The 56,160-nt window shown below is 57.7% G+C and carries 56 protein-coding genes (2 of these 56 running past the window's edge); 15 read left to right on the top strand and 41 right to left on the bottom strand.

Going from position 1 to position 56,160, the window contains the following annotated elements; all coding sequences use genetic code 11:
* On the top strand, positions 1 to 229 hold the 3' portion of the coding sequence (gene rpsT, locus WH50_RS16765) for a 30S ribosomal protein S20 (protein ID WP_104151802.1). It extends 44 nt beyond the left edge of the window; 229 of the gene's 273 nt are visible here — the last part of the coding sequence; the start codon falls outside the window, past its left edge; it ends in the stop codon at positions 227 to 229.
* A 156-nt stretch (positions 230 to 385) separates the two neighbouring features.
* Here the strand turns inward: rpsT and proB are convergent, their stop codons facing one another.
* From proB to rplU, 4 genes are all read right to left on the bottom strand, one after another.
* On the bottom strand, positions 386 to 1,510 hold the full coding sequence (gene proB, locus WH50_RS16770; protein ID WP_104151803.1) for a glutamate 5-kinase: 1,125 nt from the start codon (positions 1,508 to 1,510) through the stop codon (positions 386 to 388).
* 9 nt (positions 1,511 to 1,519) lie between these two features.
* Positions 1,520 to 2,713 carry an Obg family GTPase CgtA gene (gene cgtA / locus WH50_RS16775; protein ID WP_110188344.1) on the bottom strand — a complete coding sequence of 398 codons (1,194 nt, stop codon included), beginning with the start codon at positions 2,711 to 2,713 and terminating at the stop codon, positions 1,520 to 1,522.
* Between the two features lie 165 nt (positions 2,714 to 2,878).
* Positions 2,879 to 3,136, bottom strand: coding sequence for a 50S ribosomal protein L27 (rpmA, locus tag WH50_RS16780; protein ID WP_104151805.1), 258 nt, complete (start codon positions 3,134 to 3,136; stop codon positions 2,879 to 2,881).
* Between the two features lie 31 nt (positions 3,137 to 3,167).
* Positions 3,168 to 3,479 carry a 50S ribosomal protein L21 gene (rplU, locus tag WH50_RS16785; RefSeq protein WP_104151806.1) on the bottom strand — a complete coding sequence of 104 codons (312 nt, stop codon included), beginning with the start codon at positions 3,477 to 3,479 and terminating at the stop codon, positions 3,168 to 3,170.
* A gap of 238 nt (positions 3,480 to 3,717) precedes the next feature.
* Here rplU and ispB point away from each other — a divergent pair, with 238 nt between their 5' ends.
* The 3 genes from ispB (at position 3,718) to fabB (ending at position 6,602) form a co-directional block, all read left to right on the top strand.
* Positions 3,718 to 4,686 carry an octaprenyl diphosphate synthase gene (gene ispB / locus WH50_RS16790; protein WP_110188346.1) on the top strand — a complete coding sequence of 323 codons (969 nt, stop codon included), beginning with the start codon at positions 3,718 to 3,720 and terminating at the stop codon, positions 4,684 to 4,686.
* 129 nt (positions 4,687 to 4,815) lie between these two features.
* Positions 4,816 to 5,331, top strand: a complete 516-nt coding sequence (fabA, locus tag WH50_RS16795) for a 3-hydroxyacyl-[acyl-carrier-protein] dehydratase FabA (protein ID WP_104151808.1) — start codon at positions 4,816 to 4,818, stop codon at positions 5,329 to 5,331.
* Positions 5,332 to 5,387: 56 nt separating this feature from the next.
* The gene (gene fabB / locus WH50_RS16800; protein WP_110188348.1) at positions 5,388 to 6,602 is read left to right on the top strand and encodes a beta-ketoacyl-ACP synthase I; all 1,215 of its coding nucleotides are present in this window, start codon (positions 5,388 to 5,390) and stop codon (positions 6,600 to 6,602) included.
* Positions 6,603 to 6,689: 87 nt separating this feature from the next.
* On the opposite strand, the gene WH50_RS16805 is transcribed toward fabB, so the two are convergent.
* The 3 genes from WH50_RS16805 to WH50_RS16815 form a co-directional block, all read right to left on the bottom strand.
* A complete protein-coding gene (locus WH50_RS16805) occupies positions 6,690 to 7,616 on the bottom strand; it encodes a YHYH protein (RefSeq protein WP_207780355.1) in 927 nt (308 codons plus the stop codon).
* Between the two features lie 215 nt (positions 7,617 to 7,831).
* On the bottom strand, positions 7,832 to 8,569 hold the full coding sequence (locus WH50_RS16810) for a lysophospholipid acyltransferase family protein (protein ID WP_110188350.1): 738 nt from the start codon (positions 8,567 to 8,569) through the stop codon (positions 7,832 to 7,834).
* A 14-nt stretch (positions 8,570 to 8,583) separates the two neighbouring features.
* On the bottom strand, positions 8,584 to 9,720 hold the full coding sequence (locus tag WH50_RS16815) for a 1-acyl-sn-glycerol-3-phosphate acyltransferase (protein ID WP_110188352.1): 1,137 nt from the start codon (positions 9,718 to 9,720) through the stop codon (positions 8,584 to 8,586).
* Positions 9,721 to 9,947: 227 nt separating this feature from the next.
* On the opposite strand from WH50_RS16815, the gene WH50_RS16820 reads away from it, so the two are divergent.
* On the top strand, positions 9,948 to 10,331 hold the full coding sequence (locus WH50_RS16820; protein ID WP_110188354.1) for a SirB2 family protein: 384 nt from the start codon (positions 9,948 to 9,950) through the stop codon (positions 10,329 to 10,331).
* A gap of 142 nt (positions 10,332 to 10,473) precedes the next feature.
* Here WH50_RS16820 and WH50_RS16825 read toward each other — a convergent pair whose 3' ends face one another.
* From WH50_RS16825 to WH50_RS16840, 4 genes are all read right to left on the bottom strand, one after another.
* A complete protein-coding gene (locus WH50_RS16825) occupies positions 10,474 to 11,358 on the bottom strand; it encodes an SDR family oxidoreductase (protein ID WP_110188356.1) in 885 nt (294 codons plus the stop codon).
* 71 nt (positions 11,359 to 11,429) lie between these two features.
* Positions 11,430 to 12,053, bottom strand: a complete 624-nt coding sequence (locus WH50_RS16830; RefSeq protein WP_104151815.1) for a helix-turn-helix domain-containing protein — start codon at positions 12,051 to 12,053, stop codon at positions 11,430 to 11,432.
* 127 nt (positions 12,054 to 12,180) lie between these two features.
* Entirely contained in the window at positions 12,181 to 13,746 is a 1,566-nt protein-coding gene (locus tag WH50_RS16835) for a methyl-accepting chemotaxis protein (RefSeq protein ID WP_110188358.1), read from the bottom strand.
* 199 nt (positions 13,747 to 13,945) lie between these two features.
* Positions 13,946 to 15,532 (bottom strand): peptide chain release factor 3, encoded by a 1,587-nt coding sequence (locus tag WH50_RS16840; protein WP_110188360.1) that lies wholly within the window; start codon positions 15,530 to 15,532, stop codon positions 13,946 to 13,948.
* A gap of 210 nt (positions 15,533 to 15,742) precedes the next feature.
* On the opposite strand from WH50_RS16840, the gene WH50_RS16845 reads away from it, so the two are divergent.
* Entirely contained in the window at positions 15,743 to 17,041 is a 1,299-nt protein-coding gene (locus tag WH50_RS16845; protein WP_207780356.1) for a methyl-accepting chemotaxis protein, read from the top strand.
* A 78-nt stretch (positions 17,042 to 17,119) separates the two neighbouring features.
* Here the strand turns inward: WH50_RS16845 and guaD are convergent, their stop codons facing one another.
* On the bottom strand, positions 17,120 to 18,430 hold the full coding sequence (gene guaD / locus WH50_RS16850; RefSeq protein ID WP_110188364.1) for a guanine deaminase: 1,311 nt from the start codon (positions 18,428 to 18,430) through the stop codon (positions 17,120 to 17,122).
* 338 nt (positions 18,431 to 18,768) lie between these two features.
* On the opposite strand from guaD, the gene WH50_RS16855 reads away from it, so the two are divergent.
* Positions 18,769 to 19,746: a CHAD domain-containing protein gene (locus WH50_RS16855; RefSeq protein ID WP_110188366.1), complete on the top strand. Its 978-nt coding sequence runs from the start codon at positions 18,769 to 18,771 to the stop codon at positions 19,744 to 19,746.
* Here the strand turns inward: WH50_RS16855 and WH50_RS16860 are convergent.
* The gene (locus tag WH50_RS16860; protein ID WP_207780357.1) at positions 19,743 to 20,927 is read right to left on the bottom strand and encodes an N-acetylmuramoyl-L-alanine amidase; all 1,185 of its coding nucleotides are present in this window, start codon (positions 20,925 to 20,927) and stop codon (positions 19,743 to 19,745) included. The two genes, WH50_RS16855 and WH50_RS16860, sit on opposite strands and share 4 nt — an antisense overlap.
* 266 nt (positions 20,928 to 21,193) lie before the next feature.
* On the opposite strand from WH50_RS16860, the gene WH50_RS16865 reads away from it, so the two are divergent.
* Both WH50_RS16865 and WH50_RS16870 read left to right on the top strand, forming a co-directional pair.
* Positions 21,194 to 22,474, top strand: a complete 1,281-nt coding sequence (locus WH50_RS16865; RefSeq protein ID WP_133251353.1) for an ATP-binding protein — start codon at positions 21,194 to 21,196, stop codon at positions 22,472 to 22,474.
* Complete coding sequence (locus tag WH50_RS16870; protein WP_110188370.1) at positions 22,471 to 22,998, top strand: response regulator transcription factor; 528 nt, start codon at positions 22,471 to 22,473, stop codon at positions 22,996 to 22,998. Before WH50_RS16865 ends, WH50_RS16870 begins: the two co-directional genes overlap by 4 nt.
* 52 nt (positions 22,999 to 23,050) lie before the next feature.
* On the opposite strand, the gene WH50_RS16875 is transcribed toward WH50_RS16870, so the two are convergent.
* From WH50_RS16875 to WH50_RS16895, 5 genes are all read right to left on the bottom strand, one after another.
* The gene (locus WH50_RS16875) at positions 23,051 to 23,395 is read right to left on the bottom strand and encodes a DMT family transporter (RefSeq protein WP_104151824.1); all 345 of its coding nucleotides are present in this window, start codon (positions 23,393 to 23,395) and stop codon (positions 23,051 to 23,053) included.
* A 118-nt stretch (positions 23,396 to 23,513) separates the two neighbouring features.
* Complete coding sequence (locus WH50_RS16880) at positions 23,514 to 24,644, bottom strand: aminomethyl transferase family protein (RefSeq protein ID WP_110188372.1); 1,131 nt, start codon at positions 24,642 to 24,644, stop codon at positions 23,514 to 23,516.
* A 77-nt stretch (positions 24,645 to 24,721) separates the two neighbouring features.
* On the bottom strand, positions 24,722 to 25,810 hold the full coding sequence (locus tag WH50_RS16885) for a heme-dependent oxidative N-demethylase family protein (protein WP_243410146.1): 1,089 nt from the start codon (positions 25,808 to 25,810) through the stop codon (positions 24,722 to 24,724).
* Between the two features lie 55 nt (positions 25,811 to 25,865).
* Positions 25,866 to 26,807: a PDR/VanB family oxidoreductase gene (locus WH50_RS16890; RefSeq protein WP_110188374.1), complete on the bottom strand. Its 942-nt coding sequence runs from the start codon at positions 26,805 to 26,807 to the stop codon at positions 25,866 to 25,868.
* Positions 26,804 to 27,358 carry a dimethylamine monooxygenase subunit DmmA family protein gene (locus WH50_RS16895; protein WP_110188377.1) on the bottom strand — a complete coding sequence of 185 codons (555 nt, stop codon included), beginning with the start codon at positions 27,356 to 27,358 and terminating at the stop codon, positions 26,804 to 26,806. The genes WH50_RS16890 and WH50_RS16895 overlap by 4 nt, the downstream gene beginning before the upstream one ends.
* Before the next feature lie 436 nt (positions 27,359 to 27,794).
* Here WH50_RS16895 and WH50_RS16900 point away from each other — a divergent pair, with 436 nt between their 5' ends.
* From WH50_RS16900 to WH50_RS16910, 4 genes are all read left to right on the top strand, one after another.
* Positions 27,795 to 28,250 (top strand): pyridoxamine 5'-phosphate oxidase family protein, encoded by a 456-nt coding sequence (locus WH50_RS16900; RefSeq protein WP_110188379.1) that lies wholly within the window; start codon positions 27,795 to 27,797, stop codon positions 28,248 to 28,250.
* Positions 28,251 to 28,273: 23 nt separating this feature from the next.
* On the top strand, positions 28,274 to 28,897 hold the full coding sequence (locus WH50_RS16905) for a LysE family translocator (RefSeq protein WP_110188381.1): 624 nt from the start codon (positions 28,274 to 28,276) through the stop codon (positions 28,895 to 28,897).
* 183 nt (positions 28,898 to 29,080) lie between these two features.
* Complete coding sequence (locus WH50_RS26125) at positions 29,081 to 29,491, top strand: hypothetical protein (RefSeq protein WP_133251354.1); 411 nt, start codon at positions 29,081 to 29,083, stop codon at positions 29,489 to 29,491.
* Position 29,492: 1 nt separating this feature from the next.
* On the top strand, positions 29,493 to 29,915 hold the full coding sequence (locus WH50_RS16910) for a hypothetical protein (RefSeq protein WP_133251355.1): 423 nt from the start codon (positions 29,493 to 29,495) through the stop codon (positions 29,913 to 29,915).
* Positions 29,916 to 30,299: 384 nt separating this feature from the next.
* Here the strand turns inward: WH50_RS16910 and WH50_RS16915 are convergent, their stop codons facing one another.
* From WH50_RS16915 to glnT, 4 genes are all read right to left on the bottom strand, one after another.
* A complete protein-coding gene (locus tag WH50_RS16915) occupies positions 30,300 to 31,622 on the bottom strand; it encodes an FMN-binding glutamate synthase family protein (protein WP_104151832.1) in 1,323 nt (440 codons plus the stop codon).
* Positions 31,623 to 31,638: 16 nt separating this feature from the next.
* Complete coding sequence (locus WH50_RS16920; protein ID WP_110188384.1) at positions 31,639 to 32,322, bottom strand: GltB/FmdC/FwdC-like GXGXG domain-containing protein; 684 nt, start codon at positions 32,320 to 32,322, stop codon at positions 31,639 to 31,641.
* Between the two features lie 12 nt (positions 32,323 to 32,334).
* Positions 32,335 to 33,240 carry a class II glutamine amidotransferase gene (locus WH50_RS16925; RefSeq protein ID WP_104151834.1) on the bottom strand — a complete coding sequence of 302 codons (906 nt, stop codon included), beginning with the start codon at positions 33,238 to 33,240 and terminating at the stop codon, positions 32,335 to 32,337.
* A gap of 98 nt (positions 33,241 to 33,338) precedes the next feature.
* Entirely contained in the window at positions 33,339 to 34,673 is a 1,335-nt protein-coding gene (gene glnT, locus WH50_RS16930; protein WP_110188386.1) for a type III glutamate--ammonia ligase, read from the bottom strand.
* A 303-nt stretch (positions 34,674 to 34,976) separates the two neighbouring features.
* Between glnT and WH50_RS16935 the strand changes: the two genes are divergently transcribed.
* Complete coding sequence (locus WH50_RS16935) at positions 34,977 to 35,576, top strand: helix-turn-helix domain-containing protein (protein WP_110188388.1); 600 nt, start codon at positions 34,977 to 34,979, stop codon at positions 35,574 to 35,576.
* Positions 35,577 to 35,716: 140 nt separating this feature from the next.
* Here WH50_RS16935 and catA read toward each other — a convergent pair whose 3' ends face one another.
* The 3 genes from catA to WH50_RS16950 all read right to left on the bottom strand — a co-directional run bounded on the left by catA (position 35,717) and on the right by WH50_RS16950 (position 38,231).
* Positions 35,717 to 36,649, bottom strand: coding sequence for a catechol 1,2-dioxygenase (gene catA / locus WH50_RS16940; RefSeq protein WP_110188390.1), 933 nt, complete (start codon positions 36,647 to 36,649; stop codon positions 35,717 to 35,719).
* 94 nt (positions 36,650 to 36,743) lie between these two features.
* The gene (gene catC / locus WH50_RS16945; protein WP_104151838.1) at positions 36,744 to 37,034 is read right to left on the bottom strand and encodes a muconolactone Delta-isomerase; all 291 of its coding nucleotides are present in this window, start codon (positions 37,032 to 37,034) and stop codon (positions 36,744 to 36,746) included.
* Positions 37,035 to 37,103: 69 nt separating this feature from the next.
* Positions 37,104 to 38,231, bottom strand: a complete 1,128-nt coding sequence (locus tag WH50_RS16950; RefSeq protein ID WP_110188392.1) for a muconate cycloisomerase family protein — start codon at positions 38,229 to 38,231, stop codon at positions 37,104 to 37,106.
* Positions 38,232 to 38,332: 101 nt separating this feature from the next.
* On the opposite strand from WH50_RS16950, the gene WH50_RS16955 reads away from it, so the two are divergent.
* A complete protein-coding gene (locus WH50_RS16955; RefSeq protein WP_110188394.1) occupies positions 38,333 to 39,223 on the top strand; it encodes a LysR family transcriptional regulator in 891 nt (296 codons plus the stop codon).
* Positions 39,224 to 39,249: 26 nt separating this feature from the next.
* On the opposite strand, the gene dsbG is transcribed toward WH50_RS16955, so the two are convergent.
* The 16 genes from dsbG to WH50_RS17040 all read right to left on the bottom strand — a co-directional run.
* Positions 39,250 to 40,035 (bottom strand): thiol:disulfide interchange protein DsbG, encoded by a 786-nt coding sequence (gene dsbG, locus WH50_RS16960; RefSeq protein ID WP_207780358.1) that lies wholly within the window; start codon positions 40,033 to 40,035, stop codon positions 39,250 to 39,252.
* 145 nt (positions 40,036 to 40,180) lie between these two features.
* Complete coding sequence (gene arsJ / locus WH50_RS16965; protein ID WP_110188396.1) at positions 40,181 to 41,419, bottom strand: organoarsenical effux MFS transporter ArsJ; 1,239 nt, start codon at positions 41,417 to 41,419, stop codon at positions 40,181 to 40,183.
* A gap of 1 nt (position 41,420) precedes the next feature.
* Complete coding sequence (locus tag WH50_RS16970; protein WP_243410148.1) at positions 41,421 to 42,446, bottom strand: ArsJ-associated glyceraldehyde-3-phosphate dehydrogenase; 1,026 nt, start codon at positions 42,444 to 42,446, stop codon at positions 41,421 to 41,423.
* Positions 42,447 to 42,504: 58 nt separating this feature from the next.
* A complete protein-coding gene (locus tag WH50_RS16975; RefSeq protein ID WP_104151843.1) occupies positions 42,505 to 42,852 on the bottom strand; it encodes a metalloregulator ArsR/SmtB family transcription factor in 348 nt (115 codons plus the stop codon).
* 701 nt (positions 42,853 to 43,553) lie between these two features.
* Positions 43,554 to 45,083 carry an EAL domain-containing protein gene (locus WH50_RS16985; protein ID WP_110188402.1) on the bottom strand — a complete coding sequence of 510 codons (1,530 nt, stop codon included), beginning with the start codon at positions 45,081 to 45,083 and terminating at the stop codon, positions 43,554 to 43,556.
* A gap of 262 nt (positions 45,084 to 45,345) precedes the next feature.
* Positions 45,346 to 45,582, bottom strand: a complete 237-nt coding sequence (locus WH50_RS16990; RefSeq protein ID WP_110188403.1) for a hypothetical protein — start codon at positions 45,580 to 45,582, stop codon at positions 45,346 to 45,348.
* A gap of 214 nt (positions 45,583 to 45,796) precedes the next feature.
* Complete coding sequence (locus tag WH50_RS16995; RefSeq protein WP_110188405.1) at positions 45,797 to 47,233, bottom strand: catalase; 1,437 nt, start codon at positions 47,231 to 47,233, stop codon at positions 45,797 to 45,799.
* A gap of 111 nt (positions 47,234 to 47,344) precedes the next feature.
* Positions 47,345 to 47,965, bottom strand: coding sequence for an isochorismate family cysteine hydrolase YcaC (gene ycaC, locus WH50_RS17000; protein WP_110188407.1), 621 nt, complete (start codon positions 47,963 to 47,965; stop codon positions 47,345 to 47,347).
* A 95-nt stretch (positions 47,966 to 48,060) separates the two neighbouring features.
* Positions 48,061 to 49,668, bottom strand: a complete 1,608-nt coding sequence (locus tag WH50_RS17005; protein WP_110188409.1) for an MFS transporter — start codon at positions 49,666 to 49,668, stop codon at positions 48,061 to 48,063.
* 2 nt (positions 49,669 to 49,670) lie between these two features.
* Positions 49,671 to 50,993 (bottom strand): OprD family porin, encoded by a 1,323-nt coding sequence (locus WH50_RS17010; RefSeq protein WP_110188411.1) that lies wholly within the window; start codon positions 50,991 to 50,993, stop codon positions 49,671 to 49,673.
* Positions 50,994 to 51,069: 76 nt separating this feature from the next.
* The gene (locus WH50_RS17015) at positions 51,070 to 52,908 is read right to left on the bottom strand and encodes an amidohydrolase (protein ID WP_110188413.1); all 1,839 of its coding nucleotides are present in this window, start codon (positions 52,906 to 52,908) and stop codon (positions 51,070 to 51,072) included.
* 77 nt (positions 52,909 to 52,985) lie between these two features.
* On the bottom strand, positions 52,986 to 53,537 hold the full coding sequence (locus WH50_RS17020) for a putative antibiotic biosynthesis monooxygenase (RefSeq protein ID WP_207780359.1): 552 nt from the start codon (positions 53,535 to 53,537) through the stop codon (positions 52,986 to 52,988).
* Positions 53,538 to 53,559: 22 nt separating this feature from the next.
* A complete protein-coding gene (locus WH50_RS17025) occupies positions 53,560 to 53,973 on the bottom strand; it encodes a DoxX family protein (protein ID WP_110188415.1) in 414 nt (137 codons plus the stop codon).
* A 73-nt stretch (positions 53,974 to 54,046) separates the two neighbouring features.
* Entirely contained in the window at positions 54,047 to 54,700 is a 654-nt protein-coding gene (locus WH50_RS17030; RefSeq protein WP_110188417.1) for a hydrolase, read from the bottom strand.
* A gap of 129 nt (positions 54,701 to 54,829) precedes the next feature.
* Positions 54,830 to 55,654: an alpha/beta fold hydrolase gene (locus tag WH50_RS17035; RefSeq protein WP_110188418.1), complete on the bottom strand. Its 825-nt coding sequence runs from the start codon at positions 55,652 to 55,654 to the stop codon at positions 54,830 to 54,832.
* A 46-nt stretch (positions 55,655 to 55,700) separates the two neighbouring features.
* Positions 55,701 to 56,160, bottom strand: the 3' portion of a protein-coding gene (locus tag WH50_RS17040; protein WP_110188419.1) for an alpha/beta hydrolase. It continues 572 nt past the right edge of the window; 460 of the gene's 1,032 nt are visible here — the last part of the coding sequence; the start codon falls outside the window, past its right edge — the gene reads right to left on this strand; the stop codon is at positions 55,701 to 55,703.

The following is a 56,160-nucleotide window of genomic DNA, read 5'->3' on the forward strand; positions in this document are numbered from 1 at the left end:
GAAGCATCGCCAGCAGAATGCTAGCATGCGCTCCATGGTACGCACCTATCTGAAGAAAGTAGTCAACGCTGTTGAGGCGGGTAACGCAGAAGCAGCCAAAGCTGCCTACGAGGTTGCTGTACCCGTTCTGGATCGCGCTGCTGACAAAGGCCTGTTCCACAAGAACAAAGCTGCACGTCATAAGAGCCGTCTGAATGCTGCTATCAAGAATCTGGCTACTGCTGCCTAAGACTTGATCGTACATCAAGATCTCACAATGAAACCGGCCATGTGCCGGTTTTGTTGTTTTAACCCCAGACAAAACCCCACCAGACCCCAGATATAAAAAATGGTGACAGCTCACGCCACCACCATTCTTTTACAACATTCCAAGCGATACCAGCACTCAACTCAGAACCAGGTTATCCCTGTGCACCAATTCCGGCTCAGCGCTGTAACCCAGCACCTCAGCAATCTCTCGTGAGGAATGACCGAGAATCAACCGCGCCTCTTCAGCAGAATAACCCACCAGACCGCGTGCAATCACCTCACCCGCCGCATCAACACACAGCACCATTTCACCACGAGAAAACTCACCTTCCACCGCAGTAACACCGACAGGCAGCAAGCTCACACCCGACTCGCGCACCGCTCTCACCGCACCAGCATCCAGAATCAGCTTTCCTTTAGCTTTCAGATGACCAGCCAGCCATTGCTTACGCGCCGCCTGAGGTGATTGTTCAGATGTCAGCATGGTGCCCAGCACTTCACCCTGATGCAAGCGACGCAACACATCCGGCTCACGCCCACTGACTATAATGGTCGCCGCCCCAGAGCGCGCAGCAACCTTCGCCGCCCTGACCTTGGTCAGCATTCCACCCCGCCCCAGCAACCCGGCACCACCACCGGCCATCACCTCAAGAGAGGCATCACCCGCACTCGCTTCAGACACAAACTCAGCATCAACATGCTTACGCGGATCTTTGGTAAATAAACCCTGCTGATCCGTCAGAATCACCAACACGTCAGCCACTATCAGATTTGCAACCAGTGCCCCGAGTGTATCGTTGTCACCAAAACAGATTTCACTGGTAACCACGGTATCGTTCTCATTGATGACCGGCACCACTCCCCACTCAACCAGACCACGCAGGGTACTGCGTGCATTCAGATAGCGGGTGCGATTGGAAAGGTCATCGTGCGTCAGCAACACCTGCGCTGTGTGCAGCCCGTGGCGCGAAAAGCTGGACTCCCAGACCTGCACCAATCCCATCTGCCCTACGGCAGCGGTAGCCTGCAGCTGGAAAAGCTCGCGCGGTCGCTCCTTCAAACCCAGCCGGGACATACCTGCCGCCACCGCCCCCGAAGAGACCAGCACCAGCTCCACCCCTTCTTTGTGCAACGCTGCCAACTGATCAACCCAGCCAGCTATCGCCGCCTCGTCGAGACCGCGACCATCATTGGTCAACAAAGAACTGCCGATTTTGACCACCCAGCGCTTTGACTGAGCCAGCTTACCGCGCTTATTCACGCTTACTCCTTAACGCACGTATTCCACTTCGATGTCGTAATCATCATCGTCGAAGTCATCATCGTCGAAGTCACTATCGCCAGCCTCTTTGTGAGCACGGCGCAATGCCTCAATACGCTGACGCGCCTCACGCTCAACCTGCAGACGCTCCTGCTCTCTGGCTGCTACCAGTTCAGGATTCTGCTCCTCAGCCTCGGCCTGCTCTTCGATCCACTCCATGATGGCATGACACAACGCCTGCGTACCGTCAGCGTTGATCGCAGAAATCCGGAATACCGGCCCCTGCCAGTCAAGCGCATCAATGACCGCCTGGCAGCGCTCGTCACGCTCATCATCCGGCACCATATCCAGCTTATTCAGCACCAGCCAGCGCTCACGCCCAACCAGAGTCTGACTGAATTTACCCAGCTCACTGACAATGACTTCCGCAGCTTCTGGTGGCGTTAATTCATCCCAGGGCGCCATATCAACGATATGCAGCAACAAACGGGTACGCGCCAGGTGCTTGAGGAAGCGAATCCCCAATCCAGCCCCCTCAGCAGCCCCCTCAATCAATCCTGGTATGTCAGCCACCACAAAACTGCGATGCTGCTGCACACGCACCACACCTAGATTAGGCACCAGCGTGGTGAACGGATAATCCGCCACTTTAGGCTTAGCAGAAGAGATAGAGCGAATAAAAGTTGACTTGCCAGCATTAGGCAAACCTAACAAGCCGACATCAGCCAGCACTTTCAACTCCAGACGCAGGTTACGACTCTCTCCCGGCGTACCCTTGGTTGTCTGTCGAGGCGCCTGATTCACACTGGACTTGAAACGAGCATTACCCAAACCACGGAAACCGCCCTGCACCACCTTTATCCGCTGACCACCCACAGTCAGATCGCCGAGCACTTCCTCGGTATCTTCATCGATGATGGAAGTGCCAACGGGCACCTTGATGATCAGATCCTCGCCAGCCTTACCGGTACAATCCTTACCCTGCCCTGGCTGACCGCTTTCAGCGCGATACTGACGCACAAAGCGAAAATCAACCAGCGTGTTCAGGTTCTCATCAGCTTCCATCCAGACCGAACCACCATGACCGCCATCACCACCGTCAGGTCCGCCTTTTTCAATAAACTTCTCACGACGAAAACTCATACATCCGTTTCCGCCCTTACCAGCCTCAACAACAATGCTGGCCTCATCAACAAACTTCATAACTTACCTCTGTGCACTTCCGCCCCTGCCGCCCCGACGACACACCACGCCAACAGACAGAGTACAAATGCTTCACTAACCAATTAATTTCGCGTCGGAACAGGGTACAGAAACAAAAAAAGCCCCACCATAGGCAGAGCTTTTTCCGTCCGCTGAGCGGAGCTATCAAGCAGCTACGATAGAAACGTATTTACGCTTCTTCGGGCCCTTGACTTCAAACTTGACCACGCCGTCTGCCTTGGCAAACAGAGTGAAGTCTTTACCCAGACCAACATTAGTACCTGGATAGAACTGGGTACCACGCTGACGAACAATGATGTTACCAGCGTCTACCACCTGACCACCGAAACGCTTAACGCCAAGGCGTTTACTTTCGGAATCGCGACCGTTGCGAGAACTACCCGCGGCCTTCTTGTGAGCCATTTAACTTTCCTCCGTTATTCAACAAGCGCCATTAGGCATTGATGCCAGTGATTTTCACTTCAGTGAACCACTGACGATGACCAATGCGCTTCATGTGATGCTTACGGCGGCGGAACTTGATGGTAGTCACTTTCTCGCCACGACCGTGAGATACCACTTCAGCACTCACTTTCGCACCGTCAACTACAGGGGCGCCGATTTTAACGTCTTCGCCATTTGCAACCAGCAGCACCTTGTCGAACTCGACTGCTGCGCCAACATCGGCGGTCAGCTTTTCGAGCTTCAGGGTTTCACCGGCTTTAACCCGGTACTGTTTGCCGCCGCTTACGATAACTGCGTACATTGTCTTCTCCATGGTTTACCTACCCGGCTACTAAGGGAAACCTACTTCTAATGGAAGCACCATATAATAGGGAGCGATTTCGGGCAGGTTTAGGGTGCGAAAGTGTACGCAAAATCACCAGCCCACGCAAGCCGTAAATAGGCAAACCAGAAGTGGCGCAAACCTCGCAACCACCGTGCTTGACAGGGTACCCCCCCCTTCCTAGCATGGGTGCAGTTTTTCAGCTTCGAATACTCTCATGCAGCCACAGCAACTACACTCCGTCGTCGCCGACGAATTTGCCGCCGTCAACCAGTGCATTCTCCAGCATCTGCATTCAGAGGTAGCGCTGGTCGAGACCATTGGTCACTACATCATTAATAGTGGCGGCAAGCGCGTTCGCCCGCTGCTGACACTACTCACAGCCATGGCTTGCGAGTATCAGGGGAAAGATCACATCCCTCTGGCCGCCATTATCGAATTTATTCATACAGCCACGCTCTTACATGACGATGTGGTGGACACCTCCGATATGCGTCGCGGTCGCCCGACAGCTAACGCAGAATGGGGCAACGCCCCCAGTGTTCTGGTGGGGGACTTCCTCTACTCACGCTCGTTCCAGATGCTGGTAGCCATCGGCAATATGGACATCATGAAAACCATCTCCCACGCCACCAATGTTATTGCCGAAGGCGAGGTGTTGCAGCTGCTCAACTGCAACAATCCAGACACAACCGAAGCCGATTACATGCGTGTGATCCATGGCAAGACAGCCATGCTGTTTGAGGCCAGTGCGCTTGCAGCCGCCCAGTTAAGCGGCGCCTCTGCCAGCGCCTGCGATGCTCTGCAGCGCTACGGACGCCATCTGGGGGCTGCCTTCCAGCTGATGGACGACATTCTTGATTACACAGGCAATGCCGAAGAGATGGGCAAGAACGTCGGTGATGACCTGGCTGAAGGCAAGCCTACCCTGCCATTGATCTACGCCATGCGCACTCTGGCCGAAGATGAGGCGCAGCTTATTCGTAACGCTATTGAGCACGGTGGCCTTGAGCAGCTGGATCGCATTACTGCCTGTGTACGCGACTGTGGCGCTCTGGACTACACCGTGCGCAAGGCCGAAGAAGAGCGTGACCTTGCTCTGGAGTGTCTGGCTTTTCTGCCTGAGTCTACCTATAAGGCCGCAATGATCAATCTTGCCCACGCCGCTGTGCGGCGCAGCAAATAAGCATCCATTCACATTGCCTCTGCCATCACTAGCCGAGGATGTATATAATGGCGGTTTATTTGTCAGCCGATAGAAAAATATCACTGTTGCCGCTGACAAAGTTAAATAAGGAATGGAAAGTAAATATCGATGACCAGACCCTCCTCTTTTACCCGTGAAGAGCTACTTCAGTGTGGCCATGGTGAGATGTTCGGCCCAGGCAACGCTCAGCTGCCAATCGGTAACATGCTGATGCTGGACCGAGTCACTCATATCTCCGAAGTCGGTGGTGATTTCGGCAAAGGGGAAATCGTCGCAGAGCTGGACATCAACCCTGACCTTTGGTTCTTTGGCTGCCACTTCCCTGGCGATCCTGTGATGCCCGGCTGCCTGGGTCTCGACGCCATGTGGCAGATCGTTGGCTTCTTCCTTGCGTGGAAAGGCAACCCTGGTCGCGGCCGCGCTTTGGGTGCTGGCGAAGTACGCTTTTTTGGCCAGGTACTGCCAACTGCCAAAACCGTCAGCTATCGACTTAACCTGAAGCGTGTTATCGAGCGCAAACTGGTCATGGGTATTGCCGATGGCCATATGTATGTAGACGGACGCGAGATTTACAGTGCGAAGGATCTGCGTGTAGGTCTGTTTACCACTACCGACCAATTCTGATCCTGCCCTGGCACGTTCGAGTGCTGGGTCAAGTTACTTGACATGAGGGCGCTTTAATGCGACGCGTTGTTGTTACCGGAATGGGTATCGTGTCCTGCCTGGGCAACGATAAGGCTACTGTACTGGACTCTCTGCAGCAGGGCCGTTCCGGCATTTCCTTTCAACCTGAATATGCAGAAATGGGCTTTCGTAGCCATATTGCCGGCCGTCCGGACGTCAATCTGGATGAAGCCATTGACCGTAAACTGCGTCGCTTCATGGGTGACGCAGCAGGCTTTGCCTATCTGTCGATGGCACAGGCTATTGAAGATGCTGGCCTCAGCCCAGAAATGGTTTCCAGTGAACGGACCGGTCTGATTGCAGGCTCCGGTGGTGCCTCATCCGCCAATATCATCGAGTCTGGCGACTTGGCGCGCGAAAAAGGCGTGCGCAAAGTTGGCCCCTATCGTGTTACCCGCACCATGGGCAGCACTGTATCGGCATGTTTGGCGACCCCCTTCAAAATCAAGGGTGTGAACTACTCCATCACCTCAGCCTGTGCCACCAGCGCACACTGTATCGGCAATGGTATGGAGCTGATCCAACTGGGTAAGCAAGACATCGTGTTTGCGGGTGGCGGTGAAGAACTGCACTGGGCGCAAACGGTGCTGTTCGATGCAATGGGCGCCTTGTCTACCAAATACAACGAAACCCCAGAAAAAGCCTCCCGCGCGTACGATGTTGACCGTGACGGTTTCATCATTGCTGGCGGTGGAGGCATGCTGGTTCTTGAAGAACTGGAACACGCCAAAGCGCGCGGCGCCAAAATCTACGCTGAACTGGTAGGTTATGGCGCAACCTCTGATGGCTACGATATGGTTGCACCGTCTGGCGAAGGTGCCAAACGCTGCATGCATCAGGCGATGACAGGCCTGGATATACCTATCGACTATATCAATGCCCACGGCACCAGCACCCCAGTGGGTGATGTCGCCGAAATGAAGGCAGTGATGGCAGTCTTTGGCGACAACATGCCTCCTGTTACATCCACCAAGTCTCTGTCTGGCCATTCGCTAGGCGCAGCTGGCGTACAGGAAGCTATCTACAGCCTGTTAATGATGGAAAACAACTTTATTGCTGGCTCTGCCAACATCGACAACCTTGACCCTGCTCTGGCCGGTGCCAACATTCCTGTCTCCAACAGAGAGCAGGTGTTGAACTGCATCATGTCCAACAGCTTCGGCTTTGGTGGCACTAATGCTACGCTGATTTTCAGACGCTACCAGGGCTAACCCTGCACGCACTCCGACGCTCAGCAAACAACAACCCCGCAGATGCGGGGTTGTTGTTTTTCATAGCCACCAAAAACAGCCCATCCCTTACCATTGACGCCGCAGATGCCCCTGACCCGGCGGTGGTGGTAGCTGACGTGGAAAAGGTGGATGCTGCATGCGCAGGTGAGTCAGCGTCAATGGTGTACCGCGGAAACACCCCAGAGTATAGGGATATTCTTCCGTCATGACGTAGTGATACATAGTGACTTCCTGACCATTCCAGCGAACCTTACTTGTCCGCCCGTGACAGGCATCAAGATCCGCATTGGTCAGCTGCCGCCCTTGCTCATCCCACATACTGTAGATACCAAATCCGTCCAGCGCATAACCCAGTAACTGGGCAGGCTGCTGGCTGCCCGACAGGCAGTCACTCGGTCCATGGTAGTGATACGCTCCCTGTTCCTGCGGATGCCCCTGGCAACTGTCCTGCACCTCATGCGCTACCGCATCACGCCCAAGATCATCCAGGGCATTAAAGATCGCCACCCCATTGAGCGCGATACCAATCGGCCCCATCGGCAGGCAGGAAGCCTGAGCTGCCAGTATTGGCTGCCAGGGAAGGTCATACGTCACAGTCTGAGCGCGGATACGGTTTGGGTTGCGGTCATAACGAAAGGCAGGATCACTCTGTGCTATGGGAAACTGCCCCGTCGGCGCATTAACAGGCAGGCCATTGCCTTCGACATGACGCTGCTGCACCACACCAGCGATAACTTCGCTGATATTGATGTAAGCTTCATGCCAGTAGCGCCGCCCCTGCACCATCGGTTTCTGTATTGGATCCCAGTGATCGCCGACAATCCAGGGTGTTGGCCCCATGGCACCGCGCCCACGATGCTCCGACTGACAGGCCATCACATAGCCAGCCTGTGGTATTTGGCTGACCTTGCCATCCCCCAAGGGTAAGGTATGCGCCAGCGCAGTAGCAGCGGACCAGAAACACGCCCATCCCCACAACCAACGACACATCATGCATCCCTCCTCACTGGCCATGCGGTAACAACATGGCCGACTACCTCATGTTGTTACACCTTAGCCAGCAGCAAGCGTAAATGCCAAGCCGAATCACCACCACCATGCTCTTGCAAGAGTGCAGCTGATGACAGAGGAGAAGGACAAGTAGCGAGGTGGCAAGGAGAAAAGAGCGGGAAGGGGATTCCCTTCCCGGCCCGGAATGCGTTATCTCATCATCCCGGTAGATGCTGAGGCATAGCCTTCAGCTGAGCCTGCATCCAGTCGACAGCCTGAGAATGCACCTCATCGGTGGTTTTACCAACCGTATCGATAGGAGCTCCCAGCACGATCTGAATCGTGCCCGGAAACTTGATAAAGCGTTTGTTAGGCCAGCAGGTACCCGCATTATGAACTAACGGCAGCAACGGCACCCCTGAAGAGCACGCCAGTACCGTTCCGCTTTTCGAATAGGTACCTTCTACACCGGGATCAAGCCGAGTCCCCTGCGGGAAGATCAACAACCCCTCACCGGCTCCCAGCCGCTCTTTACCCTGCTTGAGAATCTGCTTCAGAGCATTGGCCTTCTGTGACCGATCAATAGCGATGGGGCGCAACAGCCGCAGAGCCCAGCCAAAGAATGGCACGGACAGCAGCTCTTTTTTCAGCACGGTCACCAGAGCACGTGGCAAAGTTTGTAAGTAGAACGTTTCCCACTGGCTCTGGTGATTACTGATGAGCACAAAGGCACCATCTCTGGGCAAATGCTCCATTCCGGTCACCTGATAACGTACACCACAAGAGATGCGCAGCCACCACAGGAAGAAACGGTTAAATAACACCACCAGAGGGTGACGCAGCCGATAGGGCACCCAGACAAAAAACACAACACAGATCAGTGAGTAGCTGATTACCGTGGGGAAATATCCCAGGTAAAAAATGCAGGTACGCAATCCAGCGATCAAGGCTGCCATACAACCGGTCTCCCTTACTGTTGTTCCAGCGCCAGCTTACGCCGCACCGGAGCGGCATACATTTCCAGAAAGAATGCCCGCTGCCCTTCCGACAATCCCTCCAGACGCTCATCAAAGGTCGTCTGCTGCTCTGCTGAAGCTGCTTGTTGAGTACTGACACCCAGACGTTTGGCTGCAGTCAGGTTGGAGCCGTGCATGAAGTAATTATCCAGAATCTGACGATCAATCAGTTCTGCCAATTCTTCCGGTGAGGCCGGCGGCTCAACAATTTCATCACCGAAGGCCACATGCACCTGACCTTTGAAGCCGACGATACCGCGAACAATGCTCTGGATATCCTCAAACTGAGACTTCTCATAACCTCCCTGCTCGGCCAGGGCGTAGAGTTCACGCGCCATGGACTGATCACAGGGATTGTACTCATAGGAGATACTGACAGGCACAATATGCAGACGCTGCATGGCCTCAGCAAAACTCAGACCTTCCTTCTTACGGAACATGTAGAACATCTTAATGATGGCCGGATCCGTCAGATCCTTGCCGTCTTTTGCCCGTCCTTCCCGCTGTGCAATCCAGATGGAGTGGCCATCGGCAATGGAGCTGTCGATGTAAGTAGACAGCTGCAAGTAGGTTGCCATCATCTCCCGCACGCCTTTGGCTGAACGCTTGACGATAAAACTCTTGTTCAGCCGCATCAGATCACTGACATACGGTTTACGCAGCAGGTTATCACCAATAGCGATGCGTACCGTATCGTGCTGGTTGTGCCACAGAGCATAGTTGACGAAGGCCGGGTCCATGGCGATATCGCGATGGTTGGAGATAAACAGATAAGCCTTGCCGGGCTGCAGCTTATCAATCCCGGTGACCGTCAGGCCGGTAGTGCTTTTATGGATCATCCGATCCATATAAAAGGAGACGATGCGCTGAAAATCGCGAATATTGCCAATCTTGCTCGCTTGCCGACGCAGAGCAAAGGCCACCGCCGGATTAAGCAACCAGCCGAGATAATTACGCAGTTTGGGATACTTGAAGCGTACTATGGCATCAATAAACTCTTGATCAGCCAGAATCCGGGCGATGACCTCCTTGACCTCGCCATCCTCGTAGGGACGGATATCCTGAAAGGCTTCACTCAGGGATGATGTCATCTTGCTCCTCTTTACCTACTAAACTGAAGACCGATATGGTTGTTGTCGTAACGGCCCTTGAATAAGGTGGGGCATTTTAAAGCAAAGCCGACCATATAACAGCACCGTCATATCGGCATCCAGCAATTTTCGCTATTATCGCCACAATCTTGGCGCCATAACCTGATATTGTGGCGTACTGTAATCATCATGAACTTCTCTCACATCAGGCAACTCAAGGAACCTGCATGTATATCGCCTTCAAACACAGCCATATGCTGTTCGCTTTTCTCAGCATCTTTCTTTTTACCCTGCGCGGAATGTGGATGCTGCGTCGCTCGCCGATGCTGGAAAAGAAGTGGGTCAGGATTCTGCCACACATTATTGACACCCTGTTGCTGGTCACCGCTATCGGCCTAGTTGTGCAACTGGGTATCTATCCCTTCCAGAGTGGCGCCGGTTGGCTAACTGCCAAGCTGCTGGGACTGATTGCTTACATCGTCCTGGGTACCGTCGCCCTTAAGCGTGGAAAAACCTATGCCAGCAGGGTGATAGCCCTTTTCGCCTGCTGGCTGATACTGGCTTACATCGTCTCCGTTGCACTGAGCAAGTCGCCGCTGCCATGGAGCTGAGCTGACAGACGCTACGACGAAGCAGCTGCTCACCTCCAGGGGCGGGTACACTGGACGAAGAAATGAAAAAGCCGCACTGTTGCGGCATTTTCATTTTCGATCCGGTATTGCTGCCACAAAGCGTGACAGCGGCTTAGCCTATCTAAATCATCGGGTCACACATTTCCGTCAGCATCGCCTGCAGATACTGGCGCCATGGACGCTGACCGATACCAAAGACATAGCGAATCTTGCGGCAATCCAGTCGCGTCTGATTGGGGCGCGCAGGGAGCACATCTGCCTGCTCGGCATTGAGGCTTTCCAGCTCATCACAAGCAATAGCAATAAACTGTCTGGCCTGAGCCAGAATGGCTTCGTAGAAGCCATAGCGGCTCGTGTATTCGGCGCTGCCGTAGTGATAGGTGCCCCACTCCGTCACACCGCACTCCAGCTGCTGCAGAATAGCCCCCACGACACGGGCCAGATCAGCGGCTGCCGTCGGCTGACCGATGTGATCAATCAGCGCCGGTAAACTCTTATGGGTACGGGCATCACGCAGCACCTGAGCAACTTCCCCTGCGTCAGTGGCACTGAACAACCAGTGACTGCGCAAAATGATGTGGCGCATACAATGGCGTCGGACACCTTCCTCACCCAGCCACTTGGTCTCCCCCAGCATGCCGACCGGACGAATCGGGTCATCTTCTTTGTAGGGCACTTTCAGCAGACCATCGAACACCAGTGCGCAGGACAGATGCAGCAGGCCGATACCCATATGCTCCGCCTCTCTTGCCAGTATCACCGGACCTTCCTGATTGACCTGCCGACACCGCTCTGGCTGTCTTTCGGCCAGATAGATATCGTTCATGCCCGCGGCATTGACGATAAAATCAGGGCGTGATTTCTGCAGGTAAGAAGCAACAGCATCCGGATTGGCAATGTCCAGCATGGCATGAGAGGCAGCATCAACCTTGAATCCCAGCTGATGTAATTGCAGAACGATAGCGCTGCCTGCCTGACCATGGGCACCTGTTACCAGAACCTTCACTTTCTCTCCTTACCTTGAGTGACAACGCCAGGCCGTACACAACCGATGAATACAACGTAATTTCGTCGGGCTCAGGAAGAACACACCGACAGGATGACCGCATCATCCTTGCTAACCGATACCACCGCATGGCCCATGCTGCTGTCAAAGTACAGGCTATCGCCTGTTTCCAGCTGAAGGGGCTCATAGAACTCGGTATAGAGCATCACCTGCCCGTCCAGCACCAGCAGGAACTCCTCACCGTCATGACGCACCCACTCACTGAAATCATCGAAACTGCGTGCATGCACTATGGTCTTGAAGGGAATCATGCGCTTGTTGGCAAAGTCCGTGCAAAGCAGCTCATGTTCGTAAGTAGGTGTGGGATGGGGGCGCCCCTCTCCCAGGCGGGTCAGATCACGCCTGCCCAGCGGCTTTTCCTTGCGCTTGGGCGTTGAGAACAGCTGAGGCAGATCGATACCCAAACCATGAGATAGTTTCTGTACTGCAGTAAAGGTCGGGGAAATCTGTTCGTTCTCAATCTTGGACAGGGTAGAACGCGCCAAGCCGGTACGCTGGCTGACATCCTCCAGCGTCCAGTTATTACTCAAGCGGATCTCCTTGAGCCGTTGCCCCAAACGCAGTGGTTCGACAAATGGCTTACGACCCGACGCAATACGTAACGCCGGATCCTGTTTCGCCGTGGTATCTGACATTGCTTTACCCTAACCCTGATCCGCGTTGGATCATAACATGAAAAAGCGCTGTGAAAAGGCAGCATAATCAGTCATATACCGCCTATCTCAGCGCTCTCAAGGCATCTCAGGATGGGACTGCCAGACTTTACCCCATACGCTCCGCCAGTGAGCCCTGCTCCTTGGCCTGAGCCGCTACACGCTCGACCGAGGCAACGGTTTCGGCTATCTCACTGGTCATACTATCCGCTGTCACTGATATTTCCGTGACATTGCCGTTGATCGTTTCAGCCACACTGCTCTGTTGCTCTGCGGCAGTGGCGATCTGCTCCGTGCGTTGATGGATGTCGCTCATGCCATGACTGATATCAATCAGCACGTCACCGGCATGACGCACCTGCGCCACACTGGCCTCAGTGCCAGCCCTGCTGGCATTGATGGACTCCACAGCCTGCTCGGACTCCTGCTGCAGCTTGCTGATGATTTCCTGAATCTGTTCTGTCGCTTCCTGAGTACGTGTTGCCAGACTGCGCACCTCATCTGCCACCACAGCAAATCCACGACCCTGTTCACCGGCACGTGCCGCTTCAATGGCGGCATTGAGCGCCAGCAGGTTGGTCTGATCAGCGATGCTATGAATCGCAGCAACAAAACTGCCAATCTCGTTGGACTGCGTTGCCAGCCTGGCCACGACCTCGGAGGTGTGCTGGACATTGTGATTGAGCTGCTCGATGGTGGCGATGGTGCGCTCCAGCACCTGACGGCTTTCCCCCGCCTGCTGATCAATATGTACTGTCACCTCAGCAGAATCACGGGCATGCCGAGCCACTTCGCCGATGGACGCAGCCATCTCGTTCATGGCTGCGGCCAGCTGATCAGCCTGCGACTGCTGCTTGCGTATCCCTGCCTGCACCTGACTGACCCGCTGCTGGGAATGCGTCGCTTCACGGGCCACATGGCGGGAACTACTGGACAGGCGATGTACCACCGTACGTGCCCGACTCCTCAGGGCATACATCGAGGTCGCTATATCAGTAAACGGATTGACCTTGCCCTGATACATATAGCTGGCCAGCGGATTGTGAAAGACAGCACGTGCGTCAGGCAGCAGCCGGGCCAGCTGCTGATTGATCAGATAATAGACACCGCCGGCAGCCAGTACCGCGATCAGAATACCCAGCCCCCATGCCAGCATGGGGTCATCAATCAGCTGGCGCACCACCACCCCCAGTAAACCCACAACGAGGGTAAAGAATACCGGCCACCAGACCGGAGAGAACTGCTCAGCCCGTGTCAGTGGCGCCTTACCCTGATTGATGCGGGCATACAGCACCTCTGCCCGGGCAATCTGCTCCGCCGAGGCGGGATGGCGCACAGACTCGTAACCGACGACCCGGCCCTGCTCCAGTACCGGTGTGATATAGGCATCTACCCAGTAATGGTCGCCTGACTTTGCCCGGTTTTTGACAATACCCATCCAGGAGCGGCCGGCCTTGAGGTTCTGCCACAGATCCGCGTATACCGCCGGAGGCACATCCGGATGGCGCACAATATTGTGATTGTGACCAATCAGCTCATCACGGGAAAAGCCACTCACCGCGATAAAGTCATCATTGCAATAGGTCACGGCCCCTTTCAGGTCTGTTCCGGAGATCAGCACCTGACCGGCTTTCAAAGGAATAGCTTTTTGTGTAACAGGGAAATTCTTTTTCATCGACTACTGCCCGACTACCGCTCTTTCGGGTGGATGGATGCGTGCCTTGCAAATCCTGCTGTAAATCAATCAACAGGCACGACGTCATTAGGGATACAGATTTAGTCGGAGTCGTGCGGCTTTGCAACTGCCGAAACGAAATGCCCTCAAAATTGAGGGCATTTCGTTGTTGAACTAATGAGCATCAGAATGTGCCTGATCAGTGCTCACGCGTCGCGCGGAAGACCACGTCAGGATAGCGTTCCTGAGCCAGGCTCAAATTGACGCGGGTTGGCGCCAGATAAGTCAACAGACCGCCGCCGTCCAGTGACAGGTTATCAGCGCATTTGCGCTTGAATTCTTCAAATTTTTTACTGTCCTTGCACTCGACCCAACGGGCGGTGGCAACGTTGACCGCTTCGTAGATGCACTCAACCTTGTATTCGTCCTTGAGACGGTAGGCGACCACTTCAAACTGCAGCACACCAACCGCACCGAGAATCAGGTCATTATTGTTGAGCGGCTGGAACACCTGAGTCGCGCCTTCCTCCGACAACTGCTGCAAGCCTTTCTGCAGCTGTTTCATCTTCAGCGGGTCGCGCAGGCGCACACGGCGGAACAGTTCAGGCGCAAAGTGCGGAATGCCGGTGAATTTCAGCTCTTCACCTTCGGTGAAGGTATCACCGATCTGGATAGTACCGTGGTTGTGCAAGCCGATAATGTCACCGGCCCAGGCCTCTTCCACCGCTTCACGCTCACCAGCGATAAAGGTCACTGCATCGGCGATACGGACATCCTTACCAAGACGGCAATGGCGCAATTTCATACCCTGGGTATAGCTGCCAGAACACACCCGCAGGAAGGCAATACGGTCGCGGTGTTTCGGGTCCATGTTGGCCTGAATCTTGAAAACGAAGCCAGAGAACTTCTCCTCGGCAGAAGCGACCTCGCGGCTTTCGGTCTTGCGGTTGGCCGGGGCGGGTGCCCACTCCACAAAACCGTCGAGCATTTCGCGCACACCGAAGTTCCCCAGCGCCGTACCGAAGAAGACGGGCGTCTGCTGACCTGCCAGGTAAGCTTCCAGATTGAAGGTGTGACTGGCACCACGCACCAGCTCAATTTCATCAACAAAGTTAGCCCACAGATCACCCAGCAACTGCTTGGCTTCATCACTTTCCAGACCCTGAATCTGGATATCGTCCTGCAGCGTGTGGCCCTTGCCAGGGGTGTAGACGTGCACCACATCGGTGTACAGGTTATAGACGCCCTTGAACTGCTTACCCATATCGATAGGCCAGTTGATCGGCGCCGCCTCAATCTTCAGCACTTCCTCGATTTCGTCGAGCAGGCTGATGGGCTCGCGAATGTCACGGTCCATTTTGTTGACGAAAGCCAGAATCGGCGTGTCACGCAGACGACAGACTTCCATCAGCTTAATGGTACGGTCTTCCACACCCTTGGCACCGTCTACCACCATCAGCGCGGAGTCCACAGCCGTCAGCGTGCGATAGGTGTCTTCAGAGAAGTCTTCGTGACCGGGGGTATCCAGCAGGTTGACGATTCGGTCCTTGTAGGGGAACTGCATCACCGAGGAGGTGATGGAGATACCACGCTCCTGCTCCATGCTCATCCAGTCGGAGGTGGCATGACGATCACTCTTGCGCCCTTTCACCGTGCCAGCCTGCTGGATGATCTGGCCGATCAGCAGCAACTTTTCGGTAATGGTGGTCTTACCGGCGTCAGGGTGAGAAATGATGGCGAAAGTGCGGCGCTTGGCAATTTCAGGCGGCATGACAAAGGTGGACATGGAATTCAATCTTCTGTGCTGAGGGCAAAGGGCCACGGCACGGCGGACCTCTGCGGATAGAAATAAAATTGGCCGGTATTTTCCCTGATCTGCGCTTTTCAAACAATGAAGAATGCAGAATTTAGCCAATTCATTGCCTCGTGGTTTTTAAGGACACAACCCCTAGCACTACGACTTTCGTCTAGGTCTGCACGATTAATCCCGATAAAATTGGTCAGGCTTTACATCTATCGTCAGACCATTGACAGCTACACTCAGGCCTTACGCCGTATCAGTGCCGCCCGTCAGGAGATGACCGCACGCACCAATGACGTTCTCAGCGTCATCAATGAGCTCTATCAATTGCAGATCAGCCGTCGCGACAGCGAATCACACAGTGCCGTCACTACCCTGCTCAGTACTGCAGCGCTGGCCATCCTGCTCGGCATTCTGGCGGCCTGGGCCCTCAATCGCCAGATCGTGCCCTCCCTGCGTCAGACCGTCACTCAGTTGCGCCGTATTGCCGAGGGCGACCTTAGCCAGCAGATCAGCGTGGAGCGCCGCGATGAAGTGGGCATGCTGCAACAGGGCTTGCAGCAAACCAATGACCGTCTGCGTGAGCTGATCGGCCATATTTCCAGCGGAGTTGGCCAGCTGGCCAGTGCCGCCGAAGAACTGTCGGCCGTCACGGAACAGACCCGCAACGGCGTGCTCAACCAGAAGGATGAAACTCATCTGGTGGCTACCGCCATGAATGAAATGACCGCCACGGTCAACGATGTGGCACTGAATGCCGAGCGCGCCGCCAACGCGGCCAATCAGGCAGCTCAACAGGCCCATAGCAGTGACGCCGTTGTCGCCCGGACAGTCAGCTCGATGGACCGGCTGGCAGCCGAAGTGGAGCGTTCGGTACAGTCGATGGCCAGCCTGAAGGCAGAAAGCAATCAGATTGGCAGTGTGCTGGATGTGATCAAAACCGTCGCCGAACAGACCAATCTGCTGGCATTGAATGCGGCCATTGAAGCGGCCCGCGCAGGGGAAGCCGGCCGTGGTTTTGCCGTCGTCGCTGATGAAGTACGCGGTCTGGCGCAGCGCACCCAGCAGTCAACAGCAGAAATAGAAGCGCTGATTGCCGCCTTGCAACGGCGCGCTAACGATACCGCGCTGATCATGCAGGACAGCAGGACACTGACCGAACAGACCGTCACCCTGGCCCGCGATACCGGCACCGCGCTGACGGCTATCTCTCGAGCTATCGGCGATATTCAGGACATGAACCAGCAGATCGCCACCGCTGCCGAGCAGCAAAGCACGGTGGTAGAAGAGATCAATCGCAGCGTGGAAAATGTACGGGAGGTCGCTGACCAGACGGCCACCGCCAGTGCCCAGACCGCACAGTCCAGCACGCAGCTGGCCAGTCTGGGCAGCAACTGGTGGGGCGCTTTGCCCTCTAGCCTAGCACTTGTCGGCATTAAGCAATCGCAACAGGAAGAATCTGTCATGCTGCAGATCTCCTCTCTTTCAGGGTAAATAGTGAAGCTATTTAACTTAATGAAAGAGAGGGGATAACTTAACGAAATCTACTCGGTCCGACTAACGACTGGCGTGTTATGCAGCATCACGCTGATGAACGCACTGCCCTGCGGCATAGGTGGCACGGATAGCACGGTCATCCCCCAGGATAGTCAGCACAAACAGCTGCTCTTCAATACTACGGGTCTGCGCCATGCGGTATTTCATCAGCGGAGTGGCATGCAGATCCAGCACGACAAAATCAGCTTCGTTACCCACTCTGAAGCTGCCAATGCGGTCATCCAGCTGCAGCGCCCGGGCACCGCCGAGCGTGGCCAGATACAGTGACTTGTAAGGGTGAACCTTGTGGCCGCGCAACTGCTGCACCTTGTAGCCTTCGTTGAGGGTCTGCAGCATGGAGAAACTGGTGCCGCCACCAACATCGGTGCCCATGCCTACCCGCACACCGTGGCGCTCGGCTTCTGACAGATTGAACAGGCCACTGCCGAGGAAGAGATTGGACGTCGGACAGAACGAAATCGCCGAATCCGTCTCCGCCAGCCGTTTAAACTCCGCTTCCTGTAAATGGATGCCATGGGCAAAGACCGCCCTTGGGCGCAGCAGGCCAAAGTGATCATAGACATCCAGATAGCCCGAACACTGTGGAAACAACTCCTGCACCCAGGCGCATTCGGCATGGTTTTCTGACAGATGGGTATGCAGGTAAACGTCAGGGTATTCGCGCAGCAAACGGCCAGCTTCGCTCAACTGTTCATCGCTGCTGGTAGGCGCAAAACGCGGGGTGACGGCATAGAGCAGGCGGCCACGCTGATGCCAGCGCTCGATCAGCTCCTTGCTGTCGGCATAGCTGGACTCAGGCGTGTCCGTCAGGAAATCAGGGGCATGGCGATCCATCATCACCTTACCGGCAATCATGCGCAGGTTATGTTTTTCAGCCTGCTCGAAGAAAGCCTCCACCGACACCTTGTGCACTGTGCCAAACACCAGCGCCGTGGTGGTGCCGTTACGCAGCAGCTCCTGCAGAAACAGTTCAGCCATGTCGCTGGCATGCTGCTTGTCGTGGAAATGGCCTTCAGCGGGGAAGGTGTAATTGTTCAGCCAGTCCAGCAGCTGTTCGCCGTAGGAGGCAATCACCCCGACTTGCGGGAAGTGAATATGGGTATCGATAAAACCCGGCGTCAGCAGGCTATTGGGCAGCTCCTGCACCTCGACACCGTCGGCCAGATCCACCAGCAATGCACTGGCTTCACCACAGGCAACCACATGACCGTCTTCCACCACCAACAGGCCATCGGCGAAATACTCCACCGCCGCGTCAACGCCCACTTCCGCCGGGTCGGCTATGCAGTGAAGAATGGCACTTCGATACGCCTGAATATGTGACATGGTAGCCCCGTTGTCTGCCTGCTGATGCGATAAGCAAAAATGCTGGCAGCCTGTTGAGTCAACGTAGCGAGGAAGAACCCGACAGACTGCCAACCACAAAAAAGGCGGTGACTATACCGCCTGTGACGTCAATGCGCATTTGCCCTGCAGGCAAACAACCGGCTATTTAAAAGCCATGTTTGCCCGAGGTCAACACAAACAAACCCAATGGTTTATTTCGTCTATTTTTTAACCCAATACATCCCAGCAATTAGCTGGTCAAACCTTGGCAGCAGGTAACGATTTGCCTGCTGCGTCAGCCAGTGCCATGGTTATGCCATCCGTTTGGGGAAAGCACGATGACTGAGCCACAACACCCTGATATCGCACTTTGGTGCCAGCAGTTCTGCCAGCAGCAATGGCAGCGTGCACTCAAGTTTGAGCCTGACGTCCTGCAGGGCAGTGACAGTGAAGCCCTGCATCAGTATCGGGTCAGTCTACGCAAAACCCGCGCCATTCTTGGTCTTTACCGTGCGCATTTACCCGCCAGCCTGCACCAGCTGCGCCGTCCGCTCAGCCAGATCATGGCGAAAACCAATCGGCTGCGTGATCTGGATGTGTTCCTCGCCAGCCACAGCCAGTGCATGGCGACGCTGGATACCACTCATCATGCCGGAATAAATGCCTTCTTTACCCTGATCGGTGCGGACCGCGACCACGCTCATCAGCGTCTGGTGCACTGGCTGACCGGTAAAAGTTACGCCCGACAGCGACAGCAACTGCAATACGTGCTGAGCAGCGCCGCCGCACCAACACCGTTCAACCCTGCGCTGTTCAACGTCGGCAAGGAGCTTATCTGGCAGCATTATCAGCAGGTCTGTATCCGGGCTTTGCAGGTCAGTGAGCACAGTGCTGATCACGCCATTCATCAGTTGCGTATCGACTGCAAGAAGCTGCGCTACGCTCTGGACATGTTGCCGGTCCAGACGGATACAGCCCTCCGCCAGCACAACGCAGCCATAGCCTGCGCGGGCCGTGGGCAAAAGCGCACGCTGCTTGCCGGGCTCAAGGGACTACAGGAGGATCTCGGTCAGTTCAACGATCTCAGCGTACAGCAGCTGTTTATCACCGAGCGCGTGCAGCACTATCAGCAACAAGGAGAGATGAGCAGTGAAATACAGGCGGCCGTTGATGGGTTACTGGCAGCGCTGGCCAGTCAGCTGCGGCAAAAACGCCAGCAGATCCTGACGCAGCTGGCAGGCATTGGCAGCGCAACGACGTACACTGCCTTTGCCGTTTTCTGTCAGCAACACACATCCGTCCACGCCGTGGATTAACCGATAAATCGCTTGATACCACCGCTGATGGCGACCGCCAGTTTGTTCTGGAAGGCATCGCTGGTCAGCAGTCGTTCTTCATCGAGGTTGGTAATAAAAGAGGTTTCCACCAGTACCGAAGGGACATCCGGTGACTTCAGCACGGCAAAACCGGCCTCTTCCACATGACGGCTGTGCATACGGTGCACCTTGCGCAGGGCCTGCTGCATGATCGAACCCAGCTGATCACTTTCCTTGCGGGTATTGGTGTGCACCAGATCCAGCAGGGTGCGGGCCAGTGCGTCGTTATCCTTGGAATATTTGATCCCTGCGATCTCGTCCACGGCGTTTTCCTTATCCGCCAGAAACTGCGCCATGGTACTGGTGGCGCCGCGCTCGGAGAGGGTGAAGACAGACGCACCACTGGCGCTGGGGTCAGTAAAGCCGTCCGCGTGCAGCGACATGAACATATAGGCATTGCGGTCACGGGCAAAATCACGACGGTCAAACAGCGGGATGAAAATATCGCGATCACGGGTGAAGACCACCTCCAGATCATTGCGTCCGCGCAGCTGCTCCCGTACCCGCTGGGCGATTTCCAGCACCACGTGTTTCTCTTTGGCGCCATTACGGCCAATGGCACCGGGGTCGACGCCGCCGTGCCCCGGATCAATCACGATCACCTTGCGCTGCTGGCGACGCACTTCACCACTGGACTTGACCGGTTCAGCGGGCTGACTGGCGGGTGCGGAAGCCGCCGCTGTCGCCACGACAGCACCACCACCGGGCGCCTGCACAGTGACCAGCTGCTGATTGCCTTCGGTCTGGGTGATCTTGTATTTCGGTGTGCCGGTCAGCTCCAGCACAATGCGGAACTTGTCCTGATGGCTGGGGTTAAAGCGCGTGGTCTTTACCCAGCTCAGCGCCTTCATGCGGCGCAACTGCAATTCCATGGCGCTGGCCGACATGCCTGCCGTGGGGCCGTCAATCACCAGCCGCGGCGGATTGGCCAGCGTAAAGACCGAAAACTGTGACTTGTTGCCATTCAGACGCAGCGACAGTTCATCGCCATTGACATCGACAGCGACGGGGTCGGCAAGCACGACACCACTGCTGACAGCCAGCGCTGTAGCTGCACTACCGAGCAAAAACTGACGACGACTGAGGGGAGCAAGAGAACGAAATGACTGCGGCTTTGACATGGCGGTACTTACTTGTAAATTCCTGCTTATGCGTAGGGATTCCAGCCTATGCGGACCCAGGAAGCAGCTCGGTGCCTATGATAAGCTGCGCGCGGCAACTGACCAGAGCTGATCGAAAATAAAACAGTAAAAAACGATACAACATAACAAAGAGCAACAACAAGGCTGCTCACAACTCGAAACAACTATTATCCTAACCCGCACCAAATCCCCCGCTGGTTTGCCAATTGGGGGCCAATGTGCAGCGCATCCCACCGGCAACGATCATGAATGACCTGTTACCCGCCACCTCGGTCACACCACTGTTACTGCGCGATCTGTCGCGCATGCGGCTGGCCTTCTTCTGCGGCCAGACTCTGGTGTTGCTGTTTGCCGAGTTTTACCTCTACCTGCAGCTGCCCTGGCCCAGTCTGCTGCTGACCCTGATCCTGCTTGCTACCCTGCACCTGCATACGGTCAAGCGCCTGCGTGACCATGCCAGTATCAGCGATCAGGAAATCTTCCTGCAGCTGCTGGCCGATGGCCTGCTCGCCAGCATGGTGTTCTATCAGAGTGGCGGGGCCAGCAATCCCTTCGTGTCCTACCTGCTGCTGCCCATCTGCTTTTCTGCACTGTTGCTGGACTGGCGCCAGACTGCCGTGCTGGTCGCCAGCTCTGCCCTGCTCTACACCTTTATTCTGTTGTTTCCCATGGAATTGCCGCCCGACAGCCATACCCCGATCAATCTGATCAACGTCCACATCTGGGGAATGTGGCTGAACTTTCTGCTGATCAGCCTGTTCCTGTTGCTGTTTATCAGTCGTCTGGCAGGCACCTTGCGACAGCAGCAGGCACTGCTGCACGGCGCACGGGAACAGGGCCTGCGCGATGCCCATCTGCTGGCGCTGGCCAGTGAGGCGGCAGGGCTGGCTCATGAACTGGGTACGCCGCTGGGTAGCCTGCAGCTGCTGGTGGATGAACTGGCCGCACGCCATGAGGATGACGATACCCAGGCCGACCTGCAGCTGATGACCCGCCAGCTGCAATTGTGTCGTCACAACCTGCAGGCCATGGTGCAACGCAGCCAGCAGGACAGCAGCGTGGCGCTGCCCTGTGATCAGTGGCTGCTGCAGACGCTGAACCGCTGGCAGCTGATGCGCCCCGATGCACGTTTCGCTCTGCACAATGACTCGGCGCCCGGCATCCCCCTGCCGGTCCTGTCGCCACCCAATACCCTGGCACTGGCGCTGCTGAATGTGCTCAACAATGCCGCCGATGCAGCGCCGGGTCAGGCCGTGCAGGTGTACTGGCAGGTTGATCAGGTGCAGCTCAGACTGCGCATCTGCGATCAGGGCCGCAGTGACGCTGCGATCAGGCTCGCACGGCCAGTCTTGCCGATGGTTGGCCGCAGTGACAAACCTCATGGCCTGGGTATCGGCTTGTTCCTGACCCTGACCATCCTTGAGCAGCTGGGCGGTGAGTTACAGCTAGAAGCGCTGCCCGCAGGCGGCAGCTGTTGTATGCTGCGCTGCCCGATTGCATCCCTGCACAAGGAGAGACCTGCATGAGCCGCTGGCTGGTGGTGGAAGATGATGAAGTGTTTGGCACGCTGCTAGTACGTGGCTTACAGCGCAAGGGTTACGCGGCCCGGCTGGCCACCACACCAGGGCAGGCGCTGCAACAGCTGGCGGAACAGGAGTTCGAGTTTGCCACCCTTGATCTGCATCTGGATAACGAGTCTGGTCTGGCGCTGTTACCGCAGCTACTGGCGCAGCAACCCGAGTTGCAGGTGCTGGTGCTGACCGGCTACGCCAGCATTGCCACCTGTGTTGATGCCATCAAGCTCGGTGCCGTGCAGTATCTGCCCAAACCGGCACGGGTGGACGATATCATCGCCGCACTGGATACGGTCGAACCTGACCCGGAGCAGCCGCTGACCCAGCAGCCCCTGTCGCCGTCGCGGCTGGAATGGGAGCACATTCAGCAGGTGCTCAAGCAGCACGAAGGTAATGTGTCAGCGACCGCGCGGGCGCTGAACATGCATCGCCGTACCCTGCAGCGCAAACTGCAGAAAAAGCCGGTGGCCAAGTAAGAAGGTGTTTGCGCTCAGCTGCACGTCGGCCATTCAGCGCGAAAAGCCATCCTCAGGCCAGTTCGGTTGAGAAAAACTTCAGCCCGACCACACCGGAAATAATCAGCATCAGGCACAGCACACGTGCCACATTGATCGCCTCACCCAGAAAGGCGATGCCGTAGATGGCCGTCCCCACCGCCCCGATACCCACCCATACGGCATAGGCGGTGCCTACCGGCAGCGTTTTCACCGCCAGTGACAGCAGATAGAGACTGAGCAGGATAAAGAAGCCGCAATAGACCGTCGGCCACAACCGGCTGAAGCCGTCGGTGCGCGGAATCACCGCGGCGTAGCAAATCTCACAGACACCCGCCAGCAGCAGATAGCCCCAGCCGGCCCCCAATGAACTGAACATCCTGTGCTCCTTGTCTTCCCGGTCAGCGGTTGTGGATAAACCAGCCGCCATAGCAAAACCGGGAGACATCCGCCGATGTCTCCCGGTCTGTGGATAACACTCAACAGCCGCCAAGCCGTTAGCCTTTCGCCGTCCGCTTGCTCTTCTCCGGGTCATCGAACGGCATGGTATGGGCAATGGCCATGACGTTGAGGCTGCCCTTCACTTCAAGCGGGCAACCTTGCTCGGCATAGGGTACGTCCATACGGGCAATGGCCATGGAGCGGTCGCTCAGGCGTGAATACATGGCGCAGGTGATCATCCCCACCTGTTTGCCATCGGCCCACAGGGTGTCGCCAGCCTGTGCCGCCTGCTGGCCTTCCAGCAGCACGCCGAAGATTTTGAAGCGCTCCTTGCCCTGCAAGCGGCGATGCTCTGTCGCCCCGCGGAATTCGGTCTTGCCGGGTGATACGGTGAAATCCAGCCCCAGCTCCCACAGGGTGTCGCCAGCAGGCTGATCGGCAAAGGGATACATCTCGGAGTTGTCATAGGGGAAGAACAGCAGATAGCTTTCCACCCGCAGCCAGTCCAGTGCGGTAAAGGCGCAGGGGATGATGCCCATGTCCTTGCCCTGCTCCAGAATGGTGTCCCAGATCAGCGGTGCGTCAGCAGCCTTGCAGAAGATCTCGTAGCCCCGCTCGCCGGTATAACCGGTCCGGGAAATCATCACCGGACGGCCAAACAGTTTGGTCTGCAGATGATGGAAATACGGCAGATCGCGGATGCCGGGCACATGCTCAGCGAGAAAATCGACAGCCAGTGGCCCCTGCAGTGACAGATCGTGCAGATCATCATCAAACAGCACCGCGACCTGACGGCCAGTGGCCAGCCGCACCAGCATCTCGTGGCCACTGCCGGAACCGTGTACCACCATAAAGGCATTGGGACCGGTGCGATAAACAATGCAGTCATCCACAAATTTGCCAGCTTCGTTGAGCAATGCCGCATAGACCGACTTGCCGGGATACAGCTTGGATATATCGCGCGTGGTGGCATAGTCCAGCAGGCTTTCGGCATGGGGGCCGACATAGTGCACCTTCTTCAGCCCGGAGACGTCCATCAGGCCCGCCCTGGTGCGGATCGCCTCATGCTCATCCGCCAGATCAGAGTCATAGGTCCAGGCGGTGCCCATACCACTCCAGTCTTCCAGTTTTGATCCCAGGGCACGGTGGCGGTCGGCCAGGGCAGATATACGCCAGGAATTTGCCATGCGGTTTCTCCTTTTATCGTTCTCGCGGTAATGCAGCATCGTTCTCTGCCCTGTCATGACGGGCAGAGCGGCTGGCCTCAGGCTTCGGGATCAAACTGGCTTAACCATTCAACAATGGTGCTGTGATAGCGGCTCAACCCCTTGTATTCGATCAGCTGCGGTGGCAGATCACGCAGCACCCGGTGCAGACGACAGGCCCAGCGCGGCTGGGTAGCCAGCTCATCAAAACTGATCAGATAGGTGCGGATGCCAAACAGCAGCGCATTGCTACGCGGCAGGCGTGGCATGAACTGCAGTTCGACCCGCAGATGGACCAGCTGACCGACGTTGTCCGCGGTCACCTGCCCCCGTTCATGGCCCCATTCGTGGAAGGTTTCCGGGGACGTATCCATGCGCGGGTTGATGGTCAGGGTCCAGTTCAGGCGGCGAACAGGTTTACCCACCTGAATGTTCATCAGGTATTTCAGTGCCCGGTCAAACACCCCCATCTGGTGAGCCATCGGCACCGGCGCATGCCATTGCTTGAAGCTCATACCGGCGTCAAAGGCCAGCGACCAGTCAGCCGGACAGGTCACAATGCCGGCATCCATGTACAGATCACCATCACGCTGGTCGAGCACGGCAAAGTCACCCTGCGCCTGCCGGGTGATGTACTCCAGCGGCTCACACGGCAGGGTGCTGGCATCACCGAAAGTAAAGTGCTGATCCAGCTCCAGTACCCGGTTCTGCCAGTGCCAGTGGTTGCCTTCACGGTGCAGGCTGAACAGCGCAGGATAATCCGTGGCCAGATGCTCCATCAGCATTTCCAGGGTATCCCAGGCCGCCTCCTGCATATGCGGCATCACCATACAGCGGCGCGGGTCTCTGGCCAGTACCAGTGCCCGCTCGGCCATCTCCGAACGATAATGTTCATCAACATCAAACCAGTGCTCGAATATGGACCCGGCAGGCCCTACCGTTGCCGGTTCGATATTGACCGAGTACATGTAATTGTCCTCGGGGAAAGGAAAGGGAAAACGGGCGATAGCCGCGGCACTGTTGCTGTAGGTGAAGTCATCCCGGTAGGTCTCGATGGGCTTGATGCTGTCGAGGCTCAGGGTACGGGGCTTGATCGCAGCCAGCGGCGGCAGATCGGCAGGCAAGGCCTGGGCAAGCATAGAACTCATGGTGCGCTGCTCCATGTTCTGAACAGGTTGATGGTGTTGTCAGAAAGAGGGCCATTTACAGTGCCAGTTTGACCGTGCAGCCACCCTTGCCACGGGAAACACAGGGCATCAGATGGTCAGCACGCTCGCTGTCGCTGAGATACAGATCACGGTGATCGACCTCACCGGCGGAATACGGCGTCATGCACTGCCCGCAGACACCGCCGCGGCAGAGGTTGGGCACCGGCACTCCGGCCTGCTCCAGTGCCTCCAGCAGGGAGTAATCACCCGGCACCGCCAGCGTCCGCCCGTCAGCCAGCTCGGCCACAAAAGGCTCGCCCGGCTCCGGTGCGGCAAAGGCCTCCCAGTGGATACGTTCAGCGGGCCAGCCCAGCGCATCGGCGGTCTGGCACACGTCACTGATCAGGCTGTCGGGGCCACAAATGTAGACATGGGTACCGAGCGGCTGGTCGCTCAGCACCTGACGGATATTCAGGCGCTGCCCGGCACGTCCGTCATAGGGATGCAGGGCAGCACCGAGGCGTGCCGCCAGCTCTTCCAGATAGGTATCGGTCAGACCGCTGCGGTAGGCGTAATGCAGCTCCATGCTGCCGCCGCGCTGCTCCAGTGCGGCGATGTAAGCCATAAAGGGGGTGATGCCGATCCCGCCTGCAATCATCAGGTGATGACCAGCACGGGAATGGGGAGCAAACAGATTGGCAGGCGGCGACAGCCTGAGCACATCGCCTTCCTTGACCTGCTCGTGCATGAAGCGCGAACCGCCACGGCTTTGTTCCTGCAGACGCACCGCGATGCGGTAATACTGACGCTGCAGCGGATCACTGAGCAGAGAATAGGCATTGCACAGCGGTCGGCCTGTGCCCGGCATATGCACCTGCACATGGCTGCCCGCCGAAAACCCCGGCAACTCTCCGCTGACGGCTTCAAAGGTGAACTCCCGCACCAGCGGGGTCAGCTGCCGCACACTGGCCACACGCACATCCAGCAGTTCACTCATGATGCCTGCTCCTCCAGCGATGTGGATGCCACGGTGGCCGGAGCCTCGCCGTAGGGTGCGAAGGGATCATTACACACCCCCATATAGGCCCCCAGCCGCTGGGAGAAATGCTCGCGGACCATCAGTTGCAGACCGCACTGGCGGCAATGCACCAGCGGCGCAGGCTCAATGGTCTGCAGGGTCGAACAATGCACGCAGTACAGTTCACGGCTGTCGGCAGTGCGGATCAGCTCAATCTCGCCGTTGAGCAGCCCGCACTGGCGCGCCTGCTGATGCACCTTCCACAGAAAACTTTCATCGCCACAGATATACAGACGTGTCCCCACCCGGGCCTGACTCAGGCGCTGTTGCAGGCTGCCGAACAGCTGCTCCATATCACCATTAAGGCTGATCAGACTGACCGGCACACCCTCTTCACCCAGCTGCTGTTGCCAGTACGCGGTCTCCGGCAGGGCCAGATGCTGAACCACCAGCAGGCGATGCTGTGCAGGGAGCGGAGGAAGCACCGGTCGGTAAACCGGCGTACTGAGCATGGCGGCGGCGGTGGTCATTGTGCTGTCCTTACCTGAGCAGAGCTGATAGTGAAAAGAAGCTGATCCGGATGCTGCTGAAGACCTTAAAAAATTACTAAAGGGAACATTTTCTTCTTTTCAGGAAAGCATGAAATATGCCACCAAAAGCTAACTATCTGATTTCAAATAAGTTCGTTTTTAAGCACAGGAAAATGCAGGACGTGCAGGCAGCACTCACCCGCTAACCTGCACAAACACAGGTCATCCTGAATGGCAAACGGGCAAATTGAAGGCAATCGGGCGTAACTACCCAGGACTCACAGGGGGAAATATTGACGGGTAAAGTGGGCTATTGACCGATCAGCAGATTCCGCCGAAACCGGCATGATCACAGCGGTTGTCGCACAACTTTATGCCTCAATTTTGATCAGTAACATGCTAGGGTGAGAGCCTGGCAAAATCTGGAGTCATCACCATGGATCAACAGGTCAAACTCGCCATCGAGAAATCCGTCCTCTGCTGGCTGGCCACCGTCGATAGCGACGGCATACCCAATGTGTCACCCAAGGAAATCTTTACCTATGGCGCAGACGATACCCTGCTGATTGCGCACATTGCCTCGCCCCAGAGTGTGGCCAATATCCGCGGCCATGCTCAGGTCTGTGTCAGCTTCGTCGACGTTTTTGAGCAGCGCGGCTACAAGCTCAAGGGCAGCGCCCGACTGCTGCAGCAAGGTGACAGCCATTACGCCGAATACCTGCAGCGTTTGCGCCTGCTGGCGGATGAGCGCTTTCCGATTCAGGCCATCATCGCCATCAGCGTGACCAGCATTCAGCCCATTGTCGCCCCCAGCTACTGGCTGTTCCCCGACACCACGGTCGAGCAGCAGATAGACAATGCTCTGAATACCTATAAGGTAAGCAGACCCTAGCCCCCTGCCGGACGCATAGAATCATGGACTACGCGCTGTTTCTGACCATCTGCCTGCTGACCACGTTTACCCCTGGGCCAGCCATATTGCTGGTGATCAGAAACGCCACCCGTTACGGCATAGGCAAGGCGCTGATCGGGGTGCTGGGCAACCTGACGGCCATGCTGACCATGGCCACCCTGTCCGCCATTGGTATGGGCGCGGTTATTCTGTCTTCGCTCTACCTGTTTACGGCTATGAAGCTGGCAGGCGGCGCCTATCTGATCTATCTCGGTATCAGGACCTGGCGCAGCAGAAACCAGTTCAGTCAGCACAGCAGCCATGTGGCGGTGATTCCTCCACGCTCGGCGCGCTCGTTGTATGCCGAAGCCTTTATGATCGGCTTCAGTAATCCCAAAGCCATCGCCTTCTACACCGCGCTGTTTCCGCAGTTTATTGACCCCCACCAGACCATTGCGCCGCAGCTGCTGGTTCTCGGCGCCACCTTTGCCTGCTGCTCCCTGACCGCGTTGAGCAGCTATGCACTGCTGGCGCACAGCGTGAAAGGCCATCTGGCCAAGGAGCATATCGGCCGCTACTTCAACCGTATTACCGGCGGAATATTTATGGGATTCGGGCTGTCGCTGATCGTGAGTGGCAGATTATAAGTATGGGATGGAACTATTACTGCAATAGCATCATACATCTGCATGCTCACATTTTATGTGCCAGCAAAGTATCAGCGGTGATAAGTCAAAGTGAGTCTTGATGAGCTCCGAAACAGGCACGTAGAAGAGTAAAAACTCAAATCGCAACAAAAAAAGCCAGCTTAATCTAAGGAGAACACAAAAATGGAAGATTTAACTAATACCAAAATAAAACGCCCTAGGCATATCACCGTAATAGGTTGGTTCTTAATTATAACCAGCTCTTACACTGCCATCAGGATGCCATATTTACTATTAAACCACCCTGAACTAGTTAAAGTATTGGAACAAAATTCACTCCCACTCTATGCACAGCTAATGCTGTCTTCAGCCTCAGTAATTTTCAGCATTATCGCAGGAGCCCTTATTCTCAATCGCAAAAAATCTGGACGAACACTGTATACCAGCTGGTCAATCCTGTCCCTCATAATATCCACATCAACAATGCCAACCCTCTTACCAATAATATTTGGCGCAATTATTCCAGCAATTATTATCGGCACCTTATTAACACCAAGCTCAAATAATTATTTTAACAACACAAAGAGTATTTAATATGCTGAGAAAAATATTCTCCATTGTATTTTTAATACTTGCAGGACTATGCATAGGCTCTATGCAGACTCTGGCACTCTCCAGCATAGCCATAAGCAGTAGTAACTTAGGGACTATATTGATAGCCATGGTGACCCCAACACTCCTTTTCCATTTATTTGGAATAGCATTATCCAGATGGCATAACTGGAAATTGATAACGGGTACTGTAATCTACCTTCCTACGTTGATGACCATAATAGAAGTGCTATTAGTAAAACTAAGTTCAGAAATTCAAAACCCAGCGCTCAACCAATTGAAACATGACATGAACTACGGGAGAGGGTTTGCAGTAATCGCAGCATTCTTGCTTATCGGGACTTTATTTTTCGTCTTGCAAAAACATGAAAAACAAAAGACCTCACCGACAAGAGAAAAAACCTGATTTCAGAGAAATAGAGAAAAACCAAGAAAACCCCTTTCACTCTTATTGTGTACACCATTAATATTATCAATTCTCCAGACTAGAAGATGGAACAAAAAATCGAGAATATAAATCTGAAAGCCACTGTGTTTTTTATGTAATACACCAGTCACAAACTCTGAGCAGTGCCCTTAAAATAGCAACATATTTAATTTAGTGAACTAAATGAGCATTTGACTCGCTTTGCTCGCCCCTTCGGGGCCGTGCTAAAGCACGTTCAGCCTTTGGCTGTGAGCCTGTTTTTGACGCGGTATTCGGCAACGCAGATAGATTTTCAACGACCTGTTAAGCAAACATGCCGCTGTAACAGCGGCATGTGTGTTTTCCAGCTCGGTCAGTGTCGGCTCAGAATCCCTGACCCGGTACCCAGTTGGTCCCTGCCAGCGGCACCCGTGCCATGGCAGCGGCTTCCACGGTCAGCGCCACCAGATCCTCAGGATCGAGGTTATGCAGGTGCGACTTGCCACAGGCACGGGCCATGGTTTGTGCTTCCAGCACCAGCACCCGCAGGTAGTTGGCCAGACGGCGACCGGCTTCTACCGGATCAAGGCGCCTGGACAGCTCAGGGTTCTGGGTGGTGATCCCCGCCGGGTCCTGACCGTTCTGCCAGTCATCGTAATACCCCGCAGCAGAGCCAATTTTCTTCAGCTCTTCATCCAGCCGTGGGTGGTTGTCACCCAGAGCAATCAGAGCGGCAGTACCAATGGCCACCGCATCCGCGCCCATCGCCATGGCTTTGGCCACATCGGCGCCGGTGCGAATCCCCCCGGATACGATCAGCTGCACCTTGCGGTGCATGTCCATTTCCTGCAGTGCCTGCACCGCAGGCGGAATAGCCGCGAGAATGGGGATGCCCACATGCTCGATAAAGACTTCCTGCGTTGCCGCGGTGCCGCCCTGCATACCGTCCAGCACGATCACGTCAGCACCGGCCTTGATCGCCAGTTTGACATCGTAGTAAGGCCGGCTGGCGCCGATCTTGACGTAGATGGGCTTTTCCCAGTCGGTGATTTCACGGATTTCGGCAATCTTGATGGCCAGATCGTCCGGGCCGGTCCAGTCAGGATGGCGGCAGGCGCTGCGCTGGTCCACGCCGATGGGCAGGGTGCGCATACCGGCCACACGCTCGGTCACTTTCATCCCCAGCAACATACCGCCACCGCCGGGCTTGGCACCCTGCCCCAGCACGATCTCGATGGCATCGGCCTTGCGCAGGTCATCGGGGTTCATGCCGTAACGCGACGGCAGATACTGGTACACCAGCGTCTGCGACTGGCCGCGCTCTTCCGGGGTCATACCACCGTCACCTGTCGTGGTGCTGGTCCCGGCGATGGAGGCGCCGCGCCCCAGTGCTTCTTTGGCCTGAGCGGACAGCGCACCAAAGCTCATACCGGCGATGGTCACGGGGATTTTCAGATGAATCGGTTTCTTGGCAAAGCGGGTGCCGAGCACCACATCGGTACCGCATTTTTCACGGTAACCTTCCAGCGGGTAGCGTGACATGGACGCCCCCAGCAGTAACAGATCATCAAAATGCGGCAGCTTGCGTTTGGTGCCACCACCACGAATATCGTAGATACCGGTTTCTGCCGCGCGCTGAATTTCCTGAATGGTCAGGCGATCAAAGGTGGCGGACTCGCGCAGCACGGGAGTTGGCTTATCAGACATGATGGGCTCCTACACCTTAGTACGCCGAAGCGTTATCGACTTTGAAGTTGTACAGCTGACGGGATGAACCGTAGCGCTTGAAGCTGGCCGGATCTTCATTGAAACCGGCACGATGGAGCAGCTCTTTCAGCTCATCCAGATGTTCGGCACGCATCTCTTTCTCGATGCAGTCCGAGCCCAGTGACTTGACCGTGCCTTTGACGTAGATGCGGGTTTCATACAGGGAGTCGCCCAGCGCATCACCGGCATCACCGCACACCACCAGCCGCCCGGCCTGCGCCATAAAGCAGCTCATGTGGCCGATGCTGCCACCGACGACGATGTCCACGCCCTTCATGGAAATACCGCAGCGCGCACCGGCATCGCCTTCGATCACCAGCAGGCCGCCGTGAGCAGTAGCACCGGCGGCCTGTGAGGCGCTGCCTTTCACCCGTACCACACCGGACATCATGTTTTCCGCCACGCCGACACCAACATTGCCATGCACGGTGACGGTGGCTTTCTGGTTCATACCGGCACAGTAGTAACCGGCATGACCATCAATATCGATACTCAGGGCTTCATTCACACCGACCACCAGATTGTGCTTGCCGCCGGGATTGCTGACATGCCATTCGCGCTCGGTCAGCTCTTTGGCCTGATCGTGCAGTGCCTGATTAAGCTCACGCACGCTGTCGGTCGCCAGATCAAACTTGTTCATGCTGTGGTCTCCTCAGGCTGCTGTGCGTTCCCAGATGTACATCGTTGCCGGTTCAGGCTCCCATACCCTGGCCTTGTCGATGCCGGGCAGGCTGGCCAGCGCCTGATACTCGGAGGCCATCGCCACGTAGTCATCCGTTTCCGCCAGAATGGCCGGTTTGCAGGCAATGGGGTCACGAATCACGGCAAAGCCGTTGCGGGTGCCGATGGCGAAGGTGAAAAAGCCGTCCAGATCTTCCAGCGAATGGTCCAGCGCCGCTTTCAGTGAATCCCCCTCGCGCAGGCGCCAGGTCAGATACCCTGCGGCCACTTCGGTGTCGTTCTCGGTTTCAAAGGTAATGCCCTGACGCTTGAGCAGCTGACGCAGGCGGCTGTGGTTGGAGAGGGAGCCGTTGTGCACCAGACACAGATCGGCACCGGTAGAGAACGGATGACTGCCTTCCATGGTGACCGCGCTTTCTGTCGCCATGCGGGTGTGGCCGATGATGTGGCTGCCTTTCATGTTGGCCAGCGAGAAGCGCTCGGCGATGTCGGCAGGCAAGCCCATGCCCTTGAGGATTTCGATGCTCTGCCCGGCACTCATGATGCGCACATCGGCAGCCAGCTCGGCCAGCGCTTCACGCACTTTGGCTTCTTCCGTCTGCACCTTGAGCACAGCGGCACTGGCATTGCGGAACCAGTCCAGCGAGCAGCCCAGACGGCCTTCCAGCGCGCCCATCAGTTGTTTCCAGTCGTATTCTTCCGCACTGCTTTGCAGGGTCAGCTTGACCCAGCCGTCCTGCACTTCATCACCATAAATGGCGAAGCCAGCGCTGTCGGGGCCACGGTCAGTCATGGCCAGCAGCATGGGTTCGAACAGTTTGCCCAGTTGGGGCTCAAGGGCCTGATTCTTCAGGTACAGGCCAACAATTCCGCACATGGTGTGTCCTCACGGCAATCAGAAGCAGCAGGCACAGGGCTGCTGACTTTGGCTATCGGGTAGTCCGCTCGGCAGACAGGCAAAGGTTGTCTGCGTTCTCAGAAAAACTCGGCGTAACGGTTAATTTCCCAGTCAGAAACATGGCGGCTGTACTCCACCCACTCCATGCGCTTGAGCTTGACGAACTCATCGACAATCTCCTTGCCGAGGGTGTCGCGGAACAGCGGATCAGCTTCCAGCGCGTCCACCGCTTCCTTCAGTGACTGCGGCAGGGTTTCGATGCCACGGGCGGCGATTTCATCCAGCCCCAGGGCATACAGGTTTTCGTTGCAGGGCTTGCCCGGATCCAGCTCACGCTCGATACCGTCGAGGCCAGCGGCAATGATGGCTGCCGACACCAGATAGGGGTTGCAGCCGGCATCAGGCAGACGGAACTCGATGCGGCCATAGGGAATGCGCACCATCGCTGAACGGTTGTTGTCGCCATAGGTGACAAAGGCAGGCGCCCAGGTAGCACCCGACAGGGAGCGCCCGACCACCAGACGCTTGTAGGAGTTCACCGTCGGTGCAGCAAAGGCGCACAGCGCCGGACCGTGGGCCAGCAGACCACCGAGGAAGTGATAAGCCAGTTTGGACAGCCCCATGCCGCTCGGATCATTGTCATCCTGGAACAGGTTCTTGTTGCTGGCACTGCCGATGGACAGATGGAAGTGCATACCGTTGCCCGCCCGCTTGGGGTCTGGCTTGGGCATGAATGAGCAGATCATGCCCATATCGTTGGCGATCTCACCGGCCGCCATACGGAAGAAGGTGAAGCGGTCTGCCGAGGTCATGGCATCGCTGTAGGTGTAATTGATCTCGAACTGGCCGTTGGCGTCTTCGTGATCAATCTGATAAACGTCGAAATCCACCTGCTGCAGAGATTCGACCAGACGCTCAAGGAAAGCACGGGAGCGTGACAGCCCCTTGTAGTCATAGCAGGGTTTGTCGAGGGTATCGCTGGGATCGACCGGGCCAAGCTGCCCCTGAGCATCACGTTTGAACAGGCTGAACTCAGGCTCAAGGCCGGTGTTCAGGGTCCAGCCCTTCTGCTTCAGGCGTTCCACCTGCAGCTTCAATACATAACGGGGATCGTAGGGCCAGGGTTTGCCATTGACATGACCGATGCACAGCACACGGCCATAGCCGGGCTGCCAGGGCACCGGAGTCAGCGAAGACAGATCACCACGTGCCATATAGTCAGGGCCATGGGGCTCCATACCCAGCCCCCACACCGCAAAGCCGGCGAAACCCGCACCGGTTTCGGCCACCGCCTCCAGACCGTTGATCGGTACGGATTTGGTCTTGGCTGCACCATGGATATCAACAAACTGCGCCAGCACATATCGGATGCCGTGTTTGTCGATAATCTGTTGCGTTTCCTCTGGCAGCATGACAATTCACTCCTCGAACGTTGAAATATTCAAATCAGGAATTTTATTTTCTCCAAAGGAAATGCAATCAGCTTGCCAACCTGCGGAACGCCCGGAGCGACACGGCGAATACCCGGCGACAATGACGCAAAGTGACAAAACAAAAGGAAAAAAGACTGGATAAACAGGGCTTTCCTTCTATCTTCATAGGAAAGATGTTTTCATAGCGGGAATGCCACCAGGGGTAGCCGCAGCCAGCCCGGCAGCAACACGAACATTCTTGGTGCGAATTATTTATTCCATGAACTAAAAGCGTGCAGGCGAATGAAAGACGACGTTGAAAAACAACCCCGGCTAAAACTCGAACAATACATCGGGATGCAGATTCGACGGCAACGCCAGGCTCAGGACCTGAAAATCACCGATGTGGCGCGTATCGCCAGGATCAGTCAGGGCATGCTGAGCAAGATTGAAAACGCCCAGGTCTCCACCAGTCTGGAAACCCTGAGCAGACTCTGCGATGTGCTGGGCATGCCGATGTCCAAACTGTTCAGCCAGTATGATCAGCAGGGTGGCGGCGCGTTGCTGGTGAAGGCCGACGAAGGCATGGAAGTGGTCCGTCGCGGCACCGAGAAAGGCCATACCTATCACCTGCTCAACCACACTCGCGGGCCGAAGAAAAACTTTGAGGCCTATATGGTGTCGATGGACGACGCCAGCGAAGAGTTTCCCACCTTCTCTCACCCCGGCACCGAGTTTATTCATCTGCTGCAGGGTGAACTGATCTACCGTCACGGCAATCAGCTTTACCCCATGCAGGCCGGCGACAGCCTGACCTTCGACGGCGAAGTCCCCCATGGCCCGGAAAAGCTGGTGCAGGTCCCTATCCGGCTGCTGTCGATCATGAACTACGGGCAGGATTAAACTGCCCTCCTCCACGACCTCTCCCACCACATTAAGCCGCAGTAAAAAGCCTCAAACAAAAAAGGCCGCTTTGCAGAGCGGCCAATTCACAGGTGTGAAAGCTATCGAAGTGGAACTAGTTCACGGCGTTGCTTTCCGCCTCACACGCTTTCCAGCGCACGCAGACGGGCACCACGTGCTTCTTTCTCTTTCGCTTCGGTAGCACGCAGCGTGAAGTCAAAGTCGATCTCGGCAAAAGGTGCATCCACACCACGATCACGGGCCGCAGCCTGATCACTGTTGTGAGAGATCTGAGCGATCAGCTCATCACGGGTAGCGTAGGCAAAGTCATCGTGCAGGTATTTGTCGCCATCCAGATTGATCTGGGTGGTCAGGTGCTGATAGCCATCGGCAGAGATAAAGAAGTGGATATGCGCCGGACGCTGACCATGACGGCCAAGCAGGTTCAGCAGTGCCTGAGTGGAACCCTGGGGCGGGCAGCCGTAACCGACAGGAATGGTGCTGCGGAAGCGGTAAACACCATTCTCATCGGTGCGGATACGGCGACGCAGGTTGAAGTCTGACTGTGACTTGTCGAAGTAGGAGTAGTTGCCCAGACCATTGGCGTGCCAGACATCAACGATGGCACCGGCGATGGGCTGGCCGTCCATATCCTTGACCTGTCCCTGCATGAACAGCACTTCACCTTCTTCGCTGCCATCATCCAGACGGGCTTCGCCATCGCTCAGCGGCGCACCGGCCACATACAGCGGGCCTTCGATGGTACGGGGAGTGCCACCGGTTTCACCGGCCAGCTCGTCTTCCTTGTCCAGACGCAGGTCAAGGTAGTGCTCCAGACCCAGACCGGCCGCTAGCAAGGCGGTTTCCTTGTTGGTGCCCAGTTCGTTGATATAGTTGACGGCCATCCAGAACTCCTCCGGACGGATGTCCAGATCATCGATGGCGCAGCACAGGTCGGTCAGCAGGCGGTTGATCACCTGCTTGGCACGGGGATTCCCCTGGTCGTTGTCAAAGCCACTGACTTGTTCCAGAAAGGCGGTGACAAAGGATTCTTTGGCGATACTGACGGTCATGGGTATTTCCTCATCTGCTTAATTGTTTTTGTCAGTGGGAATCATTGGCTCGGCCATGTGCTTGCTAGCAGCCTGCCGCAGATCGGTAGGCGCGTTATCTGTCATCCTCATGGATGGAAGACGGGTGTCTGCACAACGCCTGCACCTTGATGTCCATATACGGGAACAGCGGCAGACTGCTGAGAATCTCATGCAGCTGGGCGCCATCGCGGACATCGAAAACGCTCACGTTGGCATATTGCCCAACCACACGCCACAGGTGACGCCAGATGCCGTCGCGCTGCAGCTGCTGAGCCATTTCCTTTTCCTTCAACTTGATGGCTGCCGCTTTATCCGGATCCATATCCGGCGGCAGATTGACGGTCATTTCCACATGAAAAAGCATGGTTGACTCCTGCTTCGTTGAATTCAGTTGCCCGTCAGGGCGAATACTCCAAGGGCTGAGCCGATGCCTTCAGCGCAGGTCACGGGCGAAATAAGCCAGACGCTCTTCATCCAGGGTGATGCCAAGGCCCGGTGCCGTCGGCAGCTGTAACTGGAAGTCGGCATAGCGCAGCGGCTGCTGGAATATTTCCTCGGTCAGCAGCAGCGGGCCGAACAGTTCGGTCCCCCAGGTCAGCTGCGACAGGGTGGCAAAGGCATGGGCCGCGGCCAGCGTGCCCACGGCCCCTTCCAGCATGGTGCCGCCATACAGGGCAATCCCGGCGGCTTCAGCGATGGCGGCGGTTTTCAGCACGCGGCTTACGCCACCGTTTTTCGACAGTTTCAGGGCAAACACCGGTGCGGCACCGGCCTGCGCCAGCTGGAAGGCATCGGCCACGCACTCAATGGACTCATCGGCCATGATCGGCAGCGGGCTGCGCATCGCCAGACGTACCTGACCGGCAAAGTTGTGACGGGAAATGGGCTGTTCGACCAGATCAACGCCGGCATCAGCCAGCGCCGGAATGGCACGCAGGGCGGTGGACTCATCCCAGGCCTGATTGACGTCAACCCGCACACTGGCGCGATTGCCAACGGCACGCTTGATCGCTGCGACATGGGCAATGTCCGCGGCTGGGCTGTTGGCACCGATTTTCAGTTTGAAGATATTGTGGCGGCGCTCTGCCAGCATGCGCTCGCCTTCGTCGATATCACGGCCGGTATCGCCACTGGCCAGTGTCCAGGCCACGGGCACTGCGTCACGCAGACGGCCACCAAGCAGCTCGCTGAGGGGCAGGCCCAGTCGTTTGCCCTGAGCATCCAGCAGGGCGATTTCGATGGCGGACTTGGCGAAGGTATTGTTCTTCACCGCCTTATCGAGGCGGGCCATGGCGGCATTGATGTTGCGCGCATCCTGACCGACCAGCAGCGGCGCCAGATAGGTGTCGATGTTGGCCTTGATACTTTCGGGGCTTTCCGCGCCGTAGCTCAGACCACCGATGGTAGTGGCTTCACCCAACCCTTCGTGACCATCGGCACAGCGCAGACGTACCAGCACCAGCGTCTGTCCCTGCATGGTGGTCATCGACAGGCGGTGGGGGCGGATCGTGGGCAGATCAACCAGTAAGGTCTCTACCGCGGTGATGGCGAACTCGTGCATGGCATATCCACAAGGTTGTTTGTTGTTATGTGCCGATGTTGCCTCCCCTTTCGTATGGCGTCTAATATCGTTTTGGTTGCCTACAATACCCTGGAGGTATCATGGAGCTTCGACACCTGCGGTACTTTCATGCCGTAGCCGAAACCCTCAATTTCACCCGCGCCGCCGAGCGTCTGCACATTGCCCAGCCGCCGCTCAGCAGACAGATTCAGCAGCTGGAGGAAGAGCTGGGCGTCAGCCTGATCGAACGGGACTCCCGCCCGCTGAAGCTGACCAAGGCCGGGCGCTATTTCTACCAGCACACCACCCAATTGCTGTCGCAGCTCGGCGAGATCAGCGAAAGCACCCGTCGCATCGGTCTTGGTCAGCGGCACTGGTTCGGTATTGGTTTTGCCCCCTCGACCCTGTACGGCGCCCTGCCGGAGCTGATCCGGGCGTTGCGTCGTGATGCCGAGCTGGATGTGGGGCTGACAGAATCCACCACGCTGCAGCAGGTGGAGGCACTGAAGAATGGCCGTATCGATATCGGCTTTGGCCGCATCATCATCGATGACCCCAGCGTGATTCAGGAGGTGCTGACCGAAGACCCGCTGGTGGCCGCACTGCCGGTGGGCCATCGTCTTATCGGCGAACAGGTCAGCCTGCGGGAGCTGGCCCGCGAGCCGTTTGTGCTCTACCCCGGACGTCCGCGACCAAGCTATGCCGACCATGTGATCGAAGCCTTCCGCAGCCATGGCCACCCGATTCAGGTGGCGCAGTTTGCCAATGAATTGCAGACCGCCATCGGTCTGGTCACTGCAGGGATGGGGATTACGCTGGTGCCATCAGTGGTGCAGCGGATGCACCGCGATGATCTGGTGTACGTGCCGATTGCCGAATCAGGGCTGGTGTCGCCCATCATCATGAGCCGTCGGCGTGATGATCAGTCCGCCTTGCTGCAGAGCTTTGTTACGCTGGTACGCCAGCATTTTGCCCCGCCGCTCGCGGTGTGAGCGGCGGCACTGGTCGCCGTGCGCGCTTATTGCGGCCCCATGACACTGTCAATGGTCAGCTCACCGGGCACACCGCGCTGCGCCTGCAGAATCTGGTTGTCATCGAGATAAAGAATGGAGGGCGTAGCATTCAGCCCCAGTGATGACATCAGGGCCAGGTTGGCATCCAGCTGCTTACCGATGGCCGCAGGCACCTCCGCATCACTTTTGGCCCGCTGGCTGGACGGTGAGTCCTCATAGTCCTTCAGCGCAGTGACCGGGTCTTTGGCGGACAGCAGGGTAGCCGCCTTGTTCTTGCTGTCAGCGCGGATAATGCCCACCAGAATATGGCGAATCTGTACCTTGCCACTGGCGACCCACGGCCGTGACATTTCCCAGAACTGGTGGCAGTACGGGCAGTTGGCATCGGTGAACATATACAGCACACGCGGCGCATCGGTGCGGCCATCCTGAATCCAGCGGGTGTTCTGCAGATCCTGCCAGGTCTCGGCCGACATGGGCTTATACACCAGCTGCTCCAGCGGCGCGCGGGTCATGTCCTTGCCGTTGGCATCCAGCAGCTGCCCGGTCAGCACGTGCTGACCATCGGCGGTGAGATACAGTGCCAGCCCCTGCTTCTGGTATTCCGCGGCGTACCCCTTGAGCCCGGCAGGCGCATCGAAGCTGCCCATGATACGCAGGCCCTTGGCTTCCATCGCCTTGATCGGTGCGGGCAGCTCTTCTGCCTGTGCGGCCATGCTCAGGCCGAGCAGCATGGGGGTCAGCAGCGAACCCCGCATAACGGACTGCCAAAGGGCCGGGGTGGTTTTCATCAAAGACTCCTTGGTTGGGAATAGCACGCCAGTGCGACAGGCTGACTGACGTTGCCAGAAAACAAAAGGGTGGACAGCTGCCGGGAAAGTGCCAGCCGCATCGGCCCGCTACCGGGCCGTCTGCGTTCAGACTACCCGCCCGCCGTTATGTTCCTGCCCCGACCACTTTTGTTTTGTGCCGTGGCAGTCCCACCGACAGTATCGCCGCCAGCAACACGAACAGCGCGGATACCCACAGGCAGCAGGCCAGTCCCTGACTCTGATACAGCCAGCCCGACAGCAGAGTACCAAGCAGCCGGCCCATGGCATTGGACATGTAATAGAAGCCCACGTCCAGCGAGACGCCGTCTTCCTTGGCATAGGACACAATCAGATAACTGTGCAGCGAGGAGTTGATGGCAAACAGCACACCGAACACCAGCAAACCGCCGATCAGTACCCAGTGCGCGTCCTGCCCGCTACCGAGGCCCAGTGCAATCAGTACCGGAATAGCGGTCAGCAGCAATGCCCAGAGGCAGGCCGCACGGCCATCCGGCACCCGCCCCTGCTTCTTGCCGGTCAGCCAGGGCGCCACTGGCTGCACTACGCCATAGCCCATCACCCACAGCGCCATAAAGCCGCCGACCGACCAGAAATCCCAGCCAAAGACCTGACTGAGATAAACCGGCAGGGCCACCACAAACCACACATCACGGGCGCCAAACAGAAACAGCCGGGCCGCTGATAGTACGTTGATGGCCCGGCTCTTGGACCACATATCGCTGAACCTGGGCTTGGCCTTGGCCTTGCCCAGATCACTGCGCAGCATCACCAGACTGGCCAGCCAGATCACGCCAAGCACGGCGGCCATCGCGAGCACCGCGCCCTTGAAGCCAAGCAACACCAGCAAGGCACCACCGAGGAAGAAGCCGACGCCCTTGAGGGCATTCTTGGAGCCGGTCAGCAGCGCCACCCACTGATACAGACGGCCCTGCTGACCGGCGGGGATCAGTGTCTTGATGGCACTTTTGGCGCTCATCTTGTTGAGATCCTTGGCGATGCCTGACAGCGCCTGCGCCGTCATCACCCAGGGCACCGTGAGGCTGGCGGCGGGCACCGCCAGCATCGACAGTGCCACCACCTGCATCAGCAGGCCCAGGTTCATGGTGCGGTTCAGACCCAGCCGGGCGCCGAGATAGCCTCCGACCAGATTGGTGATCACCCCGAACAGCTCGTAGAACAGAAACAGCAGGGCAATCTGCAGCGGGCTGTAGCCCAGGCTGTCAAAATGCAGCACCACCAGCATGCGCAGGGCGCCATCGGTCAGGGTGAAAGCCCAGTAGTTGCCGGTGATCAGCAGGTACTGACGTACCTCGGGAGCCAGTCGGGACAACGCCGCAGCCATATCAACCGCCTGCCTGATCAGCGCGTCCGACCTTTGCCGCCAGCTCGACGGTACGGTTGGCATAGCCCCACTCGTTGTCGTACCAGGCATAGATCTTCACCTGAGTCTGGTTGATCACCATGGTCGACAGCGCATCAATGATCGAGGAACGGGGGTCGGTGCGGTAATCCATCGACACCAGCGGCCGGGTTTCAAAACCCAGAATGCCCTGCAGCTCGTTGGCCGCGGCGTTATGCAGCAGGCTGTTAACCTCTTCTGCCGAGGTGGCACGCTCGACTTCAAACACACAGTCGGTCAGTGAGGCGTTGGCCAATGGCACCCGCACCGCGTGACCGTTCAGCCGCCCGCGCAGCTCCGGGAAGATTTCGGCAATGGCCGTCGCTGAGCCGGTGGTGGTGGGGATCAGGCTCATGCCTGAGGCACGGGCACGGCGCAGATCCTTGTGCGGCTGATCCAGAATGCTCTGGGTATTGGTCAGATCATGAATGGTGGTAATGGAGCCGTGGCGGATACCCAGTTGTTCGTGGATCACCTTGACCACAGGCGCCAGACAGTTGGTGGTGCAGGACGCCGCGGTGACAATGCGGTGCAGGGCCGGATCATAGAGGTGATCATTGACGCCCATGACGACATTCAGTGCACCGGCTTCCTTCACCGGCGCGCTCACGACCACCCGTTTGACGCCCTGCTGCAGATAGGCCTGCAGCACCTCCACCGTCTTCATCTTGCCGCTGGCTTCAATCACCACATCACAGCCGGACCAGTCGGTATCGGCAATGGCCTTGTTGCTGCTGACCTGAATGCGCTTGCCGTCGATGATCATCTCCTCGCCTTCGCTGCTGGCCTCCCGTGACCAGCGCCCGTGTACCGAGTCGAAGTTCAGCAGGTGGGCGAAAGTGGCCGCATCGGCGGCCGGATCGTTAATCTGCACTACCTCGAACAGCTCACGGTCCCAGGCTGCACGCAGCGCCAGACGGCCGATGCGGCCAAAACCATTGATACCTACCTTGATTGTGTTGTTCATCATGTGCTCCACCGCCGGTTCAGCCCGGCCGGACAGTCATAAAAAGGGTCGCCCTGCGTGCTCAGCAGCAGCGCACGGGGCGGTCATGCATCACTTGCAGGCGCTGCACTTCCTGGCTCAGCCAGAAGCGGTTGGCGGCCAGCGTGGACTGCAGCATCTCGTGTACCCAGTCGGGCAGAGCCGGATGCAGCCGGTAGTACACCCACTGGCCCTGCCGGCGATCCGCCAGCAGCCCGGCACTGCGTAACTGCGCCAGATGGCGGGAAATCTTCGGCTGGCTCTCTTCCAGCGCGCACATTAGCTCACACACGCAGAGTTCCGTTTCCCGTGTGATCAGCAGCATCAGCCGCACGCGGGTGTCATCCGCCAGCGCCTTGAATACCAGAGTGGGAGTGAGTAGTTCAGTCATGCCTCAGGTCAGTTCCGTTCTGCCGTTACGTATAAATATGAATTTCCAGATATTCAGACCGGCACTGGCACACCATTGCTAATACTTGCAGCTATCTCTGGCCAGTGATTCGGGCTGATTTTATATATGAATTTTCATATATATGGCAATACAGCCTGACGCAGAATGATGACAAAGTGATGACGAGGCGGTGACAGACCCTGCTGACAACAGCGCAGAGGCGTGTCTTTACTGAGTGGAATGGGAAAGAGGAGAAAAGGAGAAAAGGAGAATGAGGAGAGGCAAGACACCTGGCAAAACGCCGGAGCAGCCATGCCCCGGCGCTGCCTGTCAATCAACGACGGGGGCAGGTGGCCGTTACACCACCATCACATCAATCTTGTCCATCATCTGTGTTCCATCTCAGAACCTGTACACGCTCTGCCTGCTCGCCAGATCATGCACAGGCTTTCAGCCGGTTGGGGTCAACGCGAAAAACAACTTGTATGACATAGCATGTTTTGAAATCAGGATGGACAAGCCCGGTATCAGGCCGCTGCTGCAACACCGGCAGGCAGTAATGGCAACAGCCACACAGGTGTAATAAGGAGAAGCAAGGCGGCAACCCGGAGCTACCGGGTTACCTTGTGAACGCGGGAAAGGTCTGAACAGACGGTGAAGGGGTTAGTGATTCTGAACGCAGTTAATGATTCAGGACGTCGTTAGTGATTCTGCACATAGTTGGTCAGCACCTCAGCGGATACCGGCCGGCTGAAGAAGTAGCCCTGCCCCAGTTCGACGCCCACCTTCAGCACATGGTCGGCCTGCTCCTGCGTCTCGATACCTTCCGCCACCTTTTTCAGGCCCGCGGTATCGGCGATTTCCACCATGATCGGCAGAATCTTGGCGCGCACCGATTCAGGATCTTCCGAGCCATCAACAAAGGAGCGGTCGATCTTGAGCAGATCGGCCTCGAAGTTAATCAGCATATTGAGGTTGGAATGGCCGGTACCGAAGTCATCGATAGCGATCCGCACACCCATCTTGCGCAGGAACTCCAGACTCTCATGCATGCCCGAGCCGTAGTCGATGGAGGTTTCGAGAATCTCGATCACCACATCAAAGGGCGAATTGAGGGCAGCGGCCAGCGGTTTGGAGGTACTGATGATCTCTGCCCGGTCCTTGCTCAGGTCTTCAGGAAAGACGTTGAAAGAGGCATAGAATGCCCGACCCTGAAAGTCACAGCGGTTCAGCTCTTCCACTGCGCGCGCCATGATCAGCTCGGTAAACTTCCAGGTCTGGCGCATCTGCTGCACCACCGGGATAAAGTCGATGGGTGACAGCCCGCCAATATCATCCTGAAAGCGCGCCAGCACCTCGCAGCCCATGGTCTTGCCGGTGCTCAGTTCGACAATCGGCTGGAACACGCAATAGAAGTTCTGCGGCTCTTTCTCCAGTGCCCGTCTGACCCGGCCCTGCAGCGAATAGCGCTTGGCCAGCATCTGATCGGCCAGGGATTTACCGAGCAATGCCAGCAGGAAGCTGAGCACCAGCCCCAGCGTCAGCAGCGGCAGTACCGAGGCCAGCATCTCGGCATCATGCATTTCCACCGCGACGCAGTAGGTTCTGGGGTCGTCATTGCAGGCCACCCCGCCGCCCAGCACAAAGGGGCGCTGCAGTACGCGGGTGATGTCTTTATCGCCGTAGGCGAAGTAGTAGCTGCTGTCAGGGAAGACCGCGACCACCGCGGAATCATAGGCACTGGACGCGATAGTGCTCTGGAAGTGACCGGGGTATTCAACGATGACATAGTTGCCCAGCTGCTGCGCGGTCACACTGACGCGCACCCCGGCCTGCATCAGCTGCATGTTGAACCAGAACTTTCTCTCCATGGCGCCTATCAGGTCTTCTTTGTCGAGCAGGCCGTCAGACTTGAGGAAGCCCGAGCCCGCCGAGCACAGCACCCGGTTGCCGTCGACGTAGGCGATATCGCGCACGCTGTCACTCTTGAACACCTCAACCCGCAGGCGCTCGATAAAACTGTCACTGCAGGGCGCATCGGCAATGGTGTTGAGCTTTTGCAGCACCATCATGGTCGACAGCAGGTATTCCCCGGTCTGATGCATCATCTGCTCAGCGGTTTTTTCCGCATCACGCTGTACATCGAACACAGCAATCAGGATGAAAACCACGAAGAAAATTACGAACAACAACGGTGCAATGACCCAGGTGGTGAGGATATTGGGTTTCACACAGACTCTCCGGCAACATGGCGACAACGCACGACCGTGCAACGGCAGTGCAGCATGGGGGTATCAGGATAGGAGAAGAATAGATCAGAATGGTGGCACTGCGCTCATCCGCCACAGAATTTCTCTGCCGCGCTTTTTCTGGCGCACTTTTCACTAGCGCTTTTTAACGAGTGCATTTTCACTGGTGCACGTTTACTGCTGCAAGCGCGCGGATGCCGCCGGAACCCGCCTGGCAGTATCGCAGGCAAATAACACCAGCAGATCAGTTGAGCATCTGCAGGCTGGCTTGCGGGCCACTGCCCCCCCCTTCACCGGCCTGATTACTATCTTTACTGCTGCGAATCGCCGCTTCGACATAGCGCGTCAGCAGCCCCTGCTCGCTGGAGTCAATATTCACCTGATGCAGGGTGATCTGCTTCAGCGGCGCCTCGGGCAAACCACTGAGGAAGCCGGCATTTTTCGCCGCCGTCGCGGTCATCGCGTCGTGCAGCAACACCATAAATAGGCTTTGTTTATGCCGTCCGCATCACGCTGATGAAAGGCAGAAACAGGGAACAGCATGCTATAAAACTGCACTTCTGATTTTTAACACTGATATACCAGACAAGAATCCGGCACAAAAAAAAAGCCAGACCCCGGGTATCGGAGGTCTGGCCAGAAAAGTCGACACCCGACAACGCCGCAGGTGGTCGACGGGGATCATGTTGTCAGTGTCAGCTGGACAGGCGCTCCAGCGATGCCGCCACACCGGCGCCGTAGGCAGGGTCGGCCTTGCTGCAGTTGTCGATATGCCGCTGCTTGATGGCCAGTGGTGCATCGCCCATGGCCCGCGCGGTGTTGTCGAACAGCCGTTGCTGCTGGGCTGGCGTCATCAGACGGAACAGCTGGCCCGGCTGTTCATAGTGGTCGTCATCCACCCGGTGATCCCAGGCCCGCGCATCACCGTGCAGCGGCAGTGGTGGCTCAGCATGCTGCGGATTGTCCTGCCATTCACCAAAGCTGTTGGGGTAATAGGCCAGGGTCGAGCCGTTGTTGCCGTCGGTACGCATGGCACCGTCACGGTGATAACTGTGGAACGGACATTTGGGAGCATTGACCGGAATGCTGTTGAAGTTGACTCCCAGCCGGTAACGCTGTGCATCGCCATAAGAGAACAAGCGTGCCTGCAGCATCTTGTCAGGGGAGAAACCAATGCCCGGCACCACGTTGGCAGGAGAAAACGCCGCCTGCTCCACTTCGGCAAAGTGATTATCGGGGTTACGGTTCAACTCCAGTACGCCGACTTCGATCAGCGGATAGTCGGCGTGTGACCAGACCTTGGTCAGATCAAAGGGATTGTGCGGATGACTGGCCGCCTGCTCCTCGCTCATCACCTGAATGCACAGTGTCCAGCGCGGGAAGTCCTGACGCTCGATACTGTCGTACAGGTCACGCAGATGGCTTTCGCGGTCCTTGCCGATCAGCGCTTCGGCTTCGGTATCGCTGAGACTGGCAATTCCCTGCTGGCAGACGAAATGAAACTTCACCCAGACCCGCTCATTGGCCGCGTTGATCATGCTGAAAGTGTGGCTGCCAAAACCATGCATATGACGATAGCTGGCGGGAATGCCGCGCTCGCTCATGACGATGGTGACCTGGTGCAGGGCTTCCGGCAGCAGCGTCCAGAAGTCCCAGTTGGATGTGGCACTGCGCACGCCGGTACGTGGATCACGCTTGACCGCATGGTTGAGGTCCGGGAAGCGCATCGGATCACGGAAGAAGAACACCGGGGTGTTGTTGCCAACGATGTCCCAGTTGCCTTCGTCGGTATAGAACTTGACGGCAAAGCCGCGAATGTCGCGCTCGGCATCTGCCGCACCGCGCTCACCGGCGACGGTAGAAAAGCGCAGGAACACCGGTGTTTGCTTGCCCACCTCAGCAAACAGACTGGCTCTGGTGTAGCGGCTGATATCAGCAGTGACGGTAAAACTGCCATAAGCGCCCGCGCCCTTGGCATGCATGCGACGCTCGGGAATCACCTCGCGGTCGAAATGCGCCAGTTTCTCCAGCAGCCAGATATCCTGCAGCAACGCCGGGCCACGCGGGCCAGCGGTCTGAATATTGAGATTGTCGGCTACCGGCGCACCATTGGCGTGGGTCATCTTGCTCATCTACAGCGTCTCCGTCGGTAAAAGAAAGGGGCAGAACGCACCGTCAGCACGGGTGCTGACGGTGCTCGACCACCCGGGCAGCCATCACCTCAGGTGGTATCAGGCAGGCGCTTACCTGGCGGTCAGGGCAGCGTAGCTGTTCATCAGATTGCGGTAGTTGGGAATCCGCTCTGACAGCAGATGGCCCAGCCCTTCAATGTCGTTGCGCCAGTCACGGTGCAGCTCGCAGGCCACGGCAAACCAGTTCATCATCTGCGCACCGGCAGCGCTCATGCGTGCCCAGGCAGCCTGCTGTACGGTCTTGTCAAAGGTGCCGGAAGCATCGGTTACGACAAACACATCAAAGCCTTCTGCCAGCGCCGACAGCGTGGGGAACGCCACGCAGACATCCGTCACGACACCGGCAATGATCAGCTGCTTGCGACCGGTAGCCTTGACCGCCGCGACGAAGTCAGCGTTGTCCCAGGCGTTGATCTGACCGGGGCGGGCGATGTAGGGCGCACTGGGGAACATCTCTTTCAGCTCAGGCACCAACGGACCATTGGGGCCCTGCTCGAAACTGGTGGTGAGAATGGTCGGCAGCTGGAAAAACCTGGCCAGATCGGCCAGCGCCAGCACGTTGTTCTTGAACTCGTTGGGAGTGAAATCCTGTACCAGCGAGATCAGACCGGTCTGGTGATCGACCAGCAGAACCACGGCATCGTCTTTGTTGAGGCGGTTGTAAGGTTGCATAGCATTGACTCCTGATCATGAAATGGCTGACGCAGATCCACGCGTCAGTACCACAGCGGCCAGGGTAACGCCCCGACCGCGGCATTACCCCCTCATCAGGCTGACGAGGGTGGATTCTTGCTGGCCATGGGCGCCAGCAGATGACGAATACGCACCGGTGTGCCGGCCATCTGCAGCCGCCGGGCACCTGCCTCGATCCGCTGCTCGGCCCGTGTCACCCGACCGTGATGGCGCAGATGCTCCAGCCAGGACTCGTCGAAGAAGAACTCCTGCCAGCACTGCGCGTCCTCACTGTCCTGCACCAGCCCCCAGGAGAAAGCACCATTGCGCTGCCGCATCCGGCGTACCTCAGCCATGGCCTGCTGGAAGGCGGGCCAGTCGGCCTCGGCAATACGGTATTCGACGCTGATCATCACCGGGCCGCGATCATGATGGCGGCTGTCCAGCGCGACCGGCGCAGGCCAGTGCAATGACGGCGCCAGGTCATCGGCTTCCTTCACTGGCAGGGAGAACAGCGGCGTCAGGCACAGGCCGAGCAACAGCACCGCCCCCGCCACGCAGAGGGCATAGGTGATGGAACTGTGGCTGGCGATGCTGCCCCATAACAGGCTGCCGCCCGCCAGACTGCCGAAGAACACCAGAATGTAGACTGCCAGTGCCCGCGCCTTGACCCAGCTGGGTACCGAGGTTTGTGCCGCCACCTGCAGGCTCGACAGCACCGCAATCCAGGCAGCGCCACTGACCAGCATGACCGGAATCAGCAGGGCGAAATGGCGAACAAAGGCCAGCGCAAAGATCACCAGTGCGTACAGCACCGAGGCCAGCACCACCAGCCGGTCGTTATGCAGATGCCGGCGAATCAGCGGCAGCAACATGGCGCCGGATACCGCGCCGACGCCGACGCAGCCAAGCAGGATGCCGAAGTCAGCCGCGCTGCCATGCAGCTCCTGCCGCACAATCAGGGGCAGCATCGACATTGCCCCACTGGCACCAAAGAAGAATGCCAGTGCCCGTACCAGCACCGCCTGCAGCGGTCGCGATGAACGGCTGTAGCGCCAGCCCGCACGGATCGCCCCCAGCAGGCGCTCGGCAGGCAGGACTGGCGGCGTCAGCTGACGACGCCACAGCCACAGCACACTGATGACCGCCAGAAACGACGCGCCGTTGAGGGCAAAGGTCAGCCAGGGTCCGCTGAGGCTGACCAGTACCCCGGCAATGGCCGGCCCCACGGCCCGCGCCAGATTGACGCCGACACTGGACAGCGCAATGGCGGCAGGCAGATCGGCCTTATCCACCAGTTCCGGGGTCAGCGCCGACCAGGCCGGCATCATCAGCGCCGTGCCGATACCCATGCCGAGTGTCAGCAGTAACAGCAGCGGCACATTGATCAGCCCCAGCAGCGTCAGCAGGGCCAGCGTCATGGCTACCAGCGCCATCCAGCACTGCACCAGCAGCAGATAGCGGCGCTTGTCGACGATGTCCGCCAGCGCACCGGCGGGCAGGGCCAGAAAAAACATCGGCAGGGAGCCCGCCACCTGCACCAGCGCTACGTGCAGCGGGCTGGCCGACAGCGAGGTCATCAGCCAGCCAGCGCCAACCTCATGCATCCAGGTGCCGATGTTGGAGGCGATACTGGCCAGCCACAGCCAGCGAAAGGGCGTGTGACGCAGCGGGCTCCAGGGAGAGTGAACAACCGTGGCCATGATCAAAGGCTTCCTCGTAACGGGTATTGCAGCAACAGATACAGACGTTCGATGTTGGCGCCGCCCTGGGCGGCGTTACCGCGATGGCCCACCTCCGCCAGTGACAGCGACAGATCCTTGAAGGGACCGGCAGGCACCTGATAGCGCACCTGCAGATCCCGCTCCCAGTGTTTGCCGCCCTGCCCCTGCTGAGGCTGATAGTCACCACTGGCACTGTCGAACGGGTTATAGGCACCGCCCGCCTCGGCATGGGTGCCATCGATGCCCCAGCCTTTGACGTAGCGTGCCATCAAACTCAGGCCGGGGACGCCCAGCGCAGCGAAGTCGAAGTCATAACGGGCCTGCACGGAACGCTCATGGGCGCCGTTGAAGTCGGCATATTTGATGGAATTGGCCAGCGCGATGGCGTCCCCGCCGACAAAGTCAAAAGGGGTATCACCGTTGATTTTCTGATACGCCAGCATGAAACCCTGCGACGCCCGCTGGTAACTGGCCGCCACACTGTAAGCCAGGGTATCGATGGCCCCGGCACGACGCTCCCCCTGATCACGGCTGTGATAGAGGTTGCCGCCGACACGCAGGTTCTGCTGCTGCCAGTTGAGATTGAGATAACTCTGCCGCCAGTTGTCATCCAGCTGCGACACAAACAGCGCGCTGTGCAGCTGATCGCTGACCGCCCATCGGGCCCCTGCCAGACTGATGGCACTGCCCGCCGTGGAAGCCCCGTAGCCACTGAACTCGCCGTGTGAGGTAGAGGAGTCCTGATTTTTGAAAGCGGTAAAGTGCCCGGCCTGCAGGCTGAGGCCAGTCAGCTCATCGCTTTGCAGCCAGAAGCCGGTCGCATATTCCGGCTGCAGGCGCTTGTCCGCAGTGGCGAACACCGGCGTTGCCACCGTCATCTCGCCGTATTTCACTACTGTCTGCCGCAGGCGCAGTTTCACTGCCCCGCCGCTGCTACCGTAACTGTCTACGCTGCCGCCATCACTGTCAGCGGCCAGCAAACCGGTACCGGCGTGGCCGTGCTGGCTGTCCAGCTTGTAACCGGCAAAACCGTGAACATCGGCCCCCAACCCCAGCAACCCGGGGGTAAAACCCGACTGCACTTCGGCCAGCAGGCCATGAGCCCATTCCCGGCGGTAAGGCCGGTTGCCATCCGCACCCCGATAGTCGTTATCGATCAGGTAGTTGCGATTAAGCAAAGACCATTCAAGCAGGGGCTGAGGGGACGTTGCCGCAGCCGCACTGGCGCAGTGCGCCGTGGCCAGCGCCAACGTGGTACTCAGCCCCAGGCAGACAGCCGGGAATCGGGGAACAGTGGCAACCATCGGGAGGCTCCTGAACAGCACTCAGAACCTGAACAGGTGCTGAGTGCTGTGTGGTTCGGTCAGTGCAGGGACAGGATCAGAAGGCGAAACAGGAGCAGCCGAAGGCACCCCAGAACCCCTGAAAATCACTGACCGGCACATTGGCCGTACGCACCCGATCATGACTGTGGGCGTGCACCGCACAGGGGCCTGAGCACTGGTGCACCTGCTTCAGCAGGGGCGATGCTGGCCGCCAGTGGCCGGGCACCTTGTGTACCGGTGACCAGTCAGGCATGACAGGTACACTGGGTGGGCAGAGGTCATCGAACTCTTCGGCGGCGTAGACCACCTTGCCGTCGACCACTGTCAGTACCGACTCCAGCCACTTGATGGCTTCTTCCTCAACGCTGAAAAAATCGCCGGACAGGGCAATCAGGTCTGCCAGTTGACCCACTTTGATTTGCCCTTTCTTGCCCTGCTCCGACGAAAACCAGGCACTGCCATGGGTGAACAGCTGCAGCGCGGTCTCACGGGACAGCCCTTCCGGATACAGTGCGGTGCCGCCTACCGTGCGACCGCTGACCAGCCAGTACAGCGACGTCCAGGGGTTATAGCTGGAGACACGGGTGGCATCGGTGCCGGCACCGACCGGCACACCTTCGGCCAGCATGCGCTTGATCGGCGGGGTCTGCTCTGCTGCCTGATGGCCATAACGGTCAACAAAGTACTCCCCCTGAAAGGCCATACGATCCTGAATGGCGATACCGCCGCCCAGTGCCCGCACCCGCTCGATGTTCTGCGGAGTGATGGTTTCGGCATGATCGAAGAACCACGGCAGACCGTTGAAGGGGATGTCACGGTTGACCTTCTCGAACACGTCCAGCATGCGCGAGATGGACTCGTTGTAAGTGGCATGCAGACGGAACGGCCAGCGCTGCTCGACCAGGTGACGCACCACCGGCTCCAGTTCGGCTTCCATGCTGGCTGGCAGATCGGGGCGGGGTTCGAGAAAGTCTTCAAAGTCCGCGGCAGAGAACACCAGCATTTCCCCGGCGCCGTTATGGCGGAGGAAGTCATCGCCCTGATGCAGGGTCACTGAACTGGTCCAGTTCCTGAAGTCGTTCAGCTCTTCCTTGGGTTTCTGGGTAAACAGGTTGTAGGCGATACGGATGGTCAGCTGCTGGTCTTTGGCCAATTGCTGAATCACCGCATAGTCATCGGGATAGTTCTGGAAACCACCACCGGCGTCGATGCAGCTGGTCACGCCCAGACGGTTCAGCTCACGCATGAACTGACGGGTGGAGTTGACCTGATACTCCAGAGGCAGCTTCGGCCCCTTGGCCAGAGTCGCGTAGAGGATCATGGCATTGGGCCGGGCTATCAGCATGCCGGTCGGCTCGCCGTTGGCATCACGCTGGATTTCGCCGCCGGGCGGGTTGGGCGTATCGCGGGTATAGCCGACCACCTTGAGGGCAGCGCGGTTAAGCAGGGCGCGATCATACAGATGCAGCACAAAGACCGGGGTGTCCGGCGCCGCCCGGTTCAGCTCTTCCAGCGTCGGCATGCGTTTTTCCGCAAACTGGAATTCGTTCCAGCCTCCCACTACCCGTACCCACTGCGGGGCAGGCGTCACATCTGCCTGTTGCTTGAGCAGACGCAGGGCATCGGCCAGCGAGGGCACGCCTTCCCAGCGCAGTTCCAAGTTGTAGTTCAGGCCACCGCGAATCAGGTGCAGGTGGGAGTCATTAAGACCGGGTATCACGGTACGCCCTTTAAGATCAATGACCTTGGTGTGATCACCGCGTACCGCCATGGCTTCGGCATCACTGCCCACCACGGTGAAACGGCCGTCCTTGATGGCGACGGCAGTGGCAGTGGGATTGTCGCGGTCAACCGTGTGCAGTCGACCATTGTGCAGAATCAGATCGGCATTCATAACCTTGCCCTTCCTGTGCAGATGGATGCAGCAGCCGGTTGCCTTGGTACAGCCCGGCTACGTCAAGTATTCGGAGATCAGGTGCGTGAGCGGCCTTCCAGCCAGGCTGAGAACAACGCCGTCACCCGAGGCATGAAGAAGTAGACCACCAGCAACACGATGCTGAGGGTGATCACCACGTTGCTGGGCACAAAGCCTCCCAGCCACGGCCACTGCTGAAAGGCCGGGCGCCACAGCAGCGGCACCAACATGCTCAGGGGCAGAATCACCAGAAAGGTGATGCAGGCCTGCTTCCAGCGCGGCGGCGGCAGAATCTGCCCGGGGGTGAACCAGAACTCCCGCGCGCCATCGACTTCAAACTGGTCCCCTTCCACCAGCAGCGGCATGACCTCGTCAATCAGTTGCTTGCGGTCACTGGAGTCCAGCCAGCTTTGCAGCTCGGTGGTGCCGCAAAAGCGCAGCACACAGACAAAGCGGTCCAGATCGCGGATCACATTGACCCCCAGATGGCCGGGGTAACTGGCAGCCACCTGCGTGGTACGACGCAGCCACTGCTCATACGCCAGATCAACGCCCGGCTTGATCCGGTGACGCACGATCAGCGTCACTACATCCTGTTCATTCATCATTCGGCCCTTCACAGTTCAGAACTCAGCTCACCCGCGCCAGCAGCGGAAACCTGCCGGCGACCCGTTGCCCCAGCGCCAGACGACCCGGACCACTGATCAGCAAGGTGCCGAACAGGATCAGCAACAGCCAGCCAAACTGCCCCTCTGCCAGACTCCACTGCGGATGCACCAGCAGCAGGGCCACCAGCAGCAGAAACAGCAACGGCAGGCAGGCAAGCCGGGTAAACACCCCCAGCATGATCAGCAGCGGACAGACCACCTCGGCAAAGATGGCCAGCCACAGCGTCAGGCTGGCGCCGAGGCCAAAGGGGTCTTCAATCTGGGTCAGCTGCTGCTGGAAATGCAGTAATTTGGGCAGGCCATGGACCTGCAGCACCAACAGGGACCCGGCCAGCCGCTGAAACAGCAGGCCCCAGTCCGTCAGGGTAGTCGCCATCGTCAGTTCTCCTTGGTCAGCTGGTCGGGGATAGCGGCCGCAGGGAGCAGGCCGCCGTACTCTCGCTCCGGGATCAGTGCCCTTCAGAAGCGTTGAACATGGTCTTGGCGTAAATCAGGCCCAGACCATAGGCACCGCCATGGGCGATGGAGGTCTTCACGGTCTGGTCATAGGTTTCACCACGCGCCCAGTCACGCTGCAGTTCCAGCAGGTACTGCAGTGACGTCATGGGCCGGGCACCCAGCTGCACCATGCGGGTGATGGCCATTTCGTGAGCTTCGGTCGAGACATCACCGCAGGCATCGGTGATGACATAAACTTCAAAGCCCTGATCCAGCGCCGACAGTGCCGGGCCGACGATGCAGACGGATGTCCACAGCCCCGCCAGCACAATCTTGCTTTTGCCGTACTCATTGACTTCAACGGCGATGCGCTCGTCTTCCCAGGTGTTCATAGTGGTACGGTCAATCACGTTGTAGTCAGGGAATACTGACTTGATCTCATCGAAGATCGGGCCGGAGAAGCTCTTCTCGGCCACGGTGGTCAGAATGGTGGATACACCGAATTCCTTGGCGGCCTTGGCCACCAGTGCCGCGTTGTTACGCAGGGTCACTGCATCAATGGACTTGGTGGCAAAGGACATCTGCGACTGGTGGTCGATCATGATCAGGGTATGATCGTCATGGTTGAGCAGGGTTTTTCCGGGTACCGCTTTGGCGATGGCCATGGTGTCTATCCTCTTGCAATGGACGTAGTGAAAGAACGCAGCTGTCCTCAGCCGCTGTGGAACAGGTAAAAAAACGGTGTCAAACGCTAGCAACGGCGGCGGTGTTGCACCGCTTTGGGGTGACCGCGCTCAGCTCTGGATAAAGGCCAGCAGGTCAGCGTTAAGCTGATCCTTGTGGGTATCCGTCAGGCCGTGCGGAGCACCGGCATAGACCTTGAGTACGGCGTCCTTGATCAGTCGGGCGGCAGCCAGTGCGGAGGTACCAATCGGCACCACCTGATCGGCATCGCCGTGGATAATCAGGGTGGGGATGTCGAACTTCAGCAGATCCTCGGTGAAGTCCGTGGCCGAGAAGGCCGCAATGCAGTCATAGGTATTCTTGTGCCCGGCCATCATGCCCTGCATCCAGAAGGTATCGATCAGCCCGGCTGAGGGCGTGGCCCCTTCCAGGTTGAAGCCGAAGAACGGGCCACTGGCCAGATCCTTGTAAAGCTGTGCCCGGTTGGCCAGCGACGCGGCACGGATGCCGTCAAATACCGCCATTGGCAGCCCGTCGGGATTGCTTTCCGTCTGCAGCATCTGTGGCGGCACCGAGGCAATCAGCCCAGCCTTGGCCACACGCTTGCTGCCGTGACGACCGATATAGCGAGCTACTTCGCCGCCACCGGTGGAGAAGCCGAACAGTACCGCCTCGTGCAGATCGAGCACTTCCATCAGCTCGGCCAGATCATCGGCATAGTGATCCATATCGTTGCCCTGCCAGGGCTGACTGGAACGACCATGGCCCCGGCGATCATGAGCAATCACCCGATAGCCCTGAGAGGCCAGGAACAGCATCTGCGCTTCCCAGCTGTCCGCATTGAGCGGCCAGCCGTGGCTGAACACGATGGGCTGACCACTGCCCCAGTCCTTGTAGTAAATGTCGACACCATCACGCGTTGTGAACGTAGCCATGGAAGTTCTCCTGTCTGCCGTTGTGTGGATCAGCCGGGGCTGAGGGTTATTGCAGATGCTTCTTCAGCTCAGTGCCGGCCTGCAGCATGGCTGACTGGGTGGAAGGCAACGTGGCCAGCGGATTAAGCAGGCCGAAGTCGTGAATCATGCCGTTGTAGCGGGTCGCAGTGACGGCCACCCCGGCCTGATCCAGCTTGTGCGCATAGGCCTCGCCTTCATCACGCAACACGTCGTCCGCGGCGGTAATCACCAGTGCCGGAGGCAGGCCTTTCAGCTCGGCCAGACTGGCGCGCAGCGGTGAGGCGGTGATCTGTGCCCGCTGTTTCTTGTCCGTGGTGTAGTTGTCCCAGAACCACTTCATCATCGGTTTGGTAAGGAAGTACCCCTGGGCAAACTCCTTGTAGGAAGGGGTGTCCATTCCAGCATCAGTGACCGGCCACAGCAGGGCCTGGAAGCGGATGGCCGGCGTGCCTTTGTCTTTCGCCATCAGGCTCACCACCGCCGCC

This window comes from Pokkaliibacter plantistimulans (assembly GCF_003194385.1).
GTDB lineage: Bacteria > Pseudomonadota > Gammaproteobacteria > Pseudomonadales > Balneatricaceae > Pokkaliibacter > Pokkaliibacter plantistimulans.

Excerpts from the sequence above, each read along its gene's own strand:
- cgtA (WP_110188344.1), bottom strand. The coding sequence starts at position 2,713 with ATGAAGTTTGTTGATGAGGCCAGCATTGTTGTTGAGGCTGGTAAGGGC.
- rpmA (WP_104151805.1), bottom strand. The coding sequence starts at position 3,136 with ATGGCTCACAAGAAGGCCGCGGGTAGTTCTCGCAACGGTCGCGATTCC.
- rplU (WP_104151806.1), bottom strand. The coding sequence starts at position 3,479 with ATGTACGCAGTTATCGTAAGCGGCGGCAAACAGTACCGGGTTAAAGCC.
- ispB (WP_110188346.1), top strand. The coding sequence starts at position 3,718 with ATGCAGCCACAGCAACTACACTCCGTCGTCGCCGACGAATTTGCCGCC.
- fabA (WP_104151808.1), top strand. The coding sequence starts at position 4,816 with ATGACCAGACCCTCCTCTTTTACCCGTGAAGAGCTACTTCAGTGTGGC.
- fabB (WP_110188348.1), top strand. The coding sequence starts at position 5,388 with ATGCGACGCGTTGTTGTTACCGGAATGGGTATCGTGTCCTGCCTGGGC.
- WH50_RS16805 (WP_207780355.1), bottom strand. The coding sequence starts at position 7,616 with ATGATGTGTCGTTGGTTGTGGGGATGGGCGTGTTTCTGGTCCGCTGCT.
- WH50_RS16810 (WP_110188350.1), bottom strand. The coding sequence starts at position 8,569 with ATGGCAGCCTTGATCGCTGGATTGCGTACCTGCATTTTTTACCTGGGA.
- WH50_RS16815 (WP_110188352.1), bottom strand. The coding sequence starts at position 9,720 with ATGACATCATCCCTGAGTGAAGCCTTTCAGGATATCCGTCCCTACGAG.
- WH50_RS16820 (WP_110188354.1), top strand. The coding sequence starts at position 9,948 with ATGTATATCGCCTTCAAACACAGCCATATGCTGTTCGCTTTTCTCAGC.
- WH50_RS16830 (WP_104151815.1), bottom strand. The coding sequence starts at position 12,053 with ATGTCAGATACCACGGCGAAACAGGATCCGGCGTTACGTATTGCGTCG.
- WH50_RS16835 (WP_110188358.1), bottom strand. The coding sequence starts at position 13,746 with ATGAAAAAGAATTTCCCTGTTACACAAAAAGCTATTCCTTTGAAAGCC.
- WH50_RS16840 (WP_110188360.1), bottom strand. The coding sequence starts at position 15,532 with ATGTCCACCTTTGTCATGCCGCCTGAAATTGCCAAGCGCCGCACTTTC.
- guaD (WP_110188364.1), bottom strand. The coding sequence starts at position 18,430 with ATGTCACATATTCAGGCGTATCGAAGTGCCATTCTTCACTGCATAGCC.
- WH50_RS16855 (WP_110188366.1), top strand. The coding sequence starts at position 18,769 with ATGACTGAGCCACAACACCCTGATATCGCACTTTGGTGCCAGCAGTTC.
- WH50_RS16860 (WP_207780357.1), bottom strand. The coding sequence starts at position 20,927 with ATGTCAAAGCCGCAGTCATTTCGTTCTCTTGCTCCCCTCAGTCGTCGT.
- WH50_RS16865 (WP_133251353.1), top strand. The coding sequence starts at position 21,194 with ATGAATGACCTGTTACCCGCCACCTCGGTCACACCACTGTTACTGCGC.
- WH50_RS16870 (WP_110188370.1), top strand. The coding sequence starts at position 22,471 with ATGAGCCGCTGGCTGGTGGTGGAAGATGATGAAGTGTTTGGCACGCTG.
- WH50_RS16875 (WP_104151824.1), bottom strand. The coding sequence starts at position 23,395 with ATGTTCAGTTCATTGGGGGCCGGCTGGGGCTATCTGCTGCTGGCGGGT.
- WH50_RS16880 (WP_110188372.1), bottom strand. The coding sequence starts at position 24,644 with ATGGCAAATTCCTGGCGTATATCTGCCCTGGCCGACCGCCACCGTGCC.
- WH50_RS16885 (WP_243410146.1), bottom strand. The coding sequence starts at position 25,810 with ATGAGTTCTATGCTTGCCCAGGCCTTGCCTGCCGATCTGCCGCCGCTG.
- WH50_RS16890 (WP_110188374.1), bottom strand. The coding sequence starts at position 26,807 with ATGAGTGAACTGCTGGATGTGCGTGTGGCCAGTGTGCGGCAGCTGACC.
- WH50_RS16895 (WP_110188377.1), bottom strand. The coding sequence starts at position 27,358 with ATGACCACCGCCGCCGCCATGCTCAGTACGCCGGTTTACCGACCGGTG.
- WH50_RS16900 (WP_110188379.1), top strand. The coding sequence starts at position 27,795 with ATGGATCAACAGGTCAAACTCGCCATCGAGAAATCCGTCCTCTGCTGG.
- WH50_RS16905 (WP_110188381.1), top strand. The coding sequence starts at position 28,274 with ATGGACTACGCGCTGTTTCTGACCATCTGCCTGCTGACCACGTTTACC.
- WH50_RS26125 (WP_133251354.1), top strand. The coding sequence starts at position 29,081 with ATGGAAGATTTAACTAATACCAAAATAAAACGCCCTAGGCATATCACC.
- WH50_RS16910 (WP_133251355.1), top strand. The coding sequence starts at position 29,493 with ATGCTGAGAAAAATATTCTCCATTGTATTTTTAATACTTGCAGGACTA.
- WH50_RS16915 (WP_104151832.1), bottom strand. The coding sequence starts at position 31,622 with ATGTCTGATAAGCCAACTCCCGTGCTGCGCGAGTCCGCCACCTTTGAT.
- WH50_RS16920 (WP_110188384.1), bottom strand. The coding sequence starts at position 32,322 with ATGAACAAGTTTGATCTGGCGACCGACAGCGTGCGTGAGCTTAATCAG.
- WH50_RS16925 (WP_104151834.1), bottom strand. The coding sequence starts at position 33,240 with ATGTGCGGAATTGTTGGCCTGTACCTGAAGAATCAGGCCCTTGAGCCC.
- glnT (WP_110188386.1), bottom strand. The coding sequence starts at position 34,673 with ATGCTGCCAGAGGAAACGCAACAGATTATCGACAAACACGGCATCCGA.
- WH50_RS16935 (WP_110188388.1), top strand. The coding sequence starts at position 34,977 with ATGAAAGACGACGTTGAAAAACAACCCCGGCTAAAACTCGAACAATAC.
- catA (WP_110188390.1), bottom strand. The coding sequence starts at position 36,649 with ATGACCGTCAGTATCGCCAAAGAATCCTTTGTCACCGCCTTTCTGGAA.
- catC (WP_104151838.1), bottom strand. The coding sequence starts at position 37,034 with ATGCTTTTTCATGTGGAAATGACCGTCAATCTGCCGCCGGATATGGAT.
- WH50_RS16950 (WP_110188392.1), bottom strand. The coding sequence starts at position 38,231 with ATGCACGAGTTCGCCATCACCGCGGTAGAGACCTTACTGGTTGATCTG.
- WH50_RS16955 (WP_110188394.1), top strand. The coding sequence starts at position 38,333 with ATGGAGCTTCGACACCTGCGGTACTTTCATGCCGTAGCCGAAACCCTC.
- dsbG (WP_207780358.1), bottom strand. The coding sequence starts at position 40,035 with ATGAAAACCACCCCGGCCCTTTGGCAGTCCGTTATGCGGGGTTCGCTG.
- arsJ (WP_110188396.1), bottom strand. The coding sequence starts at position 41,419 with ATGGCTGCGGCGTTGTCCCGACTGGCTCCCGAGGTACGTCAGTACCTG.
- WH50_RS16970 (WP_243410148.1), bottom strand. The coding sequence starts at position 42,446 with ATGATGAACAACACAATCAAGGTAGGTATCAATGGTTTTGGCCGCATC.
- WH50_RS16975 (WP_104151843.1), bottom strand. The coding sequence starts at position 42,852 with ATGACTGAACTACTCACTCCCACTCTGGTATTCAAGGCGCTGGCGGAT.
- WH50_RS16990 (WP_110188403.1), bottom strand. The coding sequence starts at position 45,582 with ATGGTGTTGCTGCACGACGCGATGACCGCGACGGCGGCGAAAAATGCC.
- WH50_RS16995 (WP_110188405.1), bottom strand. The coding sequence starts at position 47,233 with ATGAGCAAGATGACCCACGCCAATGGTGCGCCGGTAGCCGACAATCTC.
- ycaC (WP_110188407.1), bottom strand. The coding sequence starts at position 47,965 with ATGCAACCTTACAACCGCCTCAACAAAGACGATGCCGTGGTTCTGCTG.
- WH50_RS17005 (WP_110188409.1), bottom strand. The coding sequence starts at position 49,668 with ATGGCCACGGTTGTTCACTCTCCCTGGAGCCCGCTGCGTCACACGCCC.
- WH50_RS17010 (WP_110188411.1), bottom strand. The coding sequence starts at position 50,993 with ATGGTTGCCACTGTTCCCCGATTCCCGGCTGTCTGCCTGGGGCTGAGT.
- WH50_RS17015 (WP_110188413.1), bottom strand. The coding sequence starts at position 52,908 with ATGAATGCCGATCTGATTCTGCACAATGGTCGACTGCACACGGTTGAC.
- WH50_RS17020 (WP_207780359.1), bottom strand. The coding sequence starts at position 53,537 with ATGATGAATGAACAGGATGTAGTGACGCTGATCGTGCGTCACCGGATC.
- WH50_RS17025 (WP_110188415.1), bottom strand. The coding sequence starts at position 53,973 with ATGGCGACTACCCTGACGGACTGGGGCCTGCTGTTTCAGCGGCTGGCC.
- WH50_RS17030 (WP_110188417.1), bottom strand. The coding sequence starts at position 54,700 with ATGGCCATCGCCAAAGCGGTACCCGGAAAAACCCTGCTCAACCATGAC.
- WH50_RS17035 (WP_110188418.1), bottom strand. The coding sequence starts at position 55,654 with ATGGCTACGTTCACAACGCGTGATGGTGTCGACATTTACTACAAGGAC.